60 protein-coding genes and 1 pseudogene (2 of these 61 running past the window's edge) are annotated in these 55618 nt (G+C 57.8%); 26 read left to right on the forward strand and 35 right to left on the reverse strand.

The window, feature by feature from the left end:
- The 3 genes in view from pcaF to ACQ5BM_RS25765 are tightly spaced (at most 8 nt apart) and all read right to left on the reverse strand, a layout consistent with a single transcriptional unit that may run on beyond the window.
- A protein-coding gene (gene pcaF / locus ACQ5BM_RS25755; protein ID WP_429817512.1) for a 3-oxoadipyl-CoA thiolase crosses the window boundary here: on the reverse strand, positions 1-227 show its 5' portion. The gene continues 982 nt to the left of window position 1, outside the view; 227 of the gene's 1209 nt are visible here — the first part of the coding sequence; the start codon lies at positions 225-227; its stop codon lies off the left edge, out of view.
- Between the two features lie 8 nt (positions 228-235).
- On the reverse strand, positions 236-925 hold the full coding sequence (locus tag ACQ5BM_RS25760) for a CoA transferase subunit B (protein ID WP_429817514.1): 690 nt from the start codon (positions 923-925) through the stop codon (positions 236-238).
- Positions 922-1629 (reverse strand): 3-oxoacid CoA-transferase subunit A, encoded by a 708-nt coding sequence (locus tag ACQ5BM_RS25765; RefSeq protein ID WP_429817515.1) that lies wholly within the window; start codon positions 1627-1629, stop codon positions 922-924. The genes ACQ5BM_RS25760 and ACQ5BM_RS25765 overlap by 4 nt, the downstream gene beginning before the upstream one ends.
- A gap of 136 nt (positions 1630-1765) precedes the next feature.
- Here ACQ5BM_RS25765 and ACQ5BM_RS25770 point away from each other — a divergent pair, with 136 nt between their 5' ends.
- Positions 1766-2527 (forward strand): IclR family transcriptional regulator, encoded by a 762-nt coding sequence (locus ACQ5BM_RS25770; protein WP_429817652.1) that lies wholly within the window; start codon positions 1766-1768, stop codon positions 2525-2527.
- On the opposite strand, the gene ACQ5BM_RS25775 is transcribed toward ACQ5BM_RS25770, so the two are convergent.
- On the reverse strand, positions 2497-3420 hold the full coding sequence (locus ACQ5BM_RS25775) for a helix-turn-helix domain-containing protein (protein WP_429817517.1): 924 nt from the start codon (positions 3418-3420) through the stop codon (positions 2497-2499). The two genes, ACQ5BM_RS25770 and ACQ5BM_RS25775, sit on opposite strands and share 31 nt — an antisense overlap.
- Positions 3421-3536: 116 nt before the next feature.
- Here ACQ5BM_RS25775 and pobA point away from each other — a divergent pair.
- The 6 genes and pseudogenes from pobA to ACQ5BM_RS25805 all read left to right on the forward strand — a co-directional run.
- Positions 3537-4706 (forward strand): annotated as a pseudogene (pobA, locus tag ACQ5BM_RS25780) (4-hydroxybenzoate 3-monooxygenase); the annotation flags it as partial.
- Between the two features lie 151 nt (positions 4707-4857).
- Positions 4858-5655 (forward strand): 3-oxoadipate enol-lactonase, encoded by a 798-nt coding sequence (gene pcaD / locus ACQ5BM_RS25785; RefSeq protein ID WP_429817519.1) that lies wholly within the window; start codon positions 4858-4860, stop codon positions 5653-5655.
- A 3-nt stretch (positions 5656-5658) separates the two neighbouring features.
- A complete protein-coding gene (pcaC, locus tag ACQ5BM_RS25790; protein WP_429817521.1) occupies positions 5659-6078 on the forward strand; it encodes a 4-carboxymuconolactone decarboxylase in 420 nt (139 codons plus the stop codon).
- Positions 6075-6815 (forward strand): protocatechuate 3,4-dioxygenase subunit beta, encoded by a 741-nt coding sequence (gene pcaH / locus ACQ5BM_RS25795; protein ID WP_429817522.1) that lies wholly within the window; start codon positions 6075-6077, stop codon positions 6813-6815. Before pcaC ends, pcaH begins: the two co-directional genes overlap by 4 nt.
- Before the next feature lie 2 nt (positions 6816-6817).
- Positions 6818-7438, forward strand: coding sequence for a protocatechuate 3,4-dioxygenase subunit alpha (pcaG, locus tag ACQ5BM_RS25800; RefSeq protein WP_429817524.1), 621 nt, complete (start codon positions 6818-6820; stop codon positions 7436-7438).
- Between the two features lie 12 nt (positions 7439-7450).
- Complete coding sequence (locus ACQ5BM_RS25805; protein WP_429817526.1) at positions 7451-8512, forward strand: 3-carboxy-cis,cis-muconate cycloisomerase; 1062 nt, start codon at positions 7451-7453, stop codon at positions 8510-8512.
- A gap of 192 nt (positions 8513-8704) precedes the next feature.
- Here the strand turns inward: ACQ5BM_RS25805 and ACQ5BM_RS25810 are convergent, their stop codons facing one another.
- The 4 genes from ACQ5BM_RS25810 to ACQ5BM_RS25825 are packed head-to-tail and all read right to left on the reverse strand — an operon-like array spanning position 8705 to position 12192.
- Complete coding sequence (locus ACQ5BM_RS25810; RefSeq protein ID WP_429817528.1) at positions 8705-9448, reverse strand: amino acid ABC transporter ATP-binding protein; 744 nt, start codon at positions 9446-9448, stop codon at positions 8705-8707.
- 1 nt (position 9449) lies between these two features.
- Entirely contained in the window at positions 9450-10514 is a 1065-nt protein-coding gene (locus ACQ5BM_RS25815; RefSeq protein WP_429817529.1) for an amino acid ABC transporter permease, read from the reverse strand.
- Positions 10515-10532: 18 nt separating this feature from the next.
- The gene (locus tag ACQ5BM_RS25820; protein ID WP_429817531.1) at positions 10533-11384 is read right to left on the reverse strand and encodes an ABC transporter substrate-binding protein; all 852 of its coding nucleotides are present in this window, start codon (positions 11382-11384) and stop codon (positions 10533-10535) included.
- A gap of 28 nt (positions 11385-11412) precedes the next feature.
- Complete coding sequence (locus tag ACQ5BM_RS25825; protein ID WP_429817532.1) at positions 11413-12192, reverse strand: gamma-glutamyl-gamma-aminobutyrate hydrolase family protein; 780 nt, start codon at positions 12190-12192, stop codon at positions 11413-11415.
- Positions 12193-12245: 53 nt separating this feature from the next.
- Here ACQ5BM_RS25825 and ACQ5BM_RS25830 point away from each other — a divergent pair, with 53 nt between their 5' ends.
- Positions 12246-12947, forward strand: a complete 702-nt coding sequence (locus ACQ5BM_RS25830; RefSeq protein WP_429817534.1) for a FadR/GntR family transcriptional regulator — start codon at positions 12246-12248, stop codon at positions 12945-12947.
- Between the two features lie 119 nt (positions 12948-13066).
- Here ACQ5BM_RS25830 and ACQ5BM_RS25835 read toward each other — a convergent pair whose 3' ends face one another.
- From ACQ5BM_RS25835 to ACQ5BM_RS25845, 3 genes are all read right to left on the reverse strand, one after another.
- Entirely contained in the window at positions 13067-14596 is a 1530-nt protein-coding gene (locus ACQ5BM_RS25835; protein ID WP_429817536.1) for an aldehyde dehydrogenase family protein, read from the reverse strand.
- A 68-nt stretch (positions 14597-14664) separates the two neighbouring features.
- Positions 14665-16014 carry an aspartate aminotransferase family protein gene (locus ACQ5BM_RS25840; RefSeq protein ID WP_429817538.1) on the reverse strand — a complete coding sequence of 450 codons (1350 nt, stop codon included), beginning with the start codon at positions 16012-16014 and terminating at the stop codon, positions 14665-14667.
- 86 nt (positions 16015-16100) lie between these two features.
- Positions 16101-17549 carry an APC family permease gene (locus tag ACQ5BM_RS25845; RefSeq protein WP_429817539.1) on the reverse strand — a complete coding sequence of 483 codons (1449 nt, stop codon included), beginning with the start codon at positions 17547-17549 and terminating at the stop codon, positions 16101-16103.
- A gap of 136 nt (positions 17550-17685) precedes the next feature.
- Here ACQ5BM_RS25845 and ACQ5BM_RS25850 point away from each other — a divergent pair, with 136 nt between their 5' ends.
- On the forward strand, positions 17686-18729 hold the full coding sequence (locus ACQ5BM_RS25850) for an AraC family transcriptional regulator (RefSeq protein WP_429817541.1): 1044 nt from the start codon (positions 17686-17688) through the stop codon (positions 18727-18729).
- Between the two features lie 51 nt (positions 18730-18780).
- On the opposite strand, the gene ACQ5BM_RS25855 is transcribed toward ACQ5BM_RS25850, so the two are convergent.
- From ACQ5BM_RS25855 to ACQ5BM_RS25870, 4 genes are read right to left on the reverse strand one after another with little or no spacing between them, the layout of a single operon-like run.
- Positions 18781-19290, reverse strand: a complete 510-nt coding sequence (locus ACQ5BM_RS25855) for a MarR family winged helix-turn-helix transcriptional regulator (RefSeq protein ID WP_429817543.1) — start codon at positions 19288-19290, stop codon at positions 18781-18783.
- Between the two features lie 10 nt (positions 19291-19300).
- A complete protein-coding gene (locus ACQ5BM_RS25860; protein ID WP_429817545.1) occupies positions 19301-20509 on the reverse strand; it encodes an NAD(P)/FAD-dependent oxidoreductase in 1209 nt (402 codons plus the stop codon).
- Positions 20506-20904 carry a 2Fe-2S iron-sulfur cluster-binding protein gene (locus ACQ5BM_RS25865; RefSeq protein ID WP_429817547.1) on the reverse strand — a complete coding sequence of 133 codons (399 nt, stop codon included), beginning with the start codon at positions 20902-20904 and terminating at the stop codon, positions 20506-20508. The genes ACQ5BM_RS25860 and ACQ5BM_RS25865 overlap by 4 nt, the downstream gene beginning before the upstream one ends.
- A complete protein-coding gene (locus ACQ5BM_RS25870; RefSeq protein WP_429817654.1) occupies positions 20820-22154 on the reverse strand; it encodes a cytochrome P450 in 1335 nt (444 codons plus the stop codon). The genes ACQ5BM_RS25865 and ACQ5BM_RS25870 overlap by 85 nt, the downstream gene beginning before the upstream one ends.
- A gap of 679 nt (positions 22155-22833) precedes the next feature.
- Between ACQ5BM_RS25870 and ACQ5BM_RS25875 the strand changes: the two genes are divergently transcribed.
- Entirely contained in the window at positions 22834-23274 is a 441-nt protein-coding gene (locus ACQ5BM_RS25875; RefSeq protein WP_429817549.1) for an AraC family ligand binding domain-containing protein, read from the forward strand.
- 61 nt (positions 23275-23335) lie between these two features.
- On the forward strand, positions 23336-23539 hold the full coding sequence (locus ACQ5BM_RS25880; RefSeq protein WP_429817656.1) for a helix-turn-helix domain-containing protein: 204 nt from the start codon (positions 23336-23338) through the stop codon (positions 23537-23539).
- Between the two features lie 66 nt (positions 23540-23605).
- Here ACQ5BM_RS25880 and ACQ5BM_RS25885 read toward each other — a convergent pair whose 3' ends face one another.
- The 5 genes from ACQ5BM_RS25885 to ACQ5BM_RS25905 all read right to left on the reverse strand — a co-directional run bounded on the left by ACQ5BM_RS25885 (position 23606) and on the right by ACQ5BM_RS25905 (position 29227).
- Positions 23606-24469 carry a nuclear transport factor 2 family protein gene (locus tag ACQ5BM_RS25885; RefSeq protein WP_429817551.1) on the reverse strand — a complete coding sequence of 288 codons (864 nt, stop codon included), beginning with the start codon at positions 24467-24469 and terminating at the stop codon, positions 23606-23608.
- Between the two features lie 92 nt (positions 24470-24561).
- Complete coding sequence (locus tag ACQ5BM_RS25890; protein WP_429817553.1) at positions 24562-24987, reverse strand: Rrf2 family transcriptional regulator; 426 nt, start codon at positions 24985-24987, stop codon at positions 24562-24564.
- Between the two features lie 400 nt (positions 24988-25387).
- Complete coding sequence (locus ACQ5BM_RS25895) at positions 25388-25963, reverse strand: MarR family winged helix-turn-helix transcriptional regulator (RefSeq protein ID WP_429817555.1); 576 nt, start codon at positions 25961-25963, stop codon at positions 25388-25390.
- 510 nt (positions 25964-26473) lie between these two features.
- Positions 26474-27817 (reverse strand): LLM class flavin-dependent oxidoreductase, encoded by a 1344-nt coding sequence (locus ACQ5BM_RS25900; protein WP_429817557.1) that lies wholly within the window; start codon positions 27815-27817, stop codon positions 26474-26476.
- A 75-nt stretch (positions 27818-27892) separates the two neighbouring features.
- Positions 27893-29227: an LLM class flavin-dependent oxidoreductase gene (locus tag ACQ5BM_RS25905; protein ID WP_429817559.1), complete on the reverse strand. Its 1335-nt coding sequence runs from the start codon at positions 29225-29227 to the stop codon at positions 27893-27895.
- Between the two features lie 278 nt (positions 29228-29505).
- Here ACQ5BM_RS25905 and ACQ5BM_RS25910 point away from each other — a divergent pair, with 278 nt between their 5' ends.
- From ACQ5BM_RS25910 to ACQ5BM_RS25960, 11 genes are all read left to right on the forward strand, one after another.
- Complete coding sequence (locus ACQ5BM_RS25910) at positions 29506-30435, forward strand: amino acid ABC transporter permease (protein WP_429817561.1); 930 nt, start codon at positions 29506-29508, stop codon at positions 30433-30435.
- Between the two features lies 1 nt (position 30436).
- A complete protein-coding gene (locus ACQ5BM_RS25915) occupies positions 30437-31171 on the forward strand; it encodes an amino acid ABC transporter ATP-binding protein (RefSeq protein WP_429817563.1) in 735 nt (244 codons plus the stop codon).
- A 12-nt stretch (positions 31172-31183) separates the two neighbouring features.
- Positions 31184-32044: a transporter substrate-binding domain-containing protein gene (locus ACQ5BM_RS25920; protein ID WP_429817564.1), complete on the forward strand. Its 861-nt coding sequence runs from the start codon at positions 31184-31186 to the stop codon at positions 32042-32044.
- 20 nt (positions 32045-32064) lie between these two features.
- Positions 32065-32622: an FMN reductase gene (gene msuE, locus ACQ5BM_RS25925; protein WP_429817566.1), complete on the forward strand. Its 558-nt coding sequence runs from the start codon at positions 32065-32067 to the stop codon at positions 32620-32622.
- A gap of 270 nt (positions 32623-32892) precedes the next feature.
- Positions 32893-33441 carry a helix-turn-helix domain-containing protein gene (locus ACQ5BM_RS25930; RefSeq protein ID WP_429817568.1) on the forward strand — a complete coding sequence of 183 codons (549 nt, stop codon included), beginning with the start codon at positions 32893-32895 and terminating at the stop codon, positions 33439-33441.
- 12 nt (positions 33442-33453) lie between these two features.
- A complete protein-coding gene (locus ACQ5BM_RS25935) occupies positions 33454-34740 on the forward strand; it encodes a flavin monoamine oxidase family protein (RefSeq protein ID WP_429817570.1) in 1287 nt (428 codons plus the stop codon).
- A complete protein-coding gene (locus ACQ5BM_RS25940) occupies positions 34740-35537 on the forward strand; it encodes an amino acid ABC transporter ATP-binding protein (protein WP_429817572.1) in 798 nt (265 codons plus the stop codon). The genes ACQ5BM_RS25935 and ACQ5BM_RS25940 overlap by 1 nt, the downstream gene beginning before the upstream one ends.
- A 1-nt stretch (position 35538) precedes the next feature.
- On the forward strand, positions 35539-36180 hold the full coding sequence (locus ACQ5BM_RS25945; protein WP_429817573.1) for an amino acid ABC transporter permease: 642 nt from the start codon (positions 35539-35541) through the stop codon (positions 36178-36180).
- Positions 36177-36836: an amino acid ABC transporter permease gene (locus ACQ5BM_RS25950; RefSeq protein WP_429817575.1), complete on the forward strand. Its 660-nt coding sequence runs from the start codon at positions 36177-36179 to the stop codon at positions 36834-36836. Before ACQ5BM_RS25945 ends, ACQ5BM_RS25950 begins: the two co-directional genes overlap by 4 nt.
- Before the next feature lie 33 nt (positions 36837-36869).
- The gene (locus tag ACQ5BM_RS25955; RefSeq protein WP_429817577.1) at positions 36870-37718 is read left to right on the forward strand and encodes a substrate-binding periplasmic protein; all 849 of its coding nucleotides are present in this window, start codon (positions 36870-36872) and stop codon (positions 37716-37718) included.
- A gap of 81 nt (positions 37719-37799) precedes the next feature.
- Complete coding sequence (locus ACQ5BM_RS25960; RefSeq protein WP_429817579.1) at positions 37800-38144, forward strand: cupin domain-containing protein; 345 nt, start codon at positions 37800-37802, stop codon at positions 38142-38144.
- Between the two features lie 252 nt (positions 38145-38396).
- On the opposite strand, the gene ACQ5BM_RS25965 is transcribed toward ACQ5BM_RS25960, so the two are convergent.
- From ACQ5BM_RS25965 to ACQ5BM_RS25980, 4 genes are all read right to left on the reverse strand, one after another.
- Positions 38397-39716, reverse strand: a complete 1320-nt coding sequence (locus tag ACQ5BM_RS25965; RefSeq protein ID WP_429817581.1) for a flavin monoamine oxidase family protein — start codon at positions 39714-39716, stop codon at positions 38397-38399.
- The gene (locus ACQ5BM_RS25970; RefSeq protein WP_429817583.1) at positions 39713-39883 is read right to left on the reverse strand and encodes a cupin domain-containing protein; all 171 of its coding nucleotides are present in this window, start codon (positions 39881-39883) and stop codon (positions 39713-39715) included. Before ACQ5BM_RS25970 ends, ACQ5BM_RS25965 begins: the two co-directional genes overlap by 4 nt.
- 146 nt (positions 39884-40029) lie before the next feature.
- Positions 40030-40773, reverse strand: a complete 744-nt coding sequence (istB, locus tag ACQ5BM_RS25975; protein WP_429817585.1) for an IS21-like element helper ATPase IstB — start codon at positions 40771-40773, stop codon at positions 40030-40032.
- A 14-nt stretch (positions 40774-40787) separates the two neighbouring features.
- Positions 40788-41534: a Mu transposase domain-containing protein gene (locus ACQ5BM_RS25980; RefSeq protein ID WP_429817587.1), complete on the reverse strand. Its 747-nt coding sequence runs from the start codon at positions 41532-41534 to the stop codon at positions 40788-40790.
- Positions 41535-41599: 65 nt separating this feature from the next.
- Here ACQ5BM_RS25980 and ACQ5BM_RS25985 point away from each other — a divergent pair, with 65 nt between their 5' ends.
- The 4 genes from ACQ5BM_RS25985 (at position 41600) to ACQ5BM_RS26000 (ending at position 44860) form a co-directional block, all read left to right on the forward strand.
- Positions 41600-41863: a DUF5372 family protein gene (locus ACQ5BM_RS25985; RefSeq protein ID WP_429817658.1), complete on the forward strand. Its 264-nt coding sequence runs from the start codon at positions 41600-41602 to the stop codon at positions 41861-41863.
- A gap of 181 nt (positions 41864-42044) precedes the next feature.
- Complete coding sequence (locus tag ACQ5BM_RS25990; RefSeq protein ID WP_018210163.1) at positions 42045-42494, forward strand: helix-turn-helix domain-containing protein; 450 nt, start codon at positions 42045-42047, stop codon at positions 42492-42494.
- A 22-nt stretch (positions 42495-42516) separates the two neighbouring features.
- Complete coding sequence (locus tag ACQ5BM_RS25995; RefSeq protein ID WP_101792481.1) at positions 42517-42786, forward strand: hypothetical protein; 270 nt, start codon at positions 42517-42519, stop codon at positions 42784-42786.
- Positions 42776-44860 carry a recombinase family protein gene (locus tag ACQ5BM_RS26000; protein WP_429817590.1) on the forward strand — a complete coding sequence of 695 codons (2085 nt, stop codon included), beginning with the start codon at positions 42776-42778 and terminating at the stop codon, positions 44858-44860. Before ACQ5BM_RS25995 ends, ACQ5BM_RS26000 begins: the two co-directional genes overlap by 11 nt.
- Here the strand turns inward: ACQ5BM_RS26000 and istA are convergent.
- The 11 genes from istA to ACQ5BM_RS26055 all read right to left on the reverse strand — a co-directional run.
- Positions 44822-45613 (reverse strand): IS21 family transposase, encoded by a 792-nt coding sequence (istA, locus tag ACQ5BM_RS26005; protein WP_429817592.1) that lies wholly within the window; start codon positions 45611-45613, stop codon positions 44822-44824. The two genes, ACQ5BM_RS26000 and istA, sit on opposite strands and share 39 nt — an antisense overlap.
- Before the next feature lie 175 nt (positions 45614-45788).
- Positions 45789-46004, reverse strand: a complete 216-nt coding sequence (locus ACQ5BM_RS26010; RefSeq protein ID WP_429817594.1) for a hypothetical protein — start codon at positions 46002-46004, stop codon at positions 45789-45791.
- Complete coding sequence (locus ACQ5BM_RS26015; RefSeq protein WP_429817596.1) at positions 46001-47479, reverse strand: APC family permease; 1479 nt, start codon at positions 47477-47479, stop codon at positions 46001-46003. Before ACQ5BM_RS26015 ends, ACQ5BM_RS26010 begins: the two co-directional genes overlap by 4 nt.
- Positions 47480-48081: 602 nt before the next feature.
- On the reverse strand, positions 48082-49530 hold the full coding sequence (locus ACQ5BM_RS26020; RefSeq protein WP_429817597.1) for an aldehyde dehydrogenase: 1449 nt from the start codon (positions 49528-49530) through the stop codon (positions 48082-48084).
- Between the two features lie 16 nt (positions 49531-49546).
- The gene (locus ACQ5BM_RS26025; protein ID WP_429817599.1) at positions 49547-50332 is read right to left on the reverse strand and encodes a coniferyl-alcohol dehydrogenase; all 786 of its coding nucleotides are present in this window, start codon (positions 50330-50332) and stop codon (positions 49547-49549) included.
- Entirely contained in the window at positions 50333-51373 is a 1041-nt protein-coding gene (locus tag ACQ5BM_RS26030; RefSeq protein ID WP_429817601.1) for a branched-chain amino acid ABC transporter permease, read from the reverse strand.
- Positions 51370-52266 (reverse strand): branched-chain amino acid ABC transporter permease, encoded by an 897-nt coding sequence (locus ACQ5BM_RS26035; RefSeq protein WP_429817603.1) that lies wholly within the window; start codon positions 52264-52266, stop codon positions 51370-51372. Before ACQ5BM_RS26035 ends, ACQ5BM_RS26030 begins: the two co-directional genes overlap by 4 nt.
- A 1-nt stretch (position 52267) precedes the next feature.
- Positions 52268-52993: an ABC transporter ATP-binding protein gene (locus tag ACQ5BM_RS26040; protein ID WP_429817605.1), complete on the reverse strand. Its 726-nt coding sequence runs from the start codon at positions 52991-52993 to the stop codon at positions 52268-52270.
- The gene (locus ACQ5BM_RS26045) at positions 52990-53742 is read right to left on the reverse strand and encodes an ABC transporter ATP-binding protein (RefSeq protein ID WP_429817607.1); all 753 of its coding nucleotides are present in this window, start codon (positions 53740-53742) and stop codon (positions 52990-52992) included. The genes ACQ5BM_RS26040 and ACQ5BM_RS26045 overlap by 4 nt, the downstream gene beginning before the upstream one ends.
- Positions 53743-53750: 8 nt before the next feature.
- On the reverse strand, positions 53751-55043 hold the full coding sequence (locus ACQ5BM_RS26050; RefSeq protein ID WP_429817609.1) for an ABC transporter substrate-binding protein: 1293 nt from the start codon (positions 55041-55043) through the stop codon (positions 53751-53753).
- 39 nt (positions 55044-55082) lie between these two features.
- Positions 55083-55618, reverse strand: the final stretch of a protein-coding gene (locus ACQ5BM_RS26055) for an aldehyde dehydrogenase (protein ID WP_429817611.1). 976 nt of this gene lie beyond the right edge of the window; the window shows 536 of its 1512 coding nt (coding positions 977-1512); its start codon lies beyond the right edge, outside the window; it ends in the stop codon at positions 55083-55085.

Raw genomic sequence — 55618 nt, forward strand, 5'->3', positions numbered from 1 at the left:
CCGGCAAGCAGTAAGGACATGCGCGCGACATTGCGGTTGTCCTCGCCCGCTTGGTTGGCGCAGCCGAAGACGACGTCGTCCATCGCCTCCCAATCGACGCCGGCATTGCGCACCATCAGCGCCTTGAGCGGGATGGCGCCAAGATCGTCGGCACGTACGGAGGAAAGCGCCCCGCCGAAACGGCCGATGGGGGTGCGGATGTAATCGCAGATGTAAGCGTCTGACATGTTGTACCTCAAATTGCCGGCACGACGAGATCGGCGACGGGGGCCTCGATGTGCAATTTCGCACCCGTCATCGCCTGCAATTCGTCGATCGTCATGCCCGCCAGCTTTTCACGCAGCACGAAGCGACCGCCGGACACGTCGATCACGGCATGGCTGGTATAGATGCGGGTGATGCAGCCGACGCCGGTGAGCGGGAAGGTGCAGCGCTCGACCAGTTTTGGCTCTCCGTTCTTGGTGACATGCTCGGTGATCACGACGACTTGCTTTGCGCCATGCACGAGGTCCATCGCGCCACCGACTGCCGGCACTCCCTTGGAGCCGACGCGCCAGTTGGCGAGGTCGCCGTTCTCCGCCACTTGGTAAGCGCCGAGGATTGCCACGTCGAGATGGCCGCCGCGCACCATGGCGAAGCTGTCAGCGTGATGGAAGAAGGCGGAGCCAGGCTTCAGCGTCACGGCCTTCTTGCCAGCGTTGATCAGGTCCCAGTCCTCCTCGCCGGGCGGCGGCGCCTCGCCGAAGTCGAGGATGCCATTCTCGGTGTGGAAAATCACCGCGCGGCCTTCCGGCTGGTAACGTGCTACCATTTCCGGAAAGCCGATGCCGAGATTCACGTAGGCCCCATCGGCGATGTCCTGTGCAGCGCGCCAGGCGATCTGGGCGTTAGAGAGTTTGATGTCTTCGCGTGTATCGACGGTCATGCGTAAACTACTCCTGCGCGGATCAGATCTTCTTCCTGCTTGGCCTCGGCTAGCTCCACAATGCGGTCGACGAAGATGCCCGGGGTAACGACATCCTCTGGATCGATGCCGCCCGGCTGCACGAGCGTTGAGACCTGAACGATGGTCCGCTCCGCCGCCATGCACATGAGCGGACTGAAGTTGCGAGCGGCCTTGTTATACGTGAGGTTGCCGCGCGTATCGCCGATATGCGCCTTGATCAGCGCAAAGTCGGCCTTCAGCCAGCGCTCCTGCACGTACATCCGCCCATCGAACTCCGCGGTCGGCTTGCCCGTGGCGAGCTCCGTCCCGTAGCTCGTTGGCGTGTAGAAGGCAGGAATGCCTGCCCCGCCTGCGCGAATGCGCTCGGCGAGCGTGCCCTGTGGCACCAGTTCCAGCTCGATCTCTCCGGCAAGATACTTATCTGTGAAAGCGCGCGGGTCGGAAGAACGCGGGAACGAGCAGATCATCTTTTTGACCATGCCGGCGTCAATCATTGCGGCGATGCCAATGCGGCCATTGCCGGCATTATTGTTGATGATCGTTAGGTTCTTCGGTCTCTTGTCGATCAGCGCGTGGATCAGCTCGATGGGCGCGCCTGAGCCGCCGAAACCGCCGATCATGATCGTCGCGCCGTCACCGATATCCGCCAGCGCATCAACTGCACTCGTGAATGTCTTGTCCATATGGAACCTCCATCGTGCCGAACGGATGAACCCCGCAAGGTTGCCTCGTCACGTGGTAAAACCGAATCCGCCTCGACCGCAAGGATTTTGTGCGGTATATGACTTTTGTTCGTTTATCGCACAAAAGGAGCCTATTATGGTCGTCAGCCAGAGAGACATGATGGGCGGTCTCGCCAAGGGATTAAGGGTCATAGAGGCCTTCAGTGCCGAGCGCCCACGGCTTTCCATCTCCGATGCCGCAGAGATCGCCGGACTCGACCGCGCCACGACGCGGCGTTGCCTGCTAACCCTTTCGGAACTCGGTTATGCCGCTTATGACGGCAAGTTCTTCACCGTGACTCCAAAGGTCCTGCGGCTCGGTACCGGCTGCCTCGCTACCATGCCGCTGCCCAGGATTGTACAGCCTCTGCTTGACTGTCTTTCTGACGAGATCGGCCAGAGCACATCTGTCTCCATTTTGGACGAGCTTGAAATCGTTTATGTGGCGCGCGCCGCCCAGCAGCGGGTGATGTCGATTGCGCTGATGCCGGGCTCTCGGCTGCCGGCCTATTGCACCTCCATGGGCCGCGTTCTGCTTTCGGCGCAGGCACCAGAGCGGCAGCGCGAAATCCTCGAAGCCTCCCGCCTGATTGCCCGCACGGAGAAGACTGTTATCGACATGGACGCCCTGCTCGCTGAAATCGAGGCCACCGGCAAACGCGGGTACGCCGTGATCGATCAGGAGGTCGAAATCGGTCTTCGCTCCATCGCCGTGCCGCTGAGAAGCGTGCGCGGACAGACGGTCGCCGCCCTCAATGTCGGGCTCGCCGCCTCGGTGGCATCAATGGAGGATTTGGTGGAGCGTTACCTGCCCGCCCTTGTTTCCGTTCAAGGAGAGCTGGCAAGAATGCTGGTTTGAGGATTTATCTGCGGCGCGCCGGAACCACCGATTTTGCGCTGTTCTGCCAGCCGCCAGGCCCGTGGGGTCATGCCGGTTTCCCGCTTGAAGAAGCGGTTGAAATAAGCAGGATCGGCAAAGCCCAGACCTTCGGAGATCATCTGCACGGTGGATGCTGTGAAGATCAACTCTTGCTGGGCGATTTCGATCTGGCGTGCCGTTATCAGCCGCTGCAGGCTGAGACCGGAAACTGAGCGGATGAGACGGTTGAGATGGGTCTCCGAGAGACCGAGCTTCTTCGCGTAAAATTCCGCTTTTCGGGGTTCGCGGATATGACGGGCGATCAGCGCCAACAATCGCTCGAACCGCTGTTCCGCAAGACCCTCGCCGGTTGCCTCAAGACGGGGCCGCACTGCCCGCGCCAGAAGCGTGATGACGGTGGCGAGTTGCCCTTCAATCATGGCTTCACGGCCGATCTCGCGGTTTCCGTATTCCGCGGAAATACGTTCGAAACCGCCGCGCAAGCATTTTTCCTCGGCAAAATCCTGCAAAGGTAGAAGCTCCGGTTTCTGGAAATTCCGCAGGAGCAGCGCCTGCACCGATGCTGGCAGCGCGCCCGGCAACATGGTGACGATCACCCCGCCAATATCGCGTGAAAAGCGGAAACCGTGCTCGAAGTCCGGCGGTACGACAATAGCGACTGGGGGGCGGATAGGTTCGGCACGGCCATCCAGAAGTGCATCGCCCTCACCCCCAAAAATGTACAATATTTGCAGAAAGGCAGAATGCCGGTGCAGGCCGATTTCAAAACGGTGCAGGCTGCTTCTGGAGAAAAGCGTCTCACAGTGAAAGCGGAAATCAGTGCCTTTAACCGCTTCCTCACCATACAACCCTTCAGTCGCAGCACCTCGCATCTCGCTCCACTTCTCCACGTGATGGTCGGATTGTGCAATTTGCAGATCAGAAAGTCCATTGAGCTCGTGGCACGCCTAGGCAATTTCTTGACGGGAGACAAGCCTGGGAGGAAACAATGCGCACACAGGTCGTCATCATCGGCTCTGGCCCATCGGGGCTTCTGCTTGGGCAGCTTCTTGCGAAAGAAGGCGTTGAGACTGTCATTCTCGACAGGGTCAGCAAGGATTACATCCTCGGTCGTGTCCGCGCCGGCGTTCTTGAAGAAGGCACGGTGCAGCTCATGGGAAAAGTGGGCGCGGACAAGCGCCTGCATCGCGAAGGCCTGCCGCATGACGGTTTTTCGCTGACCTTCGACGGGCGCGATCACCGCATCGATCTCTTCGATCTCACCGGCGGCAAGCGCGTGATGGTCTATGGCCAGACCGAGGTGACTCATGACCTGATGGATGCGCGCGAGGCGGCGGGCCTTGTGACCATCTATGAGGCCGCCAATGTCGAGCCGCATGATTTCGAAGGCGAGAACCCCTATGTCACCTACCAGAAAGACGGCGTAACCCTCCGGATCGATTGTGATTTCATCGCCGGCTGCGACGGCTTTCACGGGGTAAGCCGTAAATCCGTGCCTGAGGGCGCCATCAAGGAATTCGAGAAGGTGTATCCCTTCGGCTGGCTCGGCATTCTGGCTGATGTGCGGCCCGTCAGCCATGAACTCATCTACGCCAACCATCCCCGCGGTTTTGCCCTCTGTTCCATGCGCTCGCACACGCGGAGCCGCTATTACATTCAATGCTCGCTGGATGATCGACCGGAAGACTGGAGCGACGAACGGTTCTGGGATGAAATCCGCCGCCGCCTACCGGAAAACCATGCGGACGCCATGGTAACTGGCCCGTCTTTTGAAAAATCCATCGCACCGCTCCGGTCCTTCGTCTGCGAACCCCTGCGGTTCGGACGGCTGTTTCTGGCGGGAGACGCGGCCCATATCGTGCCGCCCACGGGCGCCAAGGGCCTCAACCTCGCCGCCAGCGACGTACACTTTCTGAGCGAAGCACTAATCGAATTTTATCGCGATGGGTCCAAGGCCGGCATCGATGCCTATTCGCAGAAGGCGCTTGCCCGGGTCTGGAAAGCCGTTCGCTTTTCGTGGTGGATGACGACGATGATGCACCGTTTTCCCGATACCGGCGATTTCGGCCAGCGCATCCAGGAAGCGGAACTGGATTACCTCGTGCAATCACGCTCTGCCTCCACGGCCCTTGCGGAAAACTATGTCGGGCTCCCCTTTTGCCGCGCCACTTCCACGAGGGTCTGCAGTCCGGAACTTGATGCGCCGATCGCCGCTCCCCCATATAATCCATAGGTTATGATTTTTATGGCTAACGTCATTTTACTTAACCGGAACCCGATTTCTTTACTCTCGGCAGAAGGAGCAAACCATGCATTTTCTGCGCTGCGGTGAGACCGTGATCCATTATCGCGCGAAGGGATTGCACAGTGGCAAGCCCATCATCGCCTTCATCAATTCGCTCGGTACGGATTTCCGCATCTGGGATGCGGTGATTGAGGCGCTTGGCGACGAGTATGCTTTCGTCTTGCATGACAAGAGAGGCCACGGGCTTTCGGATGTCGGAGGCGCTCAGTATTCGATAAACGATCATGCCGGTGACCTGATGGTGCTTCTCGATCATCTGGGTGTGAAACGCGCGATCGTCTGGGGATTGTCGATCGGCGGCCTGATCGCCCAAGGGCTTTATGCCCGCCGGCCCGATCTGGTTCGTGCCTTGGTGCTCAGCAACACCGCCCATAAGATCGGCACCACAGAGATGTGGAATGCACGCATCGAAAAGATCGCTGCCGATGGCCTCGCCTCGCTGGTCGATCCGGTAATGGAGCGCTGGTTCACGCCTGCCTTCCGTCAGCCGGACAATGCCGTCTACGCCGGCGCACGCAACATGCTCTCGCAGCAGCGGGAAGCAGGCTACAGTGGCGCCTGCGCCGCCATCCGCGATGCGGATTTTACCGTTGAAGCGGGACGCATCGCCGTACCCACATTGTGTGTGGCGGGCGATCAGGACGGCTCCACCCCGCCTGAGCTGGTGCGATCGCTTGCCGATCTCATCCCCGCCAGCCGCTTCGTCGCCATTGCCGACTGCGGCCACATTCCCTGCCTTGAACAGCCGCACGCCTATACGCAGGCGGCTTCCCTTTTTCTGAAGACCTTGCCGGAGCATTGACCGATGGCGGACCATATCAACAAGAACGAAAGATTCGAACAGGGCATGAAGACCCGCCGTTCGGTGCTCGGCGACCCCCATGTCGATCGGGCACAGACCATGACGACGGATTTCGACCAGCCCTTCCAGCAGCTCATCACCGAAGCCGCCTGGGGATCGGTCTGGTCCGGCCATCACTGGACGAAGCGCGAGCGCTCGATGGTCACCATCGCCCTGCTCGCCGCACTCGGACAAGACGAGGAGCTTGCCATGCACGTGCGAGCCACCGCCAATACCGGCGCCACCGAGGCGGATATTCGCGAAGCGCTCATGCATGTGGCGATCTATGCGGGGGTGCCCGCCGCAAACCACGCTTTCAAGATCGCCAAGCATGCCCTGGCCGGCATGAAGGCCGATATATCCGGTGAGGAGGAGACGAGATGAGCAACCGACCGCCCGAAACCGGGCCATTCTTCGCACGCGACCGCGACATTCACCCACTGGCCTATGCGCCATGGTACAAGACCTCCATCCTGCGTTCGCCGCAGCGCGCGCTGATTTCACTGGAAGGCACCAAAAGCGAGATCACCGGCCCCGTTTTCGGCCATGGCATGCTGAACCTGCTGGATAACGATCTCATCCTCAACTATGCCCGCCCCGGCGAAATGCCCATCGGCCCGCGTATCCTCGTTCACGGCCGAGTGCTGGACGAGCGCGGTTGCGGCGTGGACGGCGCGCTGGTGGAATTCTGGCAGGCCAATGCCGGCGGGCGTTATCGCCACAAGAAGGAAAGCTACCTCGCCGCCGTCGATCCGAATTTCGGCGGCGTCGGGCGCACGATCACCGACGAGAATGGCTACTACTGGTTCAAGACCATCCAGCCGGGCGCTTACCCCTGGCCGAACGGCGTCAATGACTGGCGGCCAGCCCATATTCATTTCTCCGTCTTCGGCCACGGTTTTGCCCAGCGGCTGATCACCCAGATGTATTTCGAAGGCGATCCGCTGATCTGGAAATGTCCCATCGTCAGGACCATTCCGGACGAGGACGCGATCAAAAGACTGATCGCGCCGCTGGACATGAATGCGACGCTGCCGATGGACATGCTGGCCTATAAGTTCGATATCGTTCTGCGCGGCCGCCGCTCGACGCTTTTCGAAAACCGCATGGAAGGTAACTGACGATGGTTCAGCCGCTCAACTATCTTAAGGAAACCGCGTCGCAGACGGCTGGGCCCTATGTGCATATCGGCTGCACGCCCAATTTCGTCGGTATCGAGGGCGTGTTCGAGAAAGACCTCGGTTCCGGTCCGCTTTATAACGACAAGGCCTGCGGCGAACGCATCAGCGTGCGCGGCACGGTCTACGATGGCGCGGGAATGCCGCTCAAGGATGCGCTGATCGAAATCTGGCAGGCGGATACGGACGGATATTATAACAGCCCCAGCGAAACGCGCGGGCAGGCCGACCAGAATTTTACAGGTTGGGGCCGCTCCCCGGGCGACATGGATACCGGTGAATTCGTGTTCGAAACCATCAAGCCCGGCAAGGTGCCCTTCCGCGACGGACGGCCGATGGCCCCGCACATCATCTTCTGGATCGTTGCGCGCGGCATCAATATCGGCCTGCAGACCCGAATGTATTTTCCCGATGAGGAGGAAGCCAATGCGGCCGATCCGGTTCTGGCCCGCATCGAGCAGAAAAGCCGGATCGCCACGCTCGTCGCCAAAAAGGTGGAAGGCAACCTCTATCGTTTCGATATCCGTCTTCAGGGCCAAAACGAAACCGTATTTTTCGACATCTGAGGGAGACTGACGATGAGCCTTTCCCCCTTCGAGCATCCGTTCCTGTCAGGCCTTTTTGGCGACAGCGAGATCGTCGAACTGTTTTCGGCAAGGGGGGATATTGCCGCTATGGTCCGTTTCGAAACGACTCTGGCGCAGGCAGAAGCGGGGACCGGCCTCATCTCTGAGGACGTGGCGAAGGCGATTGTCTCGGGGCTTTCCGACTTTGCCGCCGATATGACCGCCCTTCGCCGTGGCGTCACGAAAGATGGCGTGGTGGTGCCTGAACTCGTGCGGCAGATGCGGGCTGCCGTCGCTGGCGAGGCGGCAGAAAAGGTGCATTTCGGCGCAACCAGTCAGGATGTCATCGACACGAGCCTGATGCTTAGGCTTAAGGCTGCGGCGGAAATCATCGCGACCCGGCTCGGCCGTCTCATCGATACCTTGGGCGACCTCGTCTCCCGAGATGGCCACACCCCGCTGACGGGTTATACCCGCATGCAGGCCGCTATCGACATCACGGTCGCCGACCGGGCGGCAAGCTGGATTGACCCGCTTACGCGCCACCTGCTGCGGCTGGAAGCCTTCGCGCAGACTGGTTTCGCCCTGCAATTCGGCGGCGCTGCCGGCACGCTGGAAAAGCTCGGCGACACTGCCGTCGCTGTGCGCGCCGACCTCGCCCGGCGCCTCGGACTTGCCAACAGGCCGCAATGGCAGAGCCAGCGGGACGGCATCGCTGAGTTCGCCAATATTCTCTCGCTCGTCACCGGAGCACTCGGCAAGTTCGGGCAGGATATAGCGCTGATGGCCGAGCTCGGTACGGAAATTCACCTATCGGGCGGCGGAGGCTCTTCGGCCATGCCGCACAAGCAGAATCCGGTCAATGCCGAAACGCTGGTGGCGCTCGCACGCTTTAATGCCGTGCAGGTATCCGCGCTGCACCAGTCGCTCGTGCATGAACAGGAACGGTCCGGCGCGAGTTGGATGCTGGAATGGATGACGCTTCCACTGATGGTAACAGGAGCGGGCTCCTCGTTACTCTTGGCCGAAAGGCAAATATCGCAGATCAATAGCCTTGGCCAAGCCTGCAGATGATTCATGCATAGATCCGGCTAGGTGTAGCCAAGACACCGGGACCGAACACTGTGCGGCCATCCCGGCCACTTGCCTGTCTGATCGACGTCATCACAAGTCTCAATGGCCACCCGAGCCAACTGGCGATCGTCGCCTCGGGTGTCGAGAGGCCTGAGAACAGCGCTTACACTTGATCCCAAATCGGAGCCAGTCTTAAAGACGCCCTGCGTCGAGGATCTGCTTAAGGAATGCGCGTGTACGTTCTTGGGTGGGTGATCCGAATATCTGCGCTGGTGGGCCAGCTTCGAGGAGTCGACCCTGCTCCAGGAACACGACAAGGTTCGAGACTTCCTTTGCGAACTGCATTTCGTGGGTAGCGAGAATCATTGTCATGCCCTCGCCGGCCAGATCACGCAGAATATCGAGGACCTCTGCGACAAGTTCTGGATCGAGTGCAGACGTGATCTCGTCCAATAGCAGTGCTTCCGGCTGCATTGCAATCGCACGGACGATTGCGACGCGCTGTTGTTGGCCGCCCGATAGCTGATCTGGGTAGTATTTCGCGCGGTGACCTAAGTTGACGCGTGCCAGTAATTTTGCCGCTCGCGCTCGCGCTTCTTCCCGCGATTGTTTCAATAACCTGATTGGCCCGGTGACAATGTTCTCTTCTACAGTCAGGTGGGGGAAGAGGTTAAACGACTGGAACACCATGCCAACTTTGCGACGGAGCCTATTTAGGTCGACACCAGGTCCGGAGACGACGTCACCGTCGACCCGGATATGTCCACCGTCGATAGCGTCCAGCGCATTCAGGCACCTCAACAAGGTGCTTTTGCCTGAACCGGACGCACCGATCAGCGTGACCACTTCGTGGCGGTCCACCTTCAGGTTAATACCTTTTAGGACCTCGTGCCCTCCGTAACTTTTCCGCAGACCATCAATTTCTATGAATGCCATTTCAGCCTCGCATGCGCTTGTTGGCTCGCGACAATTTCCAGTCGACGTACCGGGTTTGGGGTATTGTCAGCACAACAAATACAATCGCCACGACTGACACCGAGGACAAATTGAAACTGGACGACGCATAGAACTTCGCTTGGTTAAAGGCGTCCAGCGTGCCAATGACGTTCACGAGCGAGGTGTCCTTCTGCAAAGCGATAAACGCTGACAGAAGAGGGGGCACGACCAGCCGGATGGCCTGGGGCAAGATGAACCAGCGGAGGGTTTGAAGGTAGCCGAACCCCAACGAGCGGCTGGCGGCCCACTGCGAGGGATGAATGGATACGATCCCCGAACGATAAATTTCCGCTACGTAGGCACTGTATGTGAGCGTCAAAGCAATGATGGCGAACCAGTCGGGAGAGAGTCCAGCCAGGATAGGCAAATTGGTCAATGGCAAGCCAAATCCGATGAGATAAAGGACAATTATCGCAGGCACCGCGCGCATGATGTCGATATAGGCAACTGCCATGAACCGGAGGGGTGCCCCGGCTTTTCCGGGAGCCATTCGGGCCACAGCAAGAATCAAGCCGAGCACCAGAACCAAAGCCTGCGAGATGACCGCCAGCTTAATATTGACTGCGAAGGCCCGTACGACATCGACGGCGCTGTCGCGCATCAATTGCCATTGGAGGAAGGTCTGTTGGAGCTTCCCGTCATTTAGCAGTAGAAGCTGCAGGAAACCGAACACGACAATGACCGCAAGGGTAAAGCCAAAGGCCACAAAAGCACTCTGACGCGAAGCGGCCGCCGACGCCCGTGCAGCGAGAACCTCTTGGTCCCGCGTCTGACGATTCGCGCGCACTGCGAGGGTCATCGACCAGCTCGCCAGAAGCAGCACCAACGCCCCCCCGGTCATGCCAAGCACGATCAGCCAGAGGCTGATCGTTGTCAAAGATGGGTCGGTGATACCATCCCGCACCGCACCACCCAGCGTGCCGACCATGAATAGCAAGATGAGGGAAACGCCGACTGCCGCGGAGGCAATTGGTAAAGCGCGCGGAGCTGGGCTTAGCCTCTGCATGGTGAGATCCTCCTGCTATCAGGGCAATTGCCAGACCGGGACGCTGTTTGGATCTCTCCCGAAAAGCGGGGTGAGATAGCTGCCAGACAAGGCGGCGATTGTGCCGTCTTTCATCATGTCACCAATCGCCTTGTCGATCGTCGCTGAGTTGCTGGAATTTTTCGGCGTGACTGCCCCATAACCTTGATCAACGTCGTACTGGCCAACGACCTCCGCCGCGCCTTTGGTGCCCGCTGTCGCTGACAGGACCAACGTTGTATCCGAGACAATCACATCGACCTGATCTGCCAATAGCGCGTTGACCAGATCTGGCTGCGTTTGATAAAGCAATGGCTGGCGGTCCGGTTTGAGGGTATTGATCACCCAGTCCGATCCCATATTGCCCTGGATCACGCCGATGCGTTTTGACCGGAGATTTGACGCCGTCACTTCGGTGCCCTTCTTAACGGCGATCCCGAGGTTCGAGTTGAAATACGGCTGCGAGAAGTCGAAGACCTGCTTGCGCTTTTCGGTAATTGTTGTTGACGCTATGGCGACATCGTATCCCTTGGCGGTGCCGGATATGTATTGGTCCCAGGCGAGATTGAGTAGCTTGAGGTTCTTCAGACCCGCACGGTGAGCAATCTCAGCAGCCATGCAATATTCAAAGCCGTCCTGGGTGGAGGCGGGTGACATGCCATTGTACCAGCCGGGGTTTGGCAGGACGGTTGCGACGATCAAGGTGTCAGGCTGGGTGGTGGTTAGGCTTATCGATCCTGCAGGCCCGTTGGGGGCGCACTTGCCATAAAACGGAGCCACGCCGTCGGCGAGGGCTTGCCCCATCCCGATGATTGTCATGATTACTGCTGCCAACATCTGCTTATGTTTCATTTTCTTTCCTCCCCGTGAAGTTGCTGCGTCAGTCCCCGAGTCGAGCATGGTCGCGCGCGGCGCCCAGGAAATGCTCTATCAGCGAACGGAAATCCTGCTTTGAAGCCGAAAGCTCCTCGGGGTGCCATTGCACGCCGACCATCCAATGCTCGCCGGAATCCTCTACGGCCTCTATGATGCCGTCGGCAGCCTGAGCGGCCACTCTCAGACCGGTACCAAGCCGGTTCAAGGCCTGGTGATGCGCGGATCGAACGGAGATTTGCTTGTCAATGTACATTCTGGCGAGGCGAGAACCTTCAGCAATCTCAACAAGATGGGAAACCATCACTGAGTTTTCGTCGCTGCCAACATGGATTGTGTCTGAACCGATATCCTGAATCAGATCGCCACCGCGCAGAACGTTCATGAGCTGCATACCGCGGCAGATCCCAAGAATGGGAATGCCACGTTTCGCAGCCGATCTCATAAGATCAAGCTCAAACTTGTCCGCCTCGATATTCAGGCCGTAGATTGTCCCGGTACAGGCCGCCTGGCCGTAGCAGCCTGGGTCAATGTCTGCCCCTCCGAGTACGATGACACCTTGTTTACCGGCAAGGAGTGTTTCGGCCTCTGCGCCTCGGATGGAAGCCTCCAAAAAGGAGCCCTTCGCTCCACGCTTTGCGAGTTCGCGGTGGGTGTTGTCGGCCAAAGACCTCAATGCGCTTCTCAACTTGTAGCTTACGCCAGGCGGCATCAGAGAGCCGCTGACCAGAATTTGAATCGCGGTTTGGTCGGCGGCATGCTGGTGTGAAAGGGTTGCTTTTGTCATGACCTTCCCTAGAATCCGTACAAACAGCTAAACATCTAAACTCTAGAGGTCAAATGAAATTTGTCAGTCCGCTTAATGTCGCCTCTGTGTCCACACCGAGCTTGGTGGCGAAACGCGTGCATGAAGCCATTGTAAGCGGCGAACTGCGTCCCGGTGACCGATTGCCGTCTGAGGCCGAATTGGCGAACGGCTTCGGTATCGCGCTGATGACCGTCCGGGCAGCGCTTATAGCCTTGCGCGATATGGGCTTATTGGTGACAGTGCGAGGACGACATGGAGGAAACTTCGTTGCAGAGGACGTAGGTGATCGGCTTGCAGAGTCAGCCCGAAAGGCTCCGCTGGACAAGCTTTTGCTCCGAGATCTCACAGACTGGAGGCGCGCGATTTCGGGCGAAGCCTGCTATCTAGCGGCCGAACGTTCGACGCCGGAGCGACTACTGGACATCAAGGCCGCAAACCAGGAATATATGTCGCTTGCGCAATTTCCGGATCTGCGATTTGCCGATGTCAGACTGCATGTCGCCATTGCCGAAGCGTCGGGATCATCCCGGTTGATAAGGGCGGAAACGGAAATTCAAGTTGCTATGACTGACGTCATACTCGCGACCGATCGCCCCGTTCGAAGTCGCAAGCTTGCCTCTTACGATCATGGCCCCATAATTCGTGCCATCGAGATCGGGCACGCCCAGAATGCACGGGAGGCGATGATCCGCCATGCGGAGGATACGTTTAACTGGGCAGTTCTACTGTTGTAAACGAAGCGCCGCCATTTGTTGCGTCCGGCGTATCATTGAAATGTGCTGCCGGACGGCTTTCACACCACCCGGCACTAGAATTTTGGGTTTCACGTTAAATTTGGACCGAGCGGACGAGGCTAAAACGGCAGTGCGGCTTTTCTGCGTTGCGTGCTGATCCAGCGTTGAACGGTAAATGCTTCGATGGCTCCCTTGGGACCCCATTTTCCGCCGCCGCCGGATGCGCCGATCCCGGAGAACGGGCAATGCGGCTCATCGTGAACTGTCGGTGCGTTGACGTGCACCATGCCAGCATTGATCCGCTCGGCCAAGAGTTCACCGGCGAGTGTATCGTTTGTGACGATAGCAGCCGTGAGGCCATAGTCGCTGTCGTTCGCCAGTTCAATAGCATGCTCAGCGTTGTCAGCAGGGATGACACAAGTAACGGGACCAAAAATCTCCTCGTGCCAAATGCGCATGTCCGTCGTGACGCCGGTCAGAACAGTCGGGTGATAGAAGGGTGGCTGAGCTTGCCCACCACAGCAGATGATGGCGCCCGCGGCGCGTGCTTCGTCGACCAATGTCACGATGCGTTGGAGCTGACGATCGTTGATGATGGGACCGATAACGGAATGAGGAACTTGGGGCTGGCAAGGAGCGAACTTTTGTACTTTCTCAACGAGCTTGTCGGTGAATTCGTCAAAGATCGGCTTTGCGACGATCACACGATCGGTGGACATGCAGATCTGTCCCTGATGCAAAAAGGCGCCAAAGAATGCGAGATCCACCGCATGGTCCAGGTTGGCGTCCTCGAGAATGAGGATCGAGTTTTTTCCACCGAGTTCAAGCATTATTGGTTTGAATCGACGGGCGCATTCGGCTGACAGTTGTTGCCCTACCTTGGTTGAACCGGTGAAGCTGATACCTGCTACCCTCCTATCGTTTACGAAGGCTGCTCCCACTCGGGAAGCGCCCTCGCGCGATGTGGTCACAACGTTGAACACGCCCGGTGGAAAGCCGGCATCAGATAGGAGATGAGCAAGCAGCAAGCCCCCAGAGACCGGGCTGTCCTCGGACGGCTTGAGCACAATCGTGTTCCCTAAGGCAAGCGCGTAGACAAAGCCTCGCATTGAGAGGTAGAGCGGGAAGTTCCAAGGAGAGATCACGCCGATCACGCCGCGTGGTCGACGCATTGTGCGGTTAATACGACCCCGCACATTGGAAGGTAGTATCTCTCCGATCTCACGCGTCGTTAGTCCAGCGGCCTCCCGCAAAGCGACCGGAATAAGGGAACATTCGTACATCGCCTTTCCGAACGTTGACCCGGTTTCGGCAATGAGCGCTTGGACAAAGTCATCACGGCGCTCAGTGAACAACTCAGCAGCGCGATAAAAGACGGAAGCTCGATCCGTTGGCGACATGTCCTCCCAGTCAGGTTGGGCGACTGCGGCTGCGCTGATTGCACGATCAATATCATCCGGAGCCGCATCCGCGATCCTTGCGATGAGACGTCCTGTCGTCGGATCGCGGTCGTCGAAATACGCTGCGTGAGATGCGTCCGACCAACGCCCCCCGATGAACAAATTCTGCTCAGAGGATGCCGCATTCTCTTCGATTTTCTTCCAGTGAAACATTCCGGAGTTCCTCCTTTGATCGGACAATTTTTTCATGATGCGATGTCCGAGGATAAATCTCTTAGGGGCTGACTTGCCCCCTAGTTCGGTCTACACCCGGGGAATCAGGCGGCCGCTGCGTTAGGAACCGACCCGTCGGCACGAACGCGCGCCAGTACGCCGGACACCGCTTCGATGGCGCGGTCCGCTTCGCTCTCCGTTACGACAAGTGGCGGCGACAGGACCAGGACATTCTCGTTTGCCATTCTGACAATGACACCCGACTCCTGTTTGATGACATCAGGAATCGCATTGTCAGGCAGGGGATGGCGCGACTTCTTGTCCGATACAAGTTCGATAGCTATGCCAAGGCCGGCGTGGCGAATCTCGCCAACGCAAGGAAGATCCTGTAGCGACTGCAGACCTTCTGAGAAATAATTGCCCATGACGTTGGCTCGCTCGACAAGTCGCTCCTCCTCAAGAATCCGAAGGTTTTCAAGCGCGATCGCACAGGCAACCGGATGTCCACTATAGGTGTACCCAACCGGAAAGCCGTGGCCCTCGCAGACGGCGTCGGCGATTTCGCGTGTCATCAGAACTGCCCCGAGGGGGATGTACCCGCTCGAAATCCCCTTGGCAGTCACCAGGATGTCCGGTGTGACATTGTACCTGTCTGCGCCAAACCACGATCCGATACGGCCGAAAGCCGTTACCACTTCATCGAAGATCAACAGTATCCCGTTCTTGCGAAGAACCTGTGCGACTCGGGGCCAGTAATCATCGGGCGGGATAACCATGCCACCGACACCCATCACCGGCTCGCCGATCAGGGCAGCGATATTCTTCGGGCCGATCTTGGCGATGGTAGCTTCCAGTTCGGCAATGCAGAAATCCGTCGTGCTTTGCCCGTTATAGCGCCACTTTTGAAATGGCTTGGGAGGAGTGAGATGGTGCACATGTCCGATGCCCGGCCCCACGCCAGCCTTCAGTCCATCGAAACCCGTCGCCGTGCCGCCGCCATAGGCAAGCCCATGATAGGCGTCGCTGCGTGAAAGGATCCAGGTGCGATCAGGCTCTCCACGGTGAGCGTGGAAAAGCCGCGCGGTCTTGATTGCCGCGTCATTGCCCTCCGATCCACCTGACGTAAAATATGTAACGTCCAGCCCGGGTGGTGAGAGAGCGGCAAGCTTCGCCGCAAGCGTGATCGCCTTGTCGTTGGAAAACTCCCAGAAGGCGGTCGCATACTCTAGCGTTGACATCTGCTTGGCCGCAGCTTCGGCCATTTCAGGGCGGCCATGGCCGATTTGGGCCAGCCAAAGTCCGCCGGTCATGTCGAGATACTCGCGTCCAACTACGTCCCAGAGACTGCAGCCTTTGCCTTTGATGAAGATCGTCCGATCGCGGGTTTCAAGCGGAAGAAAAGTGTGGATCATGTGCTTTGCATCAAGATCGCGCAGGTGCTCATAGTCACTCATTGTTCACTCCTGTTTTGGATCTTTGCCGCTCGTCGACCAGCGCGAGCGAGTAGCTTGAGTTTGAGAATTGTCAGGGTTTTGAGTGCTCACGCTTCCGCCGTGGCGGCGGCAAAGGTGCGGTCCAATCGGCCGTACAGCGCGGGATTTGTTCGGCGAATTCGCAGCGCGATGGCCACACCTGCCGCAGCGATGACAAGGACGAATACCGGAAACATCGTCACGACCATGCTCTCGCTCCCTGTAAGCAGAGGGAGATTACGGGAGACCTGGATGAATGCAGCCAGAAGCGCGAGACCGGCCACCGAAGGCGCAACGAAGACTCGCAGCGCCGAGTGGTCGTGAGGCGTTCTGCCGAAATATGCGATGATGGAGATAGAGACCAGGATTTGGATCGCAAGAATCCCGATACCCGCAAAGGCGACCATCCAAGAAAAGACCACTGCATAGGGATCGGCATTGATCACTGTAAAGCCAATCAGGATTGCAGCGACCAATACCGCCTGAACACGGCCGGCAATATGGGGGGACGCATTCGTGTCATGAATGCGCGATAGCCCAGTCCACAAGAGACCGTCCCGACCGAGAGCAAAGAAATAGCGGTTGAGCGTATTGTGGAAGGACAGAAGACAGGCGAAGAAGCTGGTCAGTAGCAACATGTTCATCGCTACGATCGACCACTCTCCGAGTGTTCCAGCTATGGCGCTGAAATAGAAGGCTTCCAGCGACGCATTCGCCTTCGAGGCTACATTGGAAGCGCCATAGTACTGGATCACGGCCCAGCTCACGAGCGCATAGAACAGGGTGATGATCGTGACAGCCGCAATCGTGGCCCGCGGAATCGCCTTGTCGGGATTGGAGGCTTCCTCACCGAAGATCACGGTGGCCTCGAAGCCGATAAAAGCGCTGACCACGAAAACAAGTGTCACACCGATGCCTGGTGAAAAAATGTCGATCGGCTTCAAGCCCGCCATCGTCAGTCCGTCGGGACCGCCGCCATGAAGTATGACGCCTACGGCGAAGAGGCTCAGAATCAGGAGTTCTGCGATCATGCAGAGGCCGAGGAGACGTCCCGAAAACACAATGTGGCGTTGGCCACACCATGAAACCGCGAGAAGAACGAGCAGCGACCAAACCCACCAAGGCAGGTCGACCCCCAGCGGCGCGAGCGCCGCGTGTGTGAACACGCCGAGAGACGCATAGATCCCGATCTGGATCGTGAAGTACGTGGCAATGGCAAGGAAGGCGCCACTTACCCCTAGTGGACGCCCGAGGCCTCGGGAAATATAGGTGTAGAAGCCGCCGGCGCTACTGACATTACGGGCCATCGCTGTAAAGCCGGCTGAAAAGATCAGGTAGAGAAGCCCGACCAAAAGAAACGCGCCAGGCACGCCTATATTCCCAAAAGCGAAGGCGGGTGGCGTCGCCCCGACGACGGCTGCCATGGGTGCTGCCGCAGCCACAACAAAAAAGACAATATGCGCCACCCCAATTGAATTGGGCGCAAGTGAACGCTTCGCAACGGGCGAAGTTCCCATGATAATCCTCCAAAGTTCCCAATTTTATTGTATTCTGACTTGGGAGTTTGCGGCTGAGCTCTGGCTGCGTCTATTGCGGTTTGTGACAAAATGCCGATAATTTACGCCAGGAAGGCGAATTCAGAGGGGATCTGAAGTGTCGAACTTGTCGTTGGGCGATGGGAAGCGGAGAGGCGCGCTCATCCGCGTTTTCGTCTTGCAGGTCATTATACAAGGCCTGGCGAGCGGTGGTGACAGGCTCAACGCCGTTCTCAAACGGCACAACATTTCGGATGCGCGGCTTGGCAATCCGTATGCCACGGTTGATCTTACGGACTATCTTGGTTTCTTCGAAGACGCAGCAGTGACATTTTCTGACCCGGTCCTTGGCGCACGGCTGGGAATGAACTTGCGCCCCGGGGACTTCTGGCCGATTGGTCTTGTTTTGATGCAATCAGGATCAATCAGCTCGGCTCTAGCCCATTTCTGCCGCTACGCGCCGGCCTTTCAGACAGGGTCAAGCTTCTCCCTGCAAACCTCCGCGGAGGGCTTGGTGTGTAGCTATGACGTGCATGGCGGCCCTTTGGAGCAAGAACTCTTCCGGCAAGACAATGAGTTTACGCTCGCCTGCATCTGCAGCCAGATACGAACGGCTTTTGATAAAAAGTGGAAGCCGTTGGAGGTCCGCTTCAGGCACAGTTCGAGCGGTCGGGATCGGTTACTTGAACGGTTGTTCGATGCGCCGGTGCATTTCGGACAGGCACGCAATTGCATCGTCGTTGAACCCACGGAGGCTGAACGGCAGCACCGGAATGAGGATCGAGACCTGATCAGCATTCTCAACCAGCACCTTGGCACCCTCGTTGTGGCAAGCAACAGCGAACTGTCCATGACCGAGCAAGTTCAAGCGCTTATCCATGTGAAGCTGGGAATTTCTAGTGTGGCAATACCCGACTTGGCCAAGGAGATGCGAATGACCGCGAGAAGCCTGCAACGAAGGCTCGAGGAAGAGGGCACGAGCGTCCGCGAAATTTTGCAGGACCACAGGATGAGGATGGCGGAGAACTACCTGAGCCGAGGGGACATGTCGATGGAAGAGATATCGAATGCCCTGGGTTATGCCGAACCGTTGATATTCGCCCGAGCTTTCAAATCCTGGACTGGACGTAACCCGGTGCGCCGGCATGGGACCAGGTTCTGATCTCTTTTGCTGTTTTCGTCTGGCGAAGGCTGTAAGTTAATGGCCTAGCGATCACATCTTTTCAACGTTCAAACGCATCCGGCGCATCACCCGAAGGAACACCTCGAGATCCTCCGGATCGACGCCCGCGATGAGTTGTTCCTCGCGCCGCAAGGCGATGGCAAGAATGTTGTCGTGCAGAGTGTAACCTGTTGATGTTAAGCGCCAGTTTTTCCGGCGCGGATCGGTTTCCGATACTTGATCGCATTCAACAAGCTCTCGGTCGTTCAGCGTTGTGAGCGCCCGGCTGACTGCCGCCTTATCGAGAGACACGAAATCGCAAATTCGACTCGCTGGAATGTTGGGCTCCGCAGCAAGCATTGATATGGTCCGCCAGGCAACGATGCCGACGCCAAACTCCTCAAGATAGTTGTCGGAAGCTTTGCGCGTCAGCGCATTGTTGATGGATGACAGGAAATAGGGCACATAGGTTTCAAGATCGAGCACTGTCCTGTCGTAAGGCCCAATTTTCACCGGGCTCGATATTCTCGTCTTGTTGCTTCGCACTCTCTGTTCGGTCACGCAGGTTCCCCTAGGCAAATCCTCCCAAGCTGAAATCCACGGACTTCATTTCATCGTAGGTCGGCCCGGGACCAACCGCGAGTATCTTGCGAGCCTTGATATGCCCGGCAGGATCATTGACGGTTTCCACTGCTATAAGCCTTTCCGCGCGGAAGCGGAATGCAGCAATTTTTCCGTCCCCGATAAGCGTGTGGGTTTTGTCATCTGGCAAAGCAAGGCCGGCGATTTGCAGCTTGTGCGTTCCCTGGTCGGACCAGAACCAAGGCAGGCGGTCATGAGGGGTTGGCCTATCCAGGATCGTCAAGGCAACATTGCGCCCTTGATCACTCGCATTTTGCACGGACTCCAAGCGCAAACTTCGGCGTTCTCGCGGGCAATCGAACGATGCGCAGTCGCCAATCGCAAAGATGTTGCGGTCTGATGTTCGCAAGTGAGAATCAACGCGAATTCCGTTTGACGCACCGAGGCCGCATTCAAGCGCCAGCTGCTCGTTTGGTTGCGCACCGACTGCGACCAGCACTATGTCGGCCGGGATCACATGGCCGTCACACAGCTCAACACCGCGCACCGTTCCGTCGCTTCCGACAATGCGCGCAACATGAGTGGAGAGACGCACGTCGGCGCCGCCATCGCGCAGGCCAGTTGCGAGCGTTTCGGAGATGAGGTTTGAAACCGCTCGACCAAGGCACCGCTCGCCAGCTTCCAGGACAGTGACTTGATGTCCGAGGGCGGCGAGCGCAGCCGCTGTCTCCATCCCCACGAACCCAGCACCGATCGCAACCACGTTCTGGCGAGAGTCAAGCTTCGTTCGCAGTCGCATGGCATCAGCCAGGGTTCGCAGGCTGAGAACTCCGTCGAGATCACTTCCGGGAATCGCCAGTTTGCGGGCGCGGGCACCTGTCGCGAGGACCAGGTGCGTGAACGCCAATCGCTGATCCCTGGAGTCGATCACCTCTCGCCTCATGCGGTCGATTGCCACTATTGGCCGGCATGACTCGATCGATATCTGTGACGTGGCCCAGAATGCGGAGGGCCGCAGCGCAAGAATATCGTCCCGACCTCCCGCCAGATAGGCCTTCGACAGCGGCGGTCGCTGATAGGGCAGACGCCCTTCATCACCTAGCACAACAATCTCATCTTCAAAGCCTTCGCTGCGAAGGCTAGCCGCAGCCTGCACTGCAGCCTGTCCGGCCCCGACAATGATGACCCGTCGCTTCATACTTGTGTCTCCGGCAGATGAACGATCAGTCCATTCAATTCGCTTTTCAGTCGGACCTGACACGATAGCCGGCTGGTGGTGCGTTGCTGTGAGGCAGCACATTCCAGCATGTCGCTTTCACCATCATTGCGGGGACCCGCGAGTCCAACCCACTCGTCGTCGATGAAACAGTGGCAGGTAGCGCACATCATCGAGCCCCCACATTCACCGATAATGCCCTCAATGCTATTCGCGACGGCGACCTGCATTACGCTGTCCCCGATCTGTCCATCGCATTGGATGCGACGGCCGTCAGCGCTTACAAATACAACTACTGGCATCGTGCCCTCCCCTCTTCTGCAATGAAGCGCACCGGCAACTTTTCTAACGCCCGGATCGCATTGTTTGGCCGCCATACGGGCGCTCCATCCAACTCGATAGATCGGACGGCTTTGGCGAGTTCCGATAAAACGGCCTCTCCCTCCGCCCGAGCGACGTTCTGTCCCACACATCCGTGAATCCCGGCGCCGAAGGCCATGTGGCCGGTGACCTTGCGTGATATGTCGAAACGCATAGGGTCGGCCCAATGCTCGGGGTCGGTGTTCGCGGCACCGAGAACGCAAAGGATCTTGGTGCCTTCTGCGATCTCGATGCCGGCGACCTCGGTGTTCGCCGCGGCAGTTCTACAGAACGTGTGAACCGGCGAAGTCAACCGGAGGGCTTCCTCGAACGCTGCGCGGGCACGGGTCGGGTCTTCGCGAAGGAGGGCATATTGATCGGGGTAATTTGCGAGGCACCACAACGCATTGCCGATTCCGGTAACCGTGGTGTCTACACCGGCCGACAACAGAGATCTGACTAGCATGCCCGCCTGTTCTGAACTGATCTCGCCGAGGTCGGACGCAGCATAGATTGCTTCTCCCAAGCCTCCGGGCAAGAGCATTTCCCGGGAGCATTGGTTGGTGATCCAGGGAACGATATCAGGGCCTTTGGCAAGAGCGTCACGACGCAGGCGGTTGTCGGGTCCAAGGGCGTTGAACACCATCGCGCCGTAATCGATCATGCGTCGGGCATCGTGATTGCGAAGGCCGACGGCACGCGGGAAAACATCGGTTGGGAAGGCTTCGGCGATGTCGGCAACTGCATCGAACCCGCCGCCGCGGTGAATCAGCCGTGCAATGAGTTCCTTTGCCGATCTCGCGAAATCCTGCTTGAGCTGCATAACCGCTTTCGGCGATAGCGCCCGGGCCATGACCGCTCGTGTTTGCGTGTGTGCGGGCGGATCGACTTCCAGAATGATGCTGGGCGGGCGCCATGGCTCAACGAGGCCGAAATCCGTGAGGCCGACGCCGCGCGAACTGACAAATCGCTCCCAGTCGGAGAATATTTCGCGCGTGACGACAAAGGTGCCACTTGCGAGAACCGAGTATTTCGGAATGTAGACAAGGGGCCCCTTTTGCCTCAGTTCGGAATAGTATTCGTGCGGGTTCCTCAAAATATCTTCGCCATAGGGGTCGATATCCCAGACTGGAATGCCCTTGGGGCATTCAATGGCCGTGTGGCCTTCAACTAGCGGCATGAACTTCCTCCCTGATTTACAGTCTGTCGCAAAGTCGTGTGCGTGCGTGGATGCCCAGCACCAGGCGCGCCCAGACAGCCTCGGCACGTTCAAGGTTATTCGGTGGAACGTCGGCCCTGAATTGTGTCGTTAGAGCACGAGGCTAAACTGTCGCTGGCTACGTGACGACGGCGCCGACGACACCAAGCGCTGGGCCCTGTCGAACCGCATCGTGCTGTCTCCTCCTGCACGAGTTGCGATCACAACACGACTAAAATAGATGAGTTGCGATGTCAACACGCGGATCAGCTGGTTAGCCGCCCCAAAGGACCTGGTCAGAGCCACGGCGGCAACGGGAGTCTATCTCGCTTCGCCGAGAGTGCGATCTTCAACGCCGGCTACGAGATCCGGAGTTTCGTTTGCCTGGGAATTCCGGCCATCGTTGCGACAAGCGCGTATCCGCCGCACTCGGTTATGCCGAGGCGACGGTGTTTTCACGCGGCGGCAGCCCGCTTCATCAAAAGCGTAGCGGGCGTCGGCAAAGCAATGAAGCCGGATTGACATGGTGATGCGAAGCGCATCTGGTCAGCAACATCGCTCTGTGATTCCTGCCGGATTGACGATCGATTTGTTGGCAACGACAGAGGGCCTGCTGGTCGATCCGTCTATAGCGGCAAAGCGGTCGCGGCGATTGTAGATCGTGCCTCAAGGGGCGAACTGAAAGGCCCCGTCGTCTTTTGGCATACAGGAGGATATCACGCGCTTTTCGATCCACGTCGCTTTCCCGATGGATCGTCACAGCTGGGGTCAATTCGTCTACTCCGTCGCAGGCGTCATCGAGCTCACTGTGAAAAGCAGTCGCTACGCTGCACCTCCAGACTTCGGCGTTTGGTTGCCGCCGGAGACCGAGCATCTTGCCTGGGCTGGTGACGAAACCTCATACCTGTTGCTGGACATCGAACAGAGGTTCTGCGACCGTCTTCCGGGTAAAGCCAGTATTCTCTCCGTTGGGCCCATCGCCAAAGCAATTCTTCTGGATCTGAAGAAGCGCGGCGTAGGCGAACCCCGAACTGCGGATGACGCGCGGTTGATGCGCGTTCTGATCGATCAACTCAGTGTCGGGTCGCCTCTGGAAGGCTTCCTGCCGATGCCGGATGATCGCGCTCTCAAGCCAGTGCTGGAAGCGCTCTGCAAGAACCCTGGTGATGGTCGTTCTCTGGAAGAATAGGACGAGACATGTCCACAGCACCGAGCGTACCTTGGCCCGGCGCTGCAAACGGGATCTTGGCATGAGTTTCTTGAAATGGCGGCAGCGGCTTCGCCTCTCCCGCGCGCTTGCCATGCTTGCAGATGGCTTTCCGGTGCAAACCGTGGCCCACAAGCTCGGGTACAGCACAACTTCCGCCTTCATTGCCATGTTTCAGTCGGCGACCGGCGCAACTCCAAATGCTTTTCGAGGCTTGGCGCGGAAGGAAGACGAAACCTCAAGCTGAGCCGCGGCTCGTCTTTAGATCAGCTGTCACGGCCAGAGAAGGCGGGGGCAGAGCCCCCGCAACATGTCAGAACTTACCGTTTTGATTCTTCCACTCGGCCTTGGCCGGAATGGTTTCAATCGTATCCCAATGCTCGGCGATCTTGCCGTTCTGGACGCGGAACAAGTCGTAAAATGACGTCAGCTTACCAGCGAATGTGCCTTCGCTGACCGTCAAAACAAAATCGCCTTTTCCCAGGACCCTGTGGACCCTGTCGTACTTCATGGTGATGCCGGCGTCTGCCATCGCCTTCAGTGCTGCGCCCAGCCCCGACAGGCCGTCAGCGATCTGCGGATTGTGCTGCACATAGCTGTCACCGTCGAAATAGTCGGTCAGCTTCTGCATACGGCCGTTGACGAGAATGTCGTCGACGAAAGAAGCAACTAAGGTTTTGTTTTCCTCCGTCTTATCGAGATCCCTGGCTTCACTCGGTCCATCGACCATCGTACGGCCGCTCGGATTCGGGCCTGCCGTCTCCTGAAGATTGTCCCAATGTTCAACGATTTTGCCGTCTTCGAAGCGGAAGATATCGAACCCAACCTTTGGTCCGAAGAAATCATAATCGGTATGGGCGAAAACGAAATCACCGTCCTGGAACACGCGCACCGTGTTCGCTTTGGCCGACCCCTTAGGAAGAGCAGCAAGAAGATCGCCAAAACCTTTCAAGCCGTCGGCTGCTCCGAGATTGTGTTGGATGTACTTTTCCGGATTGATCACGCCGACAGGCTCGGCCGCGCCGGTTTCGATAGCCTTGATCAGGTCGACGACCTGTTTTTCCTGCTTGGTCATACTGTTCTCCGTTGCATGAGTGGAGGTAACCGCCAGATTCGCTCCGAGGGGGAGGAACGCCGCCATCGCAAGCACGACACGGCGCGGGAACTTGGTTTTCATGATATGTAACCGTTTCTGTAACAGACCATATGTATCTACATTGGTCACATATATTTGTAAAGCTTCTACGGCGCTAGAAATCGGAATTTTGCTCAAACGGCTGAATTGAACTCGAAAATATCAGTGGCGAGGTCAGCGATGGTCGTGCGCGAGAGCTCGTGCTCCATCGCGGTTTGGACCTCCGTGAGGCGACGGCTTAGAACCTTGTTGATATTCCGGCCGACCGGGCATTGGGGGTTCGGTTGCTGGTGCAGTGGGAAAGCCACGAACTCTTCGTCGATTGCCCGATGCACGTCAAGCAACGTAATCGAGGAACCCGATCGCGCCAACAATGCGCCGCCACCGCTTCCCATCTGAGAGGTTGTCAACCCGGCTTTAGCCAGTTGCGAAAGGAGCCGTCGGATGAGCGTTGGATTTGTGTTGACGCTTGATGCGATGAGTTCGGAAGATGCGGGAGAACCCTCCTGGGACTGGAGAAAGGTCAGGATGTGCGTGGCAACTGAGAAGCGGGTATTCATGGCGACCTCGATATGTGCTTTACATAGGCACATATTGAATAGGCAAACACAATAGACAGGATAAATGATCACCAAACCGGGTAAATGCAGCTAAATGGCGTGGGAGCCAACTACGGCCAGTCGTGATAGTCAGACGACGTGGGGATGGGTGACCTTTGAGCCTCACTCAAGGAGCGCGCGGTATCGCGAAGGCGAATGACGATGACAAAAAGTACTTTCACCACCCAAGATGGCGCAAGCCTCCGGGTCGAGGGAATCGGTCTTTGAATAATGGACGATGCGACCCAAAACGATATCCCCGGCATCGTAGCTGAATGCGGCGGAGCGTCGTCCGACCCGCTGCCTTTCCAAGGCCTGGAGACCATGTTCATGTCGAAATCCCCGATGCCAATAGCGGAGCTCAGCCCCTCCGCTTGATCTGTCGATCATCGCGACTGGAGAGCTTTCGCAACAACTTTATCAGTCGTTCACGTTCCACGGGGGTAAGAGCCTCGGCCCACTTACGCTCGCGCTTATTGACGGCCGACCAGGCCCGTATGACCTTGGAGAAGCCTTCAGGCGTGATCGACAACATCATTCCCCTGCCATCGGTTGGGTGGGGTTCCTTCCTTACGATGCCGTTCTTTTCCAGCGTCTTCGTTATGTTCGATACGGTCGCGCGGCTCATATTGGTGACTGTTGGCAGCTTTGCTCCCTCGATTGTCTGGGACAGCGCGACCACGAACGCCAAGTGGAAGCTGGCGTTGGTGAAGCCGAACTTCCGGATCGCAGCGGATTCGAGATCGTAGTTCATCATTTCTGTCGTCTGCAGCAGCGTCAGGCTCAGCTCCATGGCAGCGGTATCGATGCCGTCTATGAGCTTGTTACCTGCCTCGAGATACTGAGCCAGGCATGCTGCACGATCAGTGCGTTCAATGGCCTCACGTAACAGGGAGCTTTCCCGTTCAATGCGCAAACGTGCGTTTTCGACGTCCATACGATTCTCCATCACCGGTCGAGATTTACCGGAAAAACGGCAACAAATGAAGGCGTTAGAGCGATTTCCGAGTGCTCGAAACAGCGCTGTTTAGCCGCCTTCCAAGAAAAACACGAGAGACCCATGAAATTCCTTTCGGCTTCCGGCATGCGAGATCCGATCGGGTGGCGACGCGACGGTGTCATAGCGACCAAGCTCGTTGGAATAATTCCCGGCAATCCTCAGCGCCGTCGACCCATTGCCTCGTGGTCGCCCTGAGTGGAGAAATGGGCCTCCGCTTGGGGCCGAGCTCATCTTTTCGAAGACAGCGGCAGACCCGTTCGGATCTCTTCCAACTCTGCCAAGGAAGTGCACCCGGACGCAGTTCGGAAGACGAGATAACGTTGTTCAAGAACAACGGCGGGGGCATCTCGACCTTTTCGCCATGGAGTAATCGTAAGCCGCACGTAGCTTCGATGGGCAGGGCCGATGGCCCTCCCCGCTCTCCTATCATGCCAGCAGGCTTCCCGATTATGCGCCTGTCTTAGAACGGACCCCGTGCTCCGGACGCGCGAGACCGAGGTGATCGCGCAGGGTTGGTCCGGAATATTGCTTGCGAAACAGGCCGCGTCGCTGGAGTTCGGGAACAACTTCCCTGGAAAAGCGCTCGAATTCATTCGGATGCTCATGAAAAATCATCATGAAACCATCACCGCCGCCTTGTTCGAACCAATTTTCCATCCTGTCCGCTACGTCTTTGGCCGTACCGCGAAAAGTCGGATGTCCGCGGTCATAGCGATTGACCAGCTGCCGCAACGACGGCCGCTCCTGTCGGACGATCGCTATGACCTTGTCAAAGTACGACTTCGAGTACTTCGCACTGTCGGGCAAGAGCTCAAGCGGGATAGGTTCATCGTAGTCAATCTTCGAAAGGTCGGCCTCAAGCTCTCCGGACAAAAGGAAGCGGCCGACGTCCGGGTGAATAGCTTCCTGCAGTGATTGGTACTTTTCGTCCGCCTCGGCACGGCTGTCACCGAGCACAACGGCAAAAGATGACAAGACCTTCAATGAGTGCTCTTCGCGGCCGAACTTGGCCATGCGCTCCATCAAGCCCTTGCGGAAGGCAATCGCTTCCTCAAGCGTGTCTGCATTACCAAACACGATCTCCGCCGTCTCAGCTGCAAGCTCTTGTCCGGTGGACGAAGCGCCCGCCTGAACGATCACGGGTCTTCCTTGAGGGCTACGAGCGATGTTGAGCGCGCCGTGCAACTTATAATTTGCCCCCTCATGGTGAACGGGATGCATCTTACTGGGTTCGAGATAGAGTCCGGATTTCCGATCCTTAATGAAGGCGTCGTCTTCGTAGGTGTCCCAGAGATCAAAAAGGAGTTTTACGAATTCGTTCGCCATCGCGTAACGATCGCTATGCGCGGGCAGTTCCTTTTGGCCGAAATTGCCCGCGACATAGGCGTTTGCCGATGTGACAACGTTCCAGGCCGCCCGTCCCCCCGACATATGGTCCAGGGACGAGAGCATACGAGCCAGATTGTAGGGCTCCGTAAACGTGGTCGAGACCGTTCCTGCGAGCCCAACATGCTTGGTCGCGCTCGCCAGGTTTGCGAGAAGCGTCATCGGCTCAAATTTGTTCATGAACATCGGATAACGGGCCCAGGCCTGCAGGTTATCCGTACGCGCCGCTGGCGTATCCGCCTCAAAAACGAGGTCGAAACACGCGGTCTCTGCCGCGGCGGCCATGTATCTGTAGTGGTTGATGTCGTTTGCGGCGTTCAGATTGGTAGTAGATTGCAGCCATGCCGCAGGATGCATTCCGTGTGGCTCCAGCAACAGGGCCAGGTGCATCTTCTTGTTCGCCATTTTCTTCTCCAAGAGCTTTCGTTTTGACCTGACAAGAGGGTACTGGCATTGCCACGGCCTCTCGCGAGGTACGGATTAGGCTTCGTAGCGATTGATTGGTGTCGAAAGGCCAAGATTGGTTCTTAAGGTCGAGCCTTCGTACCCCGTGCGGAAGAGACCCCGCCTTTGCAGCTCAGGCACAAGGAGCTGGGCAACATCCGTGAGACTCGACGGTAGCGACGGCAACATCAGAATGAAGCCATCCGCAGCTTCGCCTTTCATCCAGCCTTCCATGAAATCGGCCACCCGACCGGGCGATCCGAGAATTCCGTTCCCAGCCTGCTTTTCAGCGAACACTCGCACCAGCTCACGAAGCGTAAGCCCCTGACGCACGAATTCCGACATCGTCTCAAACAGGCTCTTAGAACCTTTCGCTTGCGTAGGAAGGCGTTCAACCGGGAATTTGTCGTCGAAGGAAATGTCCGAAAGGTCAGTTTCCAGAAACTGAGAGAGTACGGCCTTGCCGGCCTCGGGATGCATGGCCGAAAGAAGCTCCTCAAGCTTTGTTCGGGCAGCTTCATCGTTCTCGCCGACGATGATGTTGATGCCGGGGAGAACCTTTATCTGGTCCGGCGTGCGCCCAAACCTTTTCATGCGATTGTGCAAACTCTGTCGAAACGAGCGTGCCTTTTCGATCGTGCCCGCCACGGTGAACACGACGTCAGCGGTCTCGGCCGCAAAGTCCATTCCTTCTTCTGATCCCCCCGCCTGCGCGATCACAGGTTTTCCCTGCGGCGACCGCGAGATATTCAAAGGTCCCCTTACGCTGAAGTGTGGTCCTTTGTGGTTGAGCGGATGAACTTTGTTCGCGTCAAGGTAAACACCACGCTCCCGATCCAGCTTCAGGGCGTCGGACTCAAAGCTGTCCCACAGGCCATTCACGACTTCAAGATGTTCGCGGGCGCGCGCATAGCGCACTTCATGCGAATCCATCTGGTCCTTGCCAAAGTTGCGGGCGGCCGAGACGTGATCCGAAGTGACAACGTTCCATGCAGACCGTCCTCCGCTGAGGTGGTCCAATGACGCAAACTGGCGAGCCACATTAAATGGTTCGGTGAAGCTCGTTGATGCAGTAGCCGCCAATCCGATGTTCTTTGTGCTAGCGGCCAACGCTGAAAGCAGGGTGATCGGTTCGAACCGGTTCATGTGGGTCGGGACGCGGCTGCGGAACTCATAACTTCCTTCCGCGGACGCGGGCAAATCCGCAAAGAACAGGAAATCGAGCAGCGCATCCTCCGCTGTCCGGGCCAGCGTTTGGAAATATGGGAGGCTCGTCGCCGCATCCAGCGGGGAGCCCGGGTGCAGCCAGCCTGCGGGGCTGTGCCCAAATGCATAAACGAAAAGTCCCAAGCTCAGCTTTCGTTCGCTCATCTCACCTACCTGCTTTCATTGCTCAGCCACACCGACCGGGGGTGGCCAAAGACTGAGCGAGATGGAACTAGTTTGTCAATGCCTTTACATTCTTTGGATTTAGAATACGCTTCAAAAAATTCGACTTTCGTCGAAATTTTTGTATAGACATTGACAATCTCGTGTGTTCTTGTCCGAAAAAAACGGGGGAGCGAAGAGGTCGAACGAATGTTGTTCCACCTCGCAACGCTAGGCGGACCACCTGCTAAATTCAGTGTATTTCTCATGGGAGAAGAGCGTTGCACGACGTTGCATCGAAGCAAATACCACAAATTGCTGATCAAATCTCATTTGATCAGCATGGAGCCTTAAAGGCTAAAAGACACATTCCTTGGTCACAACTGACCTTTGCAGTGATTACTGTCGCAATAATACTGTGGCTTATCAGCGTATTTGCCTTTGCACCGACTATCCGCTGGAGCGTATTCGCAGAGTATCTTTTCCACCGCGAGATCCTTCAAGGTGCCCTGGCTACCTTGCAGCTAACAGCGATCAGCGTGGTTATCGCCTTTGCGATCGCGGTCGTACTGGCCTTCATGCGAGAGTCATCGAGCGGCATTCTTCGTGGTGCAAGTGCATTCTACGTTTGGATCTTTCGCGCCGTGCCGCTGCTGGTCCAACTCATTTTATGGTTCAACCTCGCGCTCATCTTCCCCGAGCTTGGCCTTCGAATTCCGTTCACCGACATCGGCGTCGGCTGGGACACCAATTCGGTCATAACACCCTTCATGGCAGCCATCTTTGGGTTGGCCCTGCATGAAGCGGCATACATGTCCGAAGTGGTGCGTGGCGGCATCCTGTCCGTGCCCAGAGGACAGACGGAGGCGGCTCTTTCGATCGGAATGACGCGCTTCCAGGTGATGAAAACAATCGTCCTGCCTCAGGCCACCCGGGTCATCATCCCTCCGGCCGCGAACCAGGTGATTATCCTGCTAAAGGGTAGCTCGGTCGTCTCGGTTATCGGCGGCGGCGATCTCCTGACCAACGCCCAGAATATCTATTCAATCAACTACGAGGTCATTCCGCTGCTGTTCGTAGCTTCCTTCTGGTACATGGTGATGATCGCATTCCTGAGCATTCTGCAGAGCTATCTCGAAACGTGGCAGCAGCGCTCCGTTCTTACCCAGCGAGCAGACCAACTGAACGCTGCGCAAGTTTCGGAGATGTAATATGAACGCCATCATCAAAATTCGTTCGCTGCGCAAAAACTTCCACGGTATCGAAGTTCTCAAGTCCATCGATCTGGATATCCACGCAGGAAAAGTGGTCTGCGTGCTCGGAGCATCCGGGAGCGGCAAAAGCACGATGCTCCGCTGCATCAACCAACTCGAGCATATCGACGGCGGCTACATCGACGTCGATGGCACGCTGGTGGGTTATGAGTGGTTCCAAGGGGAGCTGTATCAGGCGACCGAAAATACTATTGCGATACAACGGCGAACCTTCGGCATGGTGTTTCAGCAGTACAACCTTTTTCTGCATCTGACCGCACTCGAGAACGTTGCGATCGGCCTTATCAAGGTCCTGGGCATGCAACGCCGCGAGGCGGAGCTCATAGCCATGGAACATTTGTCGGCCGTCGGGCTACGCGACCACGTCCACAAGCACCCTTCCCAGCTGTCTGGCGGCCAACAGCAACGCGCAGCGATCGCGCGCGCTGTCGCGATGAACCCCCGGATCATGCTGTTCGACGAACCAACCAGCGCCCTTGATCCGCGCTGGGTCGGAGAGGTGCTTGAAGTGATACGCGGCCTGGCCTGCAAAGGCATGACGATGGTGATCGTCACACACGAAATGGCGTTCGCCCGGGAGATCTCAGACCACATCGTGGTCATGGCTGACGGCCAGATCATCAAGCAAGGACCACCTGACGAAATGTTCGACCACAACAACAAGCTAAAGTAAGGGGAAGCGACAATGCATATCAAAACGACGTTCAAAACAGCTCGGGCTCTGGCAACAACTGCAATCATTCTCTTGCCGGCGCTCAGCGCCCATGCTGACCCGGTGAAAGATGCACTTCCGGAGAAATTTCGGCAGGCTGGCGTACTGAAAGTGGGCGAGGTCTCGCCATACATCCCCTACATCTGGAAGGACGAGGCAACAGGTGAACTCACCGGGTTTGAAGTCGATGTCGGTCGGGCGATCGGGGAGCGACTGGGCGTCACGTGGGACATCACTGAGACCAAATGGGAAGGCCTTATCACTGGTGTAGGTGCGCAACGCTACGACGTTGGCGGCGCAGGCGCGTCCGACATTGAGGAACGCAGGAGCGTCGTCACCTTCATCAATTTCCAGCTCGATTCCATGGCCATTGTAGTCCTCGACAAGAACAAGGAACGCTTCCCGACTATCGATAGCCTCTGCGGGGAGAGCATCGGCACACTAAAGGGAACGGAAAACGTTACGATTGCTAGAGAAGTCTCAGACGATTGCGTAGCGAAGAAACTGCCCCCGCTAAAGCTGAATATGTACACGTCCATTCCTGACGCGGACTTGGCCCTTCGATCCGGCCGCGACGCAGCGCAGACCGTGCAAACGTCGCAAGCCAACTTTGTGATCCGCAGTGGAGAGCAACCTTGGACGATCGTGCAGGACGGCTACAAACCAACGGCTACCGGGTTCTATGTCTCTGCCAACAGCCCGGACCTTGCTAACGCAATTCAGCTTGCCGCCAAAGACCTATACCAGTCGGGCAAACTCCAATCGCTGATGGCCAAGTACGGTCTCGAAGGCAACACCTTCGAACCGATGATCAACGACATGCCCAAGCAATAGTATCCAGAGGTTCAACGTCAATGTCTCACCATGAATCCGCGCATTCGGCACCCCGTGTCGTTGCATTCTGTGGCAACAATCAAAGACCCTCGAAATCGAGGGCGCTTGTCGAAGCCGTGATCGAGGAACTGCAGTCTCTCGGGATCGAAAGTATCGACATCTACGATCTCATCGATCTCGGCAATTTGGGCGATGCCAAATGGAAGGGCGACCTTGAAGGCAAGCAGAAGGAGATCATTGACGCCATCGAGCATGCTGATGCGTTGATTGTCGGCACACCGGTCTACAAGGGATCCTATGCTGGCCTCTTCAAGCACGTCATCGACCTGCTCGACCAGGCCAGTCTCCGGGACAAACCGGTATGCATTACCGCCTGCGGAGGGGGGTATCGGCATGCTCTCGTGGTTGAGCACCAGCTTCGGCCGCTGTTCGGATTTTTCAACGCCTTGGCCCTCCCGACAGCCGTCTACGCTGGTGAGCCAGACTTCAAAGAGGGAAAACTGACCAATCCCGAGATCCGGGGCCGCGCGAAATGCGCCGCCCAAGAACTTGCGCGCCAGATTGTAACATTGAACTAGACCATCGATGGCCGGGCTTCATCTCATCACGGGAAGCCCGGCTTCCCACACCGAGAGTGTGAAGCGGCTGTTTCAGCACGTTACGACAACGCAAGCACAACGCAACATCTGTCCCATCCCAGCTACCAGTCCTAGCATGCGCTGATTCTTGGTACGCAAATTTTAGCTTTTGCGTATCAAAGGTGTTGACATATCGTTCAACCAAACTGTACAAACTGTTTACTCTGGCTAATCGCATTGTACAGTTTCACTGGGAAAGGAATGAGGACAATGCAAGCCGGCGAAAACATTCGTCATTTCAGATCAACACGGAAGCTTACCGTACGTAAGCTGGCAGAAGCAGCCGGCACGAGCCCCAGTCTGGTGAGCCAACTCGAGAACGGAAAAAGCGGTGCGAGCGTCGCCACGCTGATCCGTATCGCGAAGGCGCTCGGCGTCACGTTGGGTGATTTGGTGGGCGATAGCCAGACACCAGCATCCAATTCCCGGATCGTACGAAAAGCAGACCGTCCGTCGATAGACTGGGGGACCGCATCATCAAAACATCTCATAACCCCTCGCCCGTTTCAGCACATTGAAGCGTACGAGTTGATCCTCGTTCCTGGAGATCAGCTGGCGGAACTGACTTACGGCGACACCTTTGTGTTGGTCGTGGCGGTGTCTGGGAAGGCGATATTGCGCGTAAGCGGCGTCGAAGATGTTCTCAACGAAGGCGACAGTGCTTCTTTCTGGACGTCCGAGCCTCATAGCCTAGTCAACCATGGAGACGATAATTTCCGGGCAATCTTCTCTCTAAGTCCACCTGTAGTTGAACCATAGAAAGCATAAGAAATGAACGGGGAACGAGTGTTCGATGCGATTATTGTTGGGGGCGGCGTAGCGGGTTTGACAGCCGCACGCGAGCTGGCAGCGAAAGACAAGAAGGTGCTGCTTCTTGAAGCGAGAGAGCGGCTGGGAGGCCGACTTCATTCTCGTCCGTTCTGCGGCAGAGGTCCCGTAGTTGAGATTGGCGGCGCGTACTTCAAACCCGTGCCTGGGTCGTATGTTGGAAACGAAGTCGAGCGGTACGGCCTGGTCCTTGCTTCCCCGATCAAGTCAAAGGACGTGAAGTGGCTGCTCGATGGGACGATGTACGCGTCATCCGAATTAATTGAGGAGCACGGGGCCGAGATCGAAGCCGCGGCATTTCAGATCATCAGCGACGCAAAGCGCTTCGTTCCTGGAGTTCCCACTGCTGAACAGCCTGTTCCGGACCTCGACATTGCGGCAAGCGACTATCTCGACAGCCTGAATCTGTCCAAACCCGTCAGAGACTTCTTCGAGGCATGGGCCACGCAATACTCCGGCACCACGCTGGATGAAATATCGGCCGTGAGCGCGATCGGCCTGGTATTTTCGCGTGGAAACTCCATCATCAACCTTGTTTCCACGAACGCCTACATCTTCGAACAGGGTGCAAGCCAGCTCATCAACGCAATTGCAGCGGGGCTTGGAGAGGTCGACATCCGCTTCCGTTCGGTGGTTTCGTCAATCACGCAGGACGACGATGGCGTCACCGTTGAGCTATCCACAGGGCAGACGTTCCGCGGGCATTCGGCAATCTGCGCGGTGCCGGTCAACACGCTATCTGCAATTCGGTTCAATCCGCCACTCCGTCCTGAACAAGCACAATACGTTTCCAGGGGTCAACCTTGCCGCGGCGTAAAGCTTTGTGTCTCGATTACGGGAATGGAAGAACCCATTCTCCGGGCTGGGATGGGTGGACCACTCCAGCTGTTGCAGACCGTGCACAAGGATGAAAACCATCACTTGGTCGTCGGCTTCGGCATTGAAAAAGGTGGCCCGGACCTATCGAGCCAAGAGTCAGTCACTGCGGCCGTGAAGCATCTCGCTCCAGAAGCCCAAATCCTGCAGATCGAGGCGCATGACTGGAACCAGGACCCGTACGCATCCGGTGCCTGGGCGACGTTTCGTCCAGGCGAAATGAAAGACGCGTTGGTAATGCGCGCGCCGCACCGCCGAGTTCACTTTATAGGCGCAGATCTCTCCGACACGCGGGGCGTCGAGGGTGCGCTGAAGACGGCTTTCGATGTAGCTGAACTGTTGGAGGCGCGCTAATGCATACGAGCCACATCAAGCCTAACGGGTCCGCGAATCCGATCGTAAAGATCGACAATGTCTCCAAGCACTTCGGACCGCTGCAGGTTCTCAAAGACGTTAGCCTCAACGTTGCACCAGGCGAGGTGATCAGCGTAATTGGGCCGAGCGGATCGGGCAAAAGCACCCTTCTTCGCTGCGTCAACCATCTAAGCCCCCCTGACAAAGGCACCATCTTCTTTGAAGGAAGGCGCGTGGTCAGTGGTGCGCGAAACGGCGCGAACCAGAATGACAGCATCACGGCCCGCGAATTCCGTCGCAATCTCGGAATGGTATTCCAGTCGTTCGAGCTTTTCCCGCACATCACCATCCTGCAAAACGTGATGCTCGCTCAATTGCGCGTTCTCAATCGCACTCGAGCAGACGCTAAAGAGAAGGCGATGAGTCTGCTCTCAAAGGTAGGCATCGCTGACAAGGCACTAGAGTATCCGAAGCGTTGCTCGGGCGGCCAGCAGCAACGCGCGGCGATCGCGCGTGCCCTCGCCTTGGATCCGAAGGTAATCCTTTTCGACGAACCCACCTCCGCACTGGATCCGGAATATGGGGCGGAAGTTCTCAAGGTCATGCGCAGCCTTGCCGATCAAGGCATGACGATGGTGGTGGTCACCCACGAGATGGGGTTTGCGAAGGAAGTGTCCGACCGCGTCGTGGTTATGGCAGACGGCAGCATCATCGAGATCGGTGCGCCTAGGCACCTATTCGAGGCCCCGAGTCACGAACGTACGCAACGCTTCCTTTCCGCTGTATTGGGACGGTGAGATGTTGCACTATTTTCTGACCCTCGCACCCGGCATCGCATGGACGATTATCGTCACCGGGCTATCGCTGATCGTCGGCATCGTACTTGGGCTTCCAATCGCGCTCATGCGCAGGTCTCCGATCGCGGCACTGCGGTTCATCGGTCGTTTCCTGATCGAGTTGTTCCGCGGGATTCCATCGATCGTCCTTTTGTTCATCGTGTTCTACGGGATCGGCTCCGGAAGAATCCAGGTCTCGCCGTTGGCGGCGGCTGTCGTAACGCTCGGCCTGGTGTGCTCTGCTTATATGGCGGAGGTCTATCGGTCCGCCTTCGGCTCAATTACTTTTGGTCAATGGGAAGCGTCTGAAGTCATCGGCCTGACCAAGTGGGATACACTCTGGCACGTTATTCTGCCCCAGGCGGTGCGGGTAGCGATTCCCTCGATGGCCACGATCGCAATTGGCACACTCAAGGATTCGGCTGTCGCCTCGACAGTCGGTGTCATCGACGTGACGGCTCTCGCGGTCATCCAAACCAACCAAACGCTTGAAGGGATCAAGATCTACACGATCGCGGCGTTGATCTACATCGGGTTGTCCGCTCCCTTCGCCGTTTCTTCGCGCTGGCTCCATGCAAAGCTTTCGAAGAGGGTGTCACGATGATGACTGATGTACTTAGCACCTGGATCGAAGCCCTGCCCCATCTTGCCTCTGGTTTGCTGGTAAGCCTCCAGATCTGCGTAATGAGCCTAGCCGTAGGTGTCCCCGCAGGCTTGTTTTTCGCAATCCTGCAAAAGGCGGGTCCTAAACCCCTCGGGTGGTTGATTGTAGGCCTGGTAGAGATTGGGCGCGGCGCACCCGCACTCGTGATCCTTTATCTGGCCTACTTCGGCTTACCCGAAATCGGGATCTCGGCATCGGCTACCGCTGCCGCTGTGGCTGGTCTCGGCTTCTCGACGGCCGCCTATACCAGTGAAATGTTTCGAGCCGCGCTCGAGTCCGTCCCGGGGGAACAGCTGGAAGCAGCTGACGTTCTGGGACTGGGCACCTTTGACAAGTATCGCTTCGTCGTGTTGCCGCTGGCACTTCGTGTCGCGATACCACCCGTTCTTGGCTTCTGCATCGTGCTCTTTCAAGGAACATCGTTGTGTTTCGCGATCGCGGTGCCGGAGATGCTGAGCAAAGCTTACAACTTCGCCAGCATCACATTCAGATACCTGCCAGTGCTGACGCTTGCAGGACTGATCTACGCTTCGATCGCGGTGATCGCAGCGCAATTGGTGGGAGGAATCGAGGAGCGCATGTCGCGTTACCTCTAGGGCCCCTTCAACTTAAATTCGGGGAAATGAACCATGACTAGCTTTGCAAAGCTGCCGACACGCGTCGGCGGAACGGTCCTTGCTGCGCTTGTGGCAGGCATGATGGCAACAACTGCCCACGCTGAGGAATGCACGCCTAAGCATAAATTCGAAACGATAGTGCCCGGCACTCTGACCGTTGCTGTCGTCTCCGTTAGTCCGATCATCGAACTCAAGGACGGAAAACTTGGAGGGTTTGAAGGAGCAATCCTCAACGAGTTTGCGCGTGTTGAGTGCCTGAAGATCGACGCTCAGGAAATCGCTGGCGCGGGCATCATTCCTGCGGTCCAGGCGAAGCGTGTCGATCTTGCTACAGGAGGCTGGTATCGCTCGAAACGCCGTCAAGAAATCGTGGCAATGTCCTACCCGACAATGGTCTCGAAGTCGGCGCTCGTTAGCACGAGCGGGGATTTTCCGACGTACGAGTCCGCCAAAGGACATCTCGTCGGGACCCCCCAAGGCAACCTGTGGGTGGCTGAAGCGCAAGCCTACTATGGCGACAACATGAAGATCTACCAAAGCTTTGACCAAGTGTTTGCGGATCTGCGCGCTGGCCGCGTTGAGGTCGCGCTGGTCCCCTACGAGCTTGCAGAGCGCGTTGCCAAAGACGGCAGCGTTCCCAACGCTAAAGTCACCGTCCCGGAAGGAATCGCCGAGATCTCTACCACGATGAAGGTGCCGCAGGTCGGCTTCCCTCACGTGCTTGATAATCCAGACTTCACCGCGGCACTAGACGCCGACATTAAGGAAATGCACGAGAACGGCCTGATCAAGAAGGCGTTGGAAGAGGTCGGAATTCCGACTGATCTAGCCGAGACCGGTGAACCCTACTTTATCGACTAACACATTGCTTGGGGCTTCTGTCAGCTCACCTGGTGGGGGCCCCCGCAAAGACGCATACTCAAAACTATGGAGAGAAGTTCAATGTCGCAGTATTTGATCGAGAACGTGACCGCTGATGGTTTGCTCGTTCCCTCGCTTGTAGCCAACGACGGAACGGTGTCGCATCATCGCGAAATCCTAAAGAGCCATCTTCTTGATCTGGGCCTCAATATGTGGCGCGCCAGCCCTGGCATCTACAACTACGAAGGACATCCTAAGGGTGAAACCTTCGTCGTGATCTCGGGTGAGGCTGATATCCTCATTAACGGGGCGGAGACCCATCATCTGACGGCTGGAAGCGTTGTTTCGCTGCCGCCGAACACGCCGTCCGAAATGACAGTGCAGGCACTTCTGCACAAGGTCTCTCTCAACATGACGAGGGGCTAAAGCACTGGAATGCCCGGGAATGTCTCGTTGGACATGGAACCTTTGTCGTCGTGGCTCTGCGTGAAGTGGCGTGGCATCCAATCTTTCCTTTCCGGAAGCATGACCGCTTGACCGCTGGATGACACGATCACTTCTGTAGACCGGCAGCGCTTCTCGTCGGCAGCGCTGCCGATATACAGAGGAAGTACGTCCGCCGAAGTGGATGTTCTTCGGCGGAATCTGTTCGGGTTTGCAATCTTGAAGCCGCCAGTCCTATGCGCGCCGGCAAAGGTCATTCGTGACTTTGGACAGCAAGTTCTGTGCCACTGTAATTCCCGACTCGATCGCCCCGTCGATGTAGCCAGGACGCACTTCCGACACATCCGATCCGCAGAAAAAGATGTTCCCGTGTGGACGCCTGAGGGCCTCCTCGTGCCCGGTCGAGAAACCAGGAGGGTAAACCGCCCAAGTCCCTTGCGAGAACTCATCTGTGAACCAGTCGTGCATGTCGGCAGCAACCACCTCTGCTTCGGGCAGATATTGCTGTAGCAGGGCGCTGACTGCCGATAGATCTCGGATGTCTGGGCGCTCACCGTGTCCAAAGCCTACGAGCAAGGCATCCTCGCCCCGCTCGTCGACCGTGAAGAGATGGTTGAACGGGCCTGGAGCGCCTATGCTGAAAACACCGCCAAGCACATTTCTGGCAACCATCCAGAGCTTGAATCCGCTTCCGGCGTGCCGCACAGACAACGCCGCCTTTTTGTCTGCATCCAATTCGGGCTCGAAAGCAATGCTTGCTAGAGTACTCGTCGGTACAGCGCAAATTACTGCTTTAGCGCGATAGTTCTGCGAGTCTGTTACGACCCTTACGCCATCTTCGACTGTCACGATTTGGCGTACTGGGGAGTTCAGAAGGACTTTCGCCTGAGAATCCTGGGCGATCGATTGGACAAGATCGAGAGTCCCATTCTTGAAACGTGGACCCAGCATGACGGTATTGGTCATGCCCATAAACGTACCGCCGGCGCGGCTTATCAGCCGCGACACGAACAAGGCGGACATGTTGCTCCAATCGGATGATGAAAGACCCGTCCACCATCCTTCCAGCACTCCCAACGTTTCACTAGGGAGCCGAAGATCTTCGAAAAAGGACGGCAGAGAGACGTCGAGTTCCTTCTGGGCCTCTAAATCTAGACCACGGTCCACTTGGCTTGCAGCGTTGTCCATACGGCCTATCGCTCGCTCTAACTCTGCGAGCTGTTCAAATGGCACAGGCAAGGCGGACCTCCGCACGCCAGCAGGAGACCGCCAGATAAGATGCTTGGGAGCCGAAGTATCTGCTTCGATAAGTTCGACGCCATAGCGACGCACCTCAGCCATGACAAAGGCTTCATCTGCGCTCAACCACCCCCCGCCCATTTCGACATCGAAACCTGCAATACGATCCTTTTCGTACCAAGTGCGGCCACCCAGTCGATTACGGGCTTCCAGAACGATCACATCGACACCAGCAGAACTGAGTTCGCGAGCCGCCGTGACACCTCCGAAGCCACCGCCGATGACAATCACATCGGTTGAAATCTCCTCGCTCACGCCCCGACCTCCACGACGAACTTCTTGAACGGCTTTGTGATCCGCCAGTTGGTTTGCGTGCCAGCCGCCACCGAAATGATGTCCCCCTGTCGGAGGGTAATTTGGGATCCATCCTGGAAGGTCATTTCAAGCTCGCCCTCCAAAACGAGAAACGTCTCATCGTTCATTGCGTATTCCGATGATGCCGGACGGCTATTCCAATCTGAAGCCGGACAGGTATTCCGATGTCGTGCCGGACACGGTTCCGATTTGAAGCCGGACAGTCGGTGTGCCTCTGGGTCGTTGTTTTGAATGGCTCGTGATTGTCGCGCGGTCAAGCGGCGGATGGTGTTTGACGCTGCTTTCGCAAGCTCTCGCCGGAAAGTTCGATGCGGTAGGCGTTGTGCACGAGGCGGTCGAGGATCGCATCGGCGATGGTTGGATTGCCGATCATGTCGTACCAGTGATCGACGGGCACCTGACTGGTGACGATGGTCGATCGCCTTTCGTATCGGTCCTCGACGATTTCCAGGAGATCACGACGCTGCTCGTCGTTGAGCTTTTCCGGACCCCAGTCGTCCAGGATGAGCAGGTCGGTTCTGGCGAGCGCCTTGAGCACCTTGGAATATCGGCCGTCGCCGCGCGAGAGCGCAAGGGTGGCGAACAGCCTTGGAAGTCGGTGATAGGCGACGGAGAAGTCCTCGCGGCATGCCTTGTTTCCGAGCGCGCAGGCAAGCCAGCTCTTTCCGACGCCGGCGGGTCCGATCAACAGCAGGCTATGGCGCTGAGAGATCCAGTCGCAGCCGGCGAGCTTCATGAAGAGATTGCGGTCCAGGCCGCGGGCGGCACGGAAGTCAGCGTTCTCGATCTGGGCGTCATGGCGCAGCTTTGCGGCGCGGGCTCTCGCCTCGAATCGCTTCTGGCGGCGTGTGGTCGCTTCGCGTTCGAGCAGCAGTGCAAGCCATTCGCCATGCTCGAGGTGTCTCGCTTCCGTTTGCGCCTCGAGTTCCTGATAGGCACTGGCCATGCCTGTCAGGCCGAGTTCGCGCAGCATGTCGATGGTCGGATTGGTCAGCATCGATTGGTGTCTCCTCAATGAAAGTAGCCGGGGCCACGCAGATTGGCGTGTTCCATGACGGCGGCGGGTTCGGTGGGTCTGGTGGCCTTGTGGGTGGCGATGAGCGAGGCAATCGTCTTGCAGGTCAGGCCGCCGATCTCGACGGCCCGTGCCGAAACGGCCTCGGCGCGCTCGCGGCCGAGGTCGCGATAGAGGCGCAGGATGCCGAGGCAGGTTCTGAAGCCCTGCTCGGGATGTGGCCGGCTGGCGAGAATGGCGACGATCAACCCTTCGGTCTGCGGACCGATGGAGGCGCCCCAGCGCCGGAATCGCTCCGGCGTCCATTCGGCGTATCGGCGGTGGGAGCTCGGCATGTGCGCAGGGTCTGTTCCATAGCGCGGCCCGCCATAGCGGCGCTGATGGACCGCGACGCGTTTGCCGCGGTGGAAGATCTCGATCATCCGCGCGGTCGCCCGGATATCGACCTGCTGGCGAATGAGCGCGTGCGGGACGGAATAGAAGAAGGTCTTGAACTCGGCATGGTAGTCCGTCGAGACCCGCGCAAAGCGCCATTCAGCGAACTCGTACTCCTCGGCGGGCAAGCTTGCGAGCGCCGCGCGTTCGACCGTCTCGAAGAGATGCCGGCGGCTGACACCCAACCGGCGCATGACATGATTGTTGATGCGCTCCAGCACCTCGGTGATCGCGGCATTGGCCTCGGCGAGCGAGAAGAAAGTCTGCTTGCGCAAGCGACCGAGAATGCAGCTCTGGGCGAAGCGCACACCGTTCTCGACCTTGGCCTTCTTTCAAGTCCCGGACTGCAGTTCGTACTGACACTCAAGCGCGCATAGAGTTCGAGGTCACACACCCGTTCCATCCGTGGCGCGGCCAGCGCTTCGTGCTGTCGACACGCAAACAGAACTGGGGCGAAGACCGCGTCATGTTCTACGACGTTCAGGGACGGTTGCGTTCGCTGCCGGCCTCGTGGACCGATGTCAATGAGGCTGACCTGTTCAGTCAGGTTGCTGCGGGTCGGTCCTTCTCCCGCCCAGACGATCTGTCGGCGCTGGCGTCATTGATTGATCGCATTAAGAGCCGTCAGGAAGAGTGAAGAGGCGTCAAGTAAATTACGCCGCGAATGTAAGGCTAATTATGCCGCGCGCGCGATGCGAACGGCCATCAATCAAGGGCATTTCGCCTGTGAGGACTGGGATATCAATGATAATAGAGATAGAATTTAATTGACGTGTGATCTGTATGCGGCATAATTTAGATTACACAAGGAGGCTCCCGTGACCAAAGAAAGCAAGCCCGATCGCCTGCGCCAGATGGGCGCTCTGAACCCCAAGCCCGAGGGCGTCCGCGCCCCCTGGTTCCGGGAAGCAGGTTTCTTTGATCCGCTCGATCTCGTGCAAGTGAAGTATGAGATGCTTCGGCACGCCCGCGAAGACGGCACCAACAAAGCGGACGCGGCCGCGCTTTTCGGGTTGTCGCGGCAGACCTACTATCAAGCGGAGGCCGCGTTCGAGCGCGATGGCATGTCTGGCCTCTTGCCGCGCACCCGCGGGCCGAAGTCAGCCCACAAGCTTACTGGCGAGGTCATGCGTCTCGTCGAGGAGCACCTCGATGCGAACGGCCAACTGCAGGCCCGTTCTCTGGCGGACCTGGTGCATGCGAGACTGGGCATCAGCGTCCATCCGCGCAGCATTGAACGCGCGGTGGCGCGTAAAAAAAAACGATGAAGAGCCGACGCACGCAATCGCCATGTCGGAGAGCGGCAAGGATGTTTACGAAGCGCTCCGCGCCGATGTTATTTGCGGCACGGCTTGCGCGAGGCGCATGGGCGCCATCGTCTTTCACGGACTGTGGCGCGGCCTGGCAGTGCTGATCGCACCCCATCAATCCGCGATAGCGCGACAGCAGTCGACCCCTCGGCTCAAGACAACTTCACTGGTCGCGCACGATCGCCAGCTCGTGCACATGCTCGCCAATATGGTGCTGGCAGCAGAGACAGGAGGAAGCCATGTCTACTGATAATGCCATGAAGATTAGCGCCGATCACCTGCGGCGCGATGCATTTCTCTACGTTCGCCAATCCTCCCTTCGTCAGGTGTTCGAGAACACCGAGAGCACGAAGCGACAATATGCATTACGGGACCGCGCGGTGGCTCTGGGTTGGCCGATTGAGCGCGTCCACGTCATCGACAACGACCTCGGCCTTTCCGGCGCACAGTCGCAGGACCGCGATGGATTTCAGCGCTTGGTGAGCGAGGTCGCGATGGGGCACGCAGGGATCGTGCTGGGGCTGGAAGTGTCTCGCCTGGCTCGTAACAATGCTGACTGGCATCGCCTTCTGGAACTGGCCGCCATGTCCCGCACGCTCATCATGGACGAAGATGGCGTTTACGACGCGGCGTCGTTCAACGATCGTATGCTGCTCGGCCTGAAGGGCACGATGAGCGAGGCCGAACTGCACATCCTGAAGTCTCGCCTGCAAGGCGGCATTCTCAACAAGGCGCGTCGTGGCGAGCTCGAGTTGCCGTTGCCGATCGGACTGGTCTACACGCCTGATATGCGCGTGGTGCTCGATCCGGATCGCCAGATCCAGGACACGGTGCGCATGCTGTTCGATACCTTCCGGGAGGTGGGCTCAGCCTGTGCGGTCGTGCGTCGCCTGCGCAGCGAGAAGATCCTGTTTCCCCGTCGTATCCGTCGCGGCATCGGCAAGGGCGACGTGCTGTGGAGCCAGATCGACCATTCTCGCGTGATCCAGATTTTGCACAATCCACGATACGCTGGTGCTTTCGCATACGGACGCACACGCACGGTCTACAATGCCAAGCTTAAGTGCGTACAGCAGAAGATGCCGAGGTCCGACTGGCAGGTGCTCATTCCTCAGGCCCATGAAGGCTACATCTCGTGGGACGAGTTCGAGCGCAATCAAACAAGTCTCGAACAAAATGCAGTCGGTTTTTCTCCGGGCCTGCGGGGTCGTATGCCTCGCCAAGGCAACGGCTTATTGCAAGGAAGAGTTCTATGCGGTCGTTGCGGCGCTCGCATGCGGGTCCATTATGAACAGTTCGAGGGCAAGCTTCGTCCCTATTACATCTGCAACGAGGCCGTCGTGCGCCACGCGGGCAAGGCTTGCCAATGGGCAAGAGGACCAGCGATCGATGAAGCGATCAGCGCGTTGCTGCTCGAAGCAATGGCACCCACGGCGATAGAGGTCGCACTTGCGGTGCAGGAGGAGATCTCGCAACGGGTCGAGCAAGCTGCCTCGCTGCGCGACAAGCAGTTACAGCGCGCCCGGTATGAGGCTGAACTCGCACGCCGCCGCTATCTGAAGGTCGATCCCGACAACCGCTTGGTTGCCGACGCACTCGAAGCGGACTGGAATGGCAAGCTTCGCGACCTCGATACGCTTCAGCGCGAACATGAGCGTCAGAACGAGACAGACCAGTCATTGCTGGACGGCGCTATGCAGGAACGGATCCGGGCGCTGGCCGCAGATTTTCCGCGCATCTGGAACAACGAGCGCACGAGCCCGGTCGAGCGTAAACGCATGCTTGGTCTCCTCATCGAAGACGTGACACTGCTGGTCGACGAGAAGATCAACATGCACATACGCTGGCGCGGAGGTCGCACGCAAAGCCTGGCAGTAGCTCGTCCCCAGCCCATGGCCGTGATCCGCAAGACCCCGGAAGCGGTTGTGGCACTGATCAACGAACTGCTGGAGACCGACAACGATCAGCAGATTGCCAGTCGTCTCAACGCACTCGGGCATCGTAACTGGCGCGGTGAGGCTTTTACCTTGAAGAAAGTTATGCTCGTTCGTCGTGCCTATGGGCTGAAGACCCGGTTCGAACGGTTGCGCGAGAGCGGCATGCTAACTGGAGAAGAAGTGGCTCGCCGATTTGGCGTAAGCGCCACAACCGTACACCAACTCGGACGCAATGGTGTTCTCAAGCGCCATCGCTACGCTACCAACCACCGCTACCTGTATGAGCCACCGGGCAACGTCAGACTCGCAAAAGGCGTCGGCGGCCGCTATGGTAGCCGCGAACCCCGGTTAATTGACGCTCAACAAATCCAACAAGGTGCATCGTGATGTCTGCTCCTTGTCCTTCGGACGCCGCGGCCGCGCCGGCAGAACGCCGACACCATAGTGAGACGCCATCATGCCGTAACTGCGGTTGATCTCGGGATCGTAAAAGCTGGCGCGGCTGACGCCGGACTTCAGATTGTCGGGCACGACCAGGCGGGGCACACCGCCGAAAAAGGCGAACATGCGCACGTGTGAGCCGACCCAGTCCGGCAAGGTCTGGGTCCAGGTGGCCTCGGCGAAGGTGTGGCTCGACGCGCCGAGCACACCGAGGAACAACTCCGCCTCGCGGATCTCGCCAGTCTTGCGATCGACGATCGGCACCCGCTTGCCGGAATAGTCGACGAAGACCTTGTCGCCGGCCGCATGCTCCTGGCGCATTGTCGGCGAAAGACGCTGCTCGAAACCACGGAACAGCTCGCAGAAACGGCTGTAGCCGTAGCCGTCGGGGTATGCGCCGCGATATTCCTCCCAGAGGATCAACAGCGTCACGCCGGGCTTCTTCAGCTCGATGGCAAGCTCCGCCCAGTTTGGTTCGTGGCGTCGCCGTTGGCCCTGTTTGACGCCGGCGCGGATGAAAAGCCGATGCTCCAGAGCATCGTCTGTCAGTTCTCCCGGCAAAGGCCAGCTCAACCCGGCGGCCTTGGCCCGATCGAGATTATCTTGAACCGTACTTCGGGCAATCCCGAGCACCACCGCAATCTCGCGTACGCTTGTCCCGCCAGCAGAGAGCCGCAGCATCTGTCGTATGTGTCGCATGGTCAGCCTTCTCTTTGACGGCATGAAATTCCCCTCGTGGATACAGAGGAGCTTCATGCCAAGGTTGCTGACCCAAAGGCATCGTCAGGACGGAAAAACCGTCCGGTAATTGATCGGAATGCTGTCCGGCTTCAGATCGGAACGCTGTCCGGACTTTGATCGGAATCCCGTCCGGTTAATCCCTGGAATCCGCATTCATAAATGGATACGGCGATTCATATGGAAGCTGATCTGCTTCCAACTTCCAAATAGCGGCTCTATTCACCCGACCATTCCTTTGGTCATCACGAATGAAATGGACCACTCCGTGACGCTCGCCACCAATAACCAACGGATCGAATTTCTCCGGATTCAGATTGCCGAGACCAATGACATTCGGCTTATTTGTCATGCTACTTCTCCTCCATTGTATAGCTTCACATCAACTTCTTGAGTGCTAGGATCAGTGAGGTTCTCGGCGACCTTGAAGTCGACCTTGCTGGCGCCGCGAATGGTTGCGACGATGTATCCAGCCAACGCAAAGAGCGGCAGCAGAAGCCATAGCCAGAGGGGCCACCCCTCCTCGCTACCGACCAGAAAGCCGAAGTTCGATACGGCCAGCACCGTCGCGACGCAGAAGCCAGCGAATGCGATCAAGGGAGCAATCGTCGTACTCCACCGACTTTCACCGCGCGCATCCTTCCGAAAGAAGAAGACGCAGGCGAGTGAGGCGGCCGCCAGAATGGACAGAAGAGCGACCGTCCCTAGTGCCAAGAGGTACGTATAGAGCGTGGTAAACGGATCGGCCCCCGCAGCAATGAAACATGCGACGATCAATGCAACGACAATTGATCCGATCACCGTCCCACGATGCGGCGACTGGTGCCTCGAGTGAGTGTACGACATGAAGGACGGAAGAAGGCCGACACGCGACATGGAGAATATGTATCGGCTCAGAATGTTCGTAAAACCGAGCAGAACACCCACAAAACTTGTGACGGCCAGAATGCTAATGACGTGGCTCCAGGCGGTTCCCACGTAGGTATCGCTCAATTTCAGAATGAAACCCGTCGGATCAGTGGTTGCCGCTTCCTTGATTTGCTCGGTTCCGACGCCGTTGGCGATGGCCCAGGTCGTAAACGCGTAGAACCCGCCGATTAGCGCAACGGCCCAATAGGTAGCAGCAGGAATTGTCCGCTTCGGATCTTTTGTCTCCTCGCTAAAGACGACGGTGGCTTCGAATCCGCCAAATGACGCGAGAGCGAACAGATAAGCCAGTCCGACACCACCGCTGAAGATCTGCTGCGGGGCAAAGCCGCTGAAATCCAGGTGCGCGGTGCCGGAGCTTCCGCCTTGAATGATGATGGCAAAATCCAGCACTAGGATGACGAAGACTTCCGCTAGCAGCAGGATGCCGAGAATGCGGGTAGATAGCTCGACGCGCGAATACGAGAGGAATCCCATGAGCGGCAGCGTTACCGCTACGAACAGCTGCCACGGAATCTCTATCCCGGCATATTGCTGGACTGCCTGTGCGGCGAACACGGAAAAGACGCCATAAATTGCTGCCAGTGCCATGACGTACATTGAAAGCGTGAGATAGGCCGCCGCCCCGCCTGCCTTGTATGAAAACCCGCGCGCAATGTAGGTGGCAAAACCACCTGCCGTGCCGACATATCGGCTCATGGCCACGTAGCCACTCGAGAATACCGCAAAGAGAAGCGCCGCCAACAGATACAGGCCGGATGCCCCGCTCCCGTTTTGCATGAAAACGAGTGGCGTAGCACCCATAACGGCACCGATCGGTCCCACCGCCGCGACGACGAAAAACACAAGTCCAGGAAGGCTAATCGCGTTTGCACGCAAATGCTGCTTCTGTTCAGTCATGGCACCACTCCATCGAGAGTGCGAGCCATGCATAAGATTTTGCGCGCAAGATATCGCGCGCTGGGGCATGCAGCCCCGCGTCATTTGGTCGTTTCACGATTGTCCCCTCAGTTTGCGTGAGTTTGCGCCTCACTTGCCGCGGCAATATATGACGCACATTTTTCGATCGCAACATCTTTGTACATGTATTGGGCGTCATTGCATACTGTCCAATGACGACTTGGAGATCCGCTCTGATTAGGAGAAAAGTCCACGCTGATCGGCATCGGCTCGATCAGACCATGAAGGCTTTGTCGTATTTCCAACCGATTGCGGTGGCGGTCGACGCTCGAGGGAACAGAACGCCGCCTTCCCCGCCCTGAGACCAGGGCAGCACAAAGCAATCGTCATCCATGGCAGACAGTCTGCCGATCGCGCACCGCCCATTTGTCGGTTTCAAGGACGGGGAACGCGGAGAGACTGCTTAGGCATAGCTTCCGAGAAGCGAACCGCGTCGCAAGCGAAATCGGATCGACCTGCCCCGTGGTCTGCAGGCGACGCGCCGATACAGAAGTGCCATGTTGGAATGCAAGGGCCGGAGGAATGTCCCCCGGCCCATCTGCTTAGAATGGGTAGTGCTGGTGTGGATCTTCGATCGTGATCCAACGAAGATCGGTGAACTCGTTGATCGCAGCCTTGCCGCCAAAGCGACCGTACCCGGAGTTCTTGACGCCGCCGAACGGCATCTGGGCCTCGTCATGCACGGTTGGTCCGTTGATGTGGCAAATGCCCGTCTGGATCTGGGCTGCGACTGCCATCGCACGCTGGACATCGCGACTATAGATCGAGGAAGAAAGGCCGTACTCTGTTTCGTTGGCGATGCGGATAGCTTCGCCTTCGTCCTTTACACGAACGATCGGTTTCACCGGTCCGAACGACTCCTCTACGAAGGTCCGCATGCCCGGGGTCACGTGATCGAGCAGCGTTGCGTCGACGACCGAGCCGTTGCGGTTACCACCAGCGACCAGCTTCGCACCTTTCCCTACGGCGTCGGCGACAAACTCTTCCATCTTCCTGGCAGCTTCGGGGGTAACTAGCGAGCCGAGCACGACATGACCTCGTGGATCTCCGGCAGGCAACTTACTGGCGCGGGCAGCGAGTTTGGACACGAACTCGTCGGCAATCTTCTCATCAACGATGATGCGTTCTGTGGACATGCAGATCTGCCCCATGTTCGCAAACGCGCCGAAGATCGCGCCGTTAACCGCTGCATCAATGTCAGCATCCTCGAGCACGATCATCGGAGCCTTGCCACCGAGTTCCAGCAGCGCTGGCTTCAGATGGCGGCCGCAGAGTTCACCGATGATGCGACCCACCTTGGTCGAACCGGTGAAGTTCACACGACGGACCTCTGGCGCGGCAATGAGCGCTTCGACGATCTTTGCGGCATCTTCTGGTGCGTTGGTGATGACATTCACGACGCCATCGGGCAACCCCGCTTCGACCAAGGACCGGCCAATGAGAAGATGGATACCGGGGCAAGCTTCGGAGGCCTTAAGGATCACCGTATTGCCGCAAGCCAGTGCCATCGCGATAGCGCGGGTGCCGAGAATGATAGGCGCGTTCCACGGGGCAATTCCAAGGCATACCCCCGCGGCCTGGCGGGTTGCCATCGACAGCGTTCCAGGCTTGTCGGAGGGGATGATCTCACCCTGGATTTGCGTCGTCATGCTGGCCGCCTCGCGAAGAATGCCTGCCGCGAGCATCGTGTTGAAACCCGCCCACGGCGCCGTTCCACCAGTTTCCTCGATCATGATTTTTGCAAACTCATCCGCCTTCGAGGCAAGGATGTCGGCTGCTTTCAAAAGCAATCCGCGGCGCTGCACGGGGCCGGTCTTCGACCACGCAGGAAAGGCTTCGGCCGCGGCCGCAACTGCCGCCATTACGTCTTCCAGTCCGGATGCGGGTGCACGACTGGCGATCTTGGCCGTGAACGGATCGATGCGATCAAATGTCTTGCCCGAAATCGCAGGCACGAACTTGCCGCCGATGATCTGTTGAAGTTCCAACATTTTGTTTTCCCTTTGCTTAGAAGCCGAGCACCTCGGCATTGATGGAGGCTTCAAGGCCTCCGTCATTCGAGATGTTCGCCCCGTTGATCCACCGCGCCCCATCTGACGCCATGAAGAGGATCACCGGCGCGATGTCAGAAGCGGTTCCCGCGCGGCCGACCCGACTAATGTCTGAATTCACCTTTTCGTCACCGAGTACGGAGCGGAATTCCTTCAGGATCTGGGTTTCGACCGGACCGGGGCTCACGGCATTCACGCGAACACTCCGATCCTTGAAAAGCGGTTGGTGTGCAGCCATCTGCGTCCACAAGAGGAGGAGCTCCTTGGACAGCGGATAACCGATTTCATTCGGGATGCCGTGCTTGGCGACCACTGCACTGATGTCCGGAAAGCCTGACTCACCGACCAAGGCCTTGGCCCGCGCGAGATTGCCCCTCCATCCATATCCGGCGATTGAGGCGACGTTCACAACCGATCCGCCTTCGCGGATTTTCGTCGCACACGCTTCAGTCAAGGCGCGCAAGCCGTAGAAGTTGATTGCCAAGGTGGCTTCAACGCCAACCTTTCCAGAAATCCCCGCTACATTCAGTAATGCGTCAAATCGCTTCGGCAGACGACGGGCGACCTCTTCAACGCCATTCGCACTGGACAGGTCACCCTGGATGAAATTCGCCATCGGCACGGGTGGTTTATTGAGGTCGATACCGATAACGTCCGCGCCCAGCGAGGTTGCTACTTCCGCGGTTCTAGCACCGATGCCAGCCGACACTCCGGTGATGGCGACAGTCTTTCCATACAACATTTATCGCTCCATTCTATTTTCTGAATTGACCACGAGCCTGTAACCGACAGGCATCAGTGAAAGGCCGAGCCTTTCCTCGACCGCACCCCAAAGTCCGCGCGGTAGAAATAGTGAGAACAACAAGGCGACGAGCCCCAAACCGATGAGGTACCAGACACCCATCGCGCCAAAGACTGTCTCGATTACAAAGAAGATCACGGCACCGAGGATCGCGCCCTCAAAGCGACCGAGCCCTCCTACCAAGACCATGAAGATCATGTAGGCGGTCCACTGAACCGAGAAGTATGTCTTCGGTTGAAAGCTGGTGGCACTTGCTAGCCACAGCGCTCCGGCAATTCCCGTTCCGAACGCGGCCAGTATGAAGAGAAGACGTTTGGTCGCGACGACATCGACACCAAGGGCCGCCGCAGCGTCTTCATTATCGCGAATTGCCTGGATCGCTGATCCGACCCTGCTCCTAAGCAAAGCGAACAGTCCGACAAGAAGCAGCGTCATCGCCGCCAACGCCAGACCGTAAATCCAGATTTGACGTGTGCCCGCCGCGTAGGCGTTCAACGAAATGAGCGAGGTACCTGTCTCCCCTTGGATCAATCCGTCCAGGTTGACGAGCAGATGGGTCAGCGCGGAGACAACCCACATTGCAATCGCGAACTCTCCGCCCTTCAGCCTCAGCATGACTAGCGAGAGCGGATAGGAAACGAGTGATACCGCGACAGCCGCAAGAAGCGTGGCAACGAATGGATCAGCACCAGCGTCGGCGATACGGACGGTGAAATAGGCCCCCAGTCCAAAGAACATCTGCTGTCCGACGGAGACCAGCCCGCCATACCCAGCCAGAGCATTCCACATTGCGGCCAGAATGACGTAGACGAACAACGCCGTGAGACGATCGACAAGGCCAGTACTAGCAAAGGTCGGAACCAAGGCGAGGAAAGCAATGCCTACGACTGACGTCCAAGCTGCCATCCGTGAGGCACGTGTCCAACGATGGACATCCGCGATACCAGGCCCTGGCATTTCCATCGATGTGAGGTTTGTCATGCTGGTACTCCGCGCTTTACGATTCTGGCGGGCAATGAGGCAAGCTTGGGCAGGAATAGGCGCGCCAGAAGGATCACGAGGAAGACCACATGCCCGGCAATCAGGAAGCCTAACGGATGCAGGGAAGCGCCTAAGCTTTGAGCGATACCCAGGATGACACCCCCGGCAAGTGTGCCCCATAACGATCCGACGCCTCCGATGATCGTTGCCTCGAAGGCAAAGAGCAGCTGCTGCGAACCGGAGTAAGGCTCGAATGTCGCACGCATCGCCAGGAACATGCCTGCGATCGTTACCGTCGAGAGTGCAATGGCGGCAGCCATGGCGTTGACGCGACGGGCATCGATACCAACGAGACCTGCCGTGTCAGGGTCTTCTGCAGTTGCTCGGATCGCCCGCCCCAGTGCGGTCCGCGACAACATGATCTGCAACGCACTGAGGAGTACGACTGCAGTGACGAAGATGAACACGGGAAGCTTGCCGACGAAGATGCCACCTGGAAGTTCCCAGCTGTCCCAGGAAAGATCACCAATCGCATTGGCGAGTGAACGGGTATCCGCACCAAACTGCTCAAACAATGCGTTGTCGATGACCATCGACAATCCGAAGGTGGAGAGAATCGGTAGGAGCTGTCCGCCGCGGGAACTCCGTTCCAGCACAAGGCGGTGCAAGAGCCACCCACAGATGCTCATCGCGGCGACCGCCAGCACCAGACAAAGCCACAACGGCAATTGTGACCGCTCGGACAATACGAAAATCAAATAGGCGGCCGCGATCGCGAGGCTGCCGTGGGCGAGATTGATGATCCGCATGACCGAAAACATGAATGAGAGACCGCAAGCGATCAGCGCGTAGTATCCGCCGAGCAGCACTCCCTGAAGGATCTGATTTAGCATTTCAGTGTGCCTTCCCGCTGTTTGCGCGATGGAGACCGAAATAGGCGTCGGTCACCTGCTCTCGTGACAACTCCTTTGCGCTTCCCTCGAGAACGGCCCGTCCCTCCAGCATGCAAATCACGCGATCAGCGACGCTCATCGCCCGCGCGAGATCTTGCTCGACTAGGATGATGGTTGTTCCCGAGCGAATGAGACCACTGAGGGACTCGTAGACGCGGTCCACGACCAGGGGCGACAGGCCGAGCGATACCTCGTCCAAGAGAAGAACATCGGGATTGCTCATCAGTGCGCGTCCAATGGCCGTCGCCTGCTGCTCCCCACCTGAGAGATGTCCAGTCTTGTGATCAAGTCTCTTCTTCAGATTTGGGAAGATCTCGATAACGCGATCAATGGACCAATCGCCCGGTCGTGCCGCCATTGCGCCCAGCTTCAGGTTCTCCGCCACGGTCATCGAGGTGAACATTCGCCGCCCCTCGGGTACAAGCGCGATGCCGCGCCGTACGCGCTGGTGCACCGAAAGCCCGGTAACATCTTGCCCGTCCAGCGCGATCCGCCCGGTTGCGGCTGGGTGTGCGCCCGCCAGCGCCCTGAGCAGGGTAGTCTTGCCCGCACCATTTGCTCCTACGAGCGCAAGCGTTTCACCCTTGCTAATCGAGAATGTCATTCCTCGGACCGCTTCCAGGAGCCCATGGCGGACACTGAGGTTCTCTGCCGAGAGCGCGCTCATTTCGGACCTCCTCCAAGGTAAGCCTTTACAACTTGGGGGTCAGCCATCACCGCATTGGGCTCACCATCTGCGATGATCTTGCCCGCGTCCATGCAGATCAGCCTCTCAACGACCTGAAGGAGGACGTGGACAATGTGTTCGATCCAGACGATGCCAATCCCCCGTCGCCGAAGTTCCTGGATGGTCAGAACAAGCTCCTGAGCCTCCGAGTCCGTCAGCCCACCGCCGATTTCGTCGAGAAGAATGACTTTCGGCGACGTCGCCACGGCGCGCGCGAGTTCAAGTCTTTTGCGATCGAGAAGCCCGAGTGTCTCCGCTCGCCTGTTGGCAACATGGAGCATGCCGCACAGCCTGAGGGAGTCGATCACCTCGATATAGGCCTCATCCCTGCCCTTTCCGCCGGCATGGGTTGCAGCGACAAAGACATTCTCGAAGGTCGTCATACCGGAGAATGGCTTTGGCACCTGATGGGTTCGAACAAGCCCCATGCGGCATCGATCGGCAGCGGAAAGCCGCGTCACGTCTCTCCCAGCAAAGTTAATTGTTCCGGCGCTGGGCGCATATGCGCCTGCAAGCGTCGCAAGAAACGTGGTTTTTCCAGCCCCATTCGGTCCAACAATTCCGACTGCGTCATGTATTCCCATTGCGAAATCGAGATCTTCCAGAACCGGAAGAGCACCAAAACGCTTGGAAAGCCCGCGGCTGGAGAACCGGCTTTCGCCGGTTCCACTCTGTTCTGTCAACAACATGAGAAAGCCTATCCGCTATAGGGCAATAGCTTGGCGGCGACCGGCACGTTTGGATCCGTCGCATTTTCAGTCACGACGTAGTCATACTGGAAGCGAGAGCCATCAGGAGCCTTGATCCACTGCGTGCCGATAATCGGCCCGGGCGACACGTTGGGTACAGGCCCGGAAGTGAAGTCCACCTTGCCGGCGATCGTGACCGCGTTGAGCGCCGCCAGCGCCTTGACGACTTCATCCTTGCTTTTGGGATCGGCCGATTTTTTCAAGACCTCAAATCCGGCATCGAGCAAGGAAAGCGTCGCACCCAGCTGTTGTGTCCATTGCTTGCCTGAGGCAGCTTCATAGCCGTCCGCAAGCTCGTGTCCGCTGACCCCGGTGACGGACGACTTGTAAGGAAAGTCCTTGTGCCAATAGGCCGCGCTTCCGATGTTCACACCCAAAGGTCCTAGGGCTTCAATTGTGGACGGGAACAGCCCCGTCTTGGCGACCTGGACAATCTTCACTTGACGATGCAGCCCTTGCTGAGCCGCTTGGCGCCAGAATGTTGCGAAATCCGGCGGAATCGGGAAGGTATTGATAATCTCGACACCTTCCTGTTTGAACAGCGCGATCTGGCTGGAGAAGTCAGTGGTGCCAGTTTCGTACGCACCGGGATCGACGATCGTGAAGCCATCCTTTTTCAGAAGGGGCGCGAGGTTGGCTCGGATAGCGTTTCCATCTGCATCGTTGGGGTACATGACCCCAACCTTCTTATTGGTATCGAGAAGGTTCCACTGCGACACATACGTTTTGTGGAATTCCCCAACGCCAAAGCCGAAGTGGTAAGTCCACTTGAACGGCGATGGTTCGCCTGGCTTCGCCCCCCGGCCAAAGTACCAGGCTTCCCACGGCATGACGGTCGAAAGGCATGGCACGCCAGCGGCCTCGCACGCATCTGCTACCGGATTGATGGTTTCAGGTGTCGAAATAACGAGCATCAGGTCGACGGCCTGGTTGTTGATTAGGTCTTTGGCGAGCTGGCCCGCGCGCGATGGGTCTGACTGAGTGTCTTGGTCGATGATCTCAACGGCATATTTCTTGCCGCCGATTTCGATACCGTCTGCGATGGCCTTGCGTACGAGCTCAAGAACGTAGCCGTCGGTTTCCCCGAATCCGGCAAGCGGACCAGTTCTCGGGCTGATGAATCCCACCTTCAAGGTATCTGCGGCCAGCGCTGGGCGCATAAACGTCAAAGCCGCTGCCGCAGCACCTGTGGTGACCATAAACGTTCGGCGGGTTAGCCCACCAATGCAGTTCTTCTCCATGCCTTCTCCTCCCTTGAGAAATGCGCTCTATCTGGGGAATCAGATCGGGTAGTCGATCTTCCCGCTCGACGTCGTTATCCATCGAAGCTCAGTGAACTCGTCTAAGGCCGCCGGGCCGCCAAACTTCCCGTAGCCGCTCGCCTTTACGCCTCCGAATGGCGCCTGCGGTTCATCGGCGATTGTCGCGGAATTCACGTGACAGATGCCGGACTCTATCCTCATGGCCACGTCCATTGCCCTTCGGACGTCCTTGCCGAACACGGACGCCGAAAGCCCGTACTCGCAGTCGTTGGCAACCGTTATAGCTTCCTCGATCGAGCCAACTCGAATGACTGCTGCGACTGGACCGAAACTTTCCTCGTGATACAGCCGCATGGAACGGGTCACGTGATCGACGACGGTTGCGTCCAAAAATGCATCTCGGGCTTCGCCGCCAGTGAGGACCGCACCTCCCTTTGATCGCGCATCCTCGATCAGGCTCTTTACCCTCCGAGCGGACTCTGCCGTAACAAGCGAACCAAGCGGATGGGCATGACGCAAAGGATCGCCTGCCCGTAGAGCATCTGCCTTGGCGA

It is taken from the genome of Ensifer sp. B1-9 (assembly GCF_050474445.1).
Taxonomy (GTDB): Bacteria; Pseudomonadota; Alphaproteobacteria; order Rhizobiales; family Rhizobiaceae; genus Ensifer.

Bases quoted from the DNA above. Each gene is read 5' to 3' on its own strand.
- ACQ5BM_RS25760 (WP_429817514.1), bottom strand. From the start codon at position 925: ATGACCGTCGATACACGCGAAGACATCAAACTCTCTAACGCCCAGATC.
- ACQ5BM_RS25765 (WP_429817515.1), bottom strand. From the start codon at position 1,629: ATGGACAAGACATTCACGAGTGCAGTTGATGCGCTGGCGGATATCGGT.
- ACQ5BM_RS25770 (WP_429817652.1), top strand. From the start codon at position 1,766: ATGGTCGTCAGCCAGAGAGACATGATGGGCGGTCTCGCCAAGGGATTA.
- ACQ5BM_RS25775 (WP_429817517.1), bottom strand. From the start codon at position 3,420: ATGCGAGGTGCTGCGACTGAAGGGTTGTATGGTGAGGAAGCGGTTAAA.
- pcaD (WP_429817519.1), top strand. From the start codon at position 4,858: ATGCATTTTCTGCGCTGCGGTGAGACCGTGATCCATTATCGCGCGAAG.
- pcaC (WP_429817521.1), top strand. From the start codon at position 5,659: ATGGCGGACCATATCAACAAGAACGAAAGATTCGAACAGGGCATGAAG.
- pcaH (WP_429817522.1), top strand. From the start codon at position 6,075: ATGAGCAACCGACCGCCCGAAACCGGGCCATTCTTCGCACGCGACCGC.
- pcaG (WP_429817524.1), top strand. From the start codon at position 6,818: ATGGTTCAGCCGCTCAACTATCTTAAGGAAACCGCGTCGCAGACGGCT.
- ACQ5BM_RS25805 (WP_429817526.1), top strand. From the start codon at position 7,451: ATGAGCCTTTCCCCCTTCGAGCATCCGTTCCTGTCAGGCCTTTTTGGC.
- ACQ5BM_RS25810 (WP_429817528.1), bottom strand. From the start codon at position 9,448: ATGGCATTCATAGAAATTGATGGTCTGCGGAAAAGTTACGGAGGGCAC.
- ACQ5BM_RS25815 (WP_429817529.1), bottom strand. From the start codon at position 10,514: ATGCAGAGGCTAAGCCCAGCTCCGCGCGCTTTACCAATTGCCTCCGCG.
- ACQ5BM_RS25820 (WP_429817531.1), bottom strand. From the start codon at position 11,384: ATGAAACATAAGCAGATGTTGGCAGCAGTAATCATGACAATCATCGGG.
- ACQ5BM_RS25825 (WP_429817532.1), bottom strand. From the start codon at position 12,192: ATGACAAAAGCAACCCTTTCACACCAGCATGCCGCCGACCAAACCGCG.
- ACQ5BM_RS25830 (WP_429817534.1), top strand. From the start codon at position 12,246: ATGAAATTTGTCAGTCCGCTTAATGTCGCCTCTGTGTCCACACCGAGC.
- ACQ5BM_RS25835 (WP_429817536.1), bottom strand. From the start codon at position 14,596: ATGAAAAAATTGTCCGATCAAAGGAGGAACTCCGGAATGTTTCACTGG.
- ACQ5BM_RS25840 (WP_429817538.1), bottom strand. From the start codon at position 16,014: ATGAGTGACTATGAGCACCTGCGCGATCTTGATGCAAAGCACATGATC.
- ACQ5BM_RS25845 (WP_429817539.1), bottom strand. From the start codon at position 17,549: ATGGGAACTTCGCCCGTTGCGAAGCGTTCACTTGCGCCCAATTCAATT.
- ACQ5BM_RS25860 (WP_429817545.1), bottom strand. From the start codon at position 20,509: ATGAAGCGACGGGTCATCATTGTCGGGGCCGGACAGGCTGCAGTGCAG.
- ACQ5BM_RS25865 (WP_429817547.1), bottom strand. From the start codon at position 20,904: ATGGCGGCCAAACAATGCGATCCGGGCGTTAGAAAAGTTGCCGGTGCG.
- ACQ5BM_RS25875 (WP_429817549.1), top strand. From the start codon at position 22,834: ATGGATCGTCACAGCTGGGGTCAATTCGTCTACTCCGTCGCAGGCGTC.
- ACQ5BM_RS25880 (WP_429817656.1), top strand. From the start codon at position 23,336: ATGAGTTTCTTGAAATGGCGGCAGCGGCTTCGCCTCTCCCGCGCGCTT.
- ACQ5BM_RS25885 (WP_429817551.1), bottom strand. From the start codon at position 24,469: ATGAAAACCAAGTTCCCGCGCCGTGTCGTGCTTGCGATGGCGGCGTTC.
- ACQ5BM_RS25890 (WP_429817553.1), bottom strand. From the start codon at position 24,987: ATGAATACCCGCTTCTCAGTTGCCACGCACATCCTGACCTTTCTCCAG.
- ACQ5BM_RS25895 (WP_429817555.1), bottom strand. From the start codon at position 25,963: ATGGACGTCGAAAACGCACGTTTGCGCATTGAACGGGAAAGCTCCCTG.
- ACQ5BM_RS25900 (WP_429817557.1), bottom strand. From the start codon at position 27,817: ATGGCGAACAAGAAGATGCACCTGGCCCTGTTGCTGGAGCCACACGGA.
- ACQ5BM_RS25905 (WP_429817559.1), bottom strand. From the start codon at position 29,227: ATGAGCGAACGAAAGCTGAGCTTGGGACTTTTCGTTTATGCATTTGGG.
- ACQ5BM_RS25915 (WP_429817563.1), top strand. From the start codon at position 30,437: ATGAACGCCATCATCAAAATTCGTTCGCTGCGCAAAAACTTCCACGGT.
- ACQ5BM_RS25920 (WP_429817564.1), top strand. From the start codon at position 31,184: ATGCATATCAAAACGACGTTCAAAACAGCTCGGGCTCTGGCAACAACT.
- msuE (WP_429817566.1), top strand. From the start codon at position 32,065: ATGTCTCACCATGAATCCGCGCATTCGGCACCCCGTGTCGTTGCATTC.
- ACQ5BM_RS25930 (WP_429817568.1), top strand. From the start codon at position 32,893: ATGCAAGCCGGCGAAAACATTCGTCATTTCAGATCAACACGGAAGCTT.
- ACQ5BM_RS25935 (WP_429817570.1), top strand. From the start codon at position 33,454: ATGAACGGGGAACGAGTGTTCGATGCGATTATTGTTGGGGGCGGCGTA.
- ACQ5BM_RS25940 (WP_429817572.1), top strand. From the start codon at position 34,740: ATGCATACGAGCCACATCAAGCCTAACGGGTCCGCGAATCCGATCGTA.
- ACQ5BM_RS25945 (WP_429817573.1), top strand. From the start codon at position 35,539: ATGTTGCACTATTTTCTGACCCTCGCACCCGGCATCGCATGGACGATT.
- ACQ5BM_RS25950 (WP_429817575.1), top strand. From the start codon at position 36,177: ATGATGACTGATGTACTTAGCACCTGGATCGAAGCCCTGCCCCATCTT.
- ACQ5BM_RS25955 (WP_429817577.1), top strand. From the start codon at position 36,870: ATGACTAGCTTTGCAAAGCTGCCGACACGCGTCGGCGGAACGGTCCTT.
- ACQ5BM_RS25960 (WP_429817579.1), top strand. From the start codon at position 37,800: ATGTCGCAGTATTTGATCGAGAACGTGACCGCTGATGGTTTGCTCGTT.
- ACQ5BM_RS25970 (WP_429817583.1), bottom strand. From the start codon at position 39,883: ATGAACGATGAGACGTTTCTCGTTTTGGAGGGCGAGCTTGAAATGACC.
- istB (WP_429817585.1), bottom strand. From the start codon at position 40,773: ATGCTGACCAATCCGACCATCGACATGCTGCGCGAACTCGGCCTGACA.
- ACQ5BM_RS25995 (WP_101792481.1), top strand. From the start codon at position 42,517: ATGTCGGAGAGCGGCAAGGATGTTTACGAAGCGCTCCGCGCCGATGTT.
- ACQ5BM_RS26000 (WP_429817590.1), top strand. From the start codon at position 42,776: ATGTCTACTGATAATGCCATGAAGATTAGCGCCGATCACCTGCGGCGC.
- istA (WP_429817592.1), bottom strand. From the start codon at position 45,613: ATGCGACACATACGACAGATGCTGCGGCTCTCTGCTGGCGGGACAAGC.
- ACQ5BM_RS26010 (WP_429817594.1), bottom strand. From the start codon at position 46,004: ATGACAAATAAGCCGAATGTCATTGGTCTCGGCAATCTGAATCCGGAG.
- ACQ5BM_RS26015 (WP_429817596.1), bottom strand. From the start codon at position 47,479: ATGACTGAACAGAAGCAGCATTTGCGTGCAAACGCGATTAGCCTTCCT.
- ACQ5BM_RS26020 (WP_429817597.1), bottom strand. From the start codon at position 49,530: ATGTTGGAACTTCAACAGATCATCGGCGGCAAGTTCGTGCCTGCGATT.
- ACQ5BM_RS26025 (WP_429817599.1), bottom strand. From the start codon at position 50,332: ATGTTGTATGGAAAGACTGTCGCCATCACCGGAGTGTCGGCTGGCATC.
- ACQ5BM_RS26030 (WP_429817601.1), bottom strand. From the start codon at position 51,373: ATGACAAACCTCACATCGATGGAAATGCCAGGGCCTGGTATCGCGGAT.
- ACQ5BM_RS26035 (WP_429817603.1), bottom strand. From the start codon at position 52,266: ATGCTAAATCAGATCCTTCAGGGAGTGCTGCTCGGCGGATACTACGCG.
- ACQ5BM_RS26040 (WP_429817605.1), bottom strand. From the start codon at position 52,993: ATGAGCGCGCTCTCGGCAGAGAACCTCAGTGTCCGCCATGGGCTCCTG.
- ACQ5BM_RS26045 (WP_429817607.1), bottom strand. From the start codon at position 53,742: ATGTTGTTGACAGAACAGAGTGGAACCGGCGAAAGCCGGTTCTCCAGC.
- ACQ5BM_RS26050 (WP_429817609.1), bottom strand. From the start codon at position 55,043: ATGGAGAAGAACTGCATTGGTGGGCTAACCCGCCGAACGTTTATGGTC.